Origin of the sequence: Shewanella sp. Isolate7, from assembly GCF_022398425.1 — a bacterium.
In the GTDB taxonomy this organism is placed as follows: domain Bacteria; phylum Pseudomonadota; class Gammaproteobacteria; order Enterobacterales; family Shewanellaceae; genus Shewanella.
In genome coordinates this window covers 115,344-163,741 of sequence record NZ_JAKEVJ010000001.1, presented here as the reverse complement: position 1 = coordinate 163,741, position 48,398 = coordinate 115,344, and the positions used below count along the sequence as shown (strand labels likewise).

Genomic DNA, 48,398 nt, shown 5'->3' with positions numbered 1-48,398 from the left:
TTGTAAACAGTGATGTAACCAAGTTTTTTGTTCAATTTTAAAGTCTGTTAATTGTTAATTTATAACTTCGTGATCGGCGTAGGGTTTTGGTTATTTTTTATCGCGCACAATAAAATAAATTTTATTGATAATGCCGGGTTTAATGTTCAGCTGTCTGAATAGTCGACATTTATGACGGTATTATTGGCGCGATAATAACGATTAAAGACTCTAAATATATAAATCCATTTAATATCGTGTTACCCGTAACGGTATTCGATGCCGAACGTTCCTCTCGGGTACTCCCACTTCTCTAGAATGGTCTCGCCGCAGAGAAACTTGCAGGTGCCGCACTCCAGGCAACCGGCGGAGTCGAAACGTACACTACCGTCTTGCTCCAGTTTGTAGAGACCCGCGGGGCAGGCGTTTACCAGCTTGCGATACTCCTTGATATTGGGATTGTCTTTTAAAATGATGTGCGGGTGTCCCTCATCGACATAGAACTTATTGACACCCAATTTCACGTCGACATTGACTGCTTCGGTCATATTGATGTGACTCCTTTATAACCATCTTTGATTAGGTTCATGAAACCCACCTCTTTACAGTGCTTGAGCAGGGTCTTGCGCAGCGGCTGGGCAGGGGTGCCGTCTATGATGAACATCTCGTGCATGATGTCGGCCACCATCTTTGGATACTGATTGAAGATGCGTGGCGTCTCCATGAAGGCGGGGAGCTGCTTGTACAGCTTCATGTCCTTCATAAGGAAGCTCTCTTCCAGCAGGCTCTGGTAGCTGCTCAGGCCCTGGGCCGAGAAGTCTTGCTGGGCGCGCGCCGCGAGTACTGCCTTGGCCGCAGCCTCTCCAGAGGCGATGGCGAGATCCATGCCGCGCACCGTATAGCCGACGTTGAGACAGAATCCGGCGGCATCACCCGTGATAAGCACGCCATCATCGACCAGCTTAGGCACCATGTTCAGGCCTGCCTCGGGCACCACGTGGCCTGAGTACTCCAGCAGCTTGCCGCCTTCGATGAGCGGCTTGATGAGCGAGTGATTCTTAAAGTCTTCCAGCATCTGAGGTACGCTCTTATCCGATTCGCCTATGCCATGCAGGCCACAGACAATACCCAAGGAGATGCTGGTGCGGTTGGTATAGATAAAGCCGCCGCCCATCAGGCCGTTAGAGGGAGAGCCGGCAAACAGCCAGGCGGCACCTTCGTCATCCTGCAGGTTAAATCTGTCTTTGATCACGGCTTCAGGCAGTTCGATCAACTCCTTCACGCCAACCGCCATGGCATCGGCGCTCACCTTAGGTTTCACCATGCCTAATTGTTCGCCCAGCACTGGGTTGACCCCTTCGGCCAAGATCACTGCCTTTGCCGTGAGTTCGTCGCCATCGGCTTTGACGCCGATAACCTTGCCATCCTGGGTGAGGATCTCATCGACACGAATGCCGGTGATAAATTGCGCGCCCACCTCTTCGGCCTTGCCCATTAGCCATTGGTCAAACTCACCGCGCAGCAGAGTGTAAGACTCCTGCACCGGGCTCTGATCGCGGCCGTTGTGATAGTCTAGGGTGACGCCGGTATCATCGGTCAGGAAGGTGACCTTTTCCTTGGTGACCTTGCGTTCTATGGGGGCCTCCTTGGCAAAGCCTGGGATGATCTTCTCCAGGCTATGGGCGTAGAGGCGGCCGCCCGTCATGTTTTTGCTGCCGGCGTAATTACCACGCTCGATCACCAATACATCGGCGCCTTCTTTGGCCAGGACATAGGCGGCAACACAGCCTGCGAGTCCGGCACCAACGACGATCGCGTCAAATGCTTCTTCTGACATATCTAGTCACTCTTCTTCTATTGGGGGAAAGTAGCCAAGCCAGAAGGTTTGGCTACCTGCCTAGTTCAGTCTAGGCTTTCATTGCCTGAATAAGTGCTGGTAGTACTTTATTGATGTCGCCCACCAGGCCGTAATCCACATATTGGAAAATTGGCGCGTTCTTATCTTTGTTGACCGCGAGGATGGTTTGAGAGCCTAAGGCACCTACCATGTGTTGGATCTGTCCGGAGATCCCCAGAGCAAGATAGATGTCGGGCTTGAGCATGACACCCGATACGCCCACATAGCGTTCACGTTCCATCCATTTTTCTGTCTCGGCGATAGGACGAGAGCAGCCAAGTTCAGCTTGGATGGTTGTGGCTAGTTCGCCAGCTAGAGCCAGATTGTTTAGGTTGCCGATACCACTACCTACGGCAATAACACGTTTAGCTTTCCCTAAATCGACACTATTACCTTGCTTGACGCGGCGCTCGATGCAGGTGATCGCCTGCTTAGGAGCGATAAAGGGTAATGAAACGCCCTCACCGGTTAATGAAGTGTCAGCCGCCAGTGGCTCAAATGCACCACTGGCAAGGGTTACTAATGCGATAGGTGAGGTGATTCGTTCTGTACCAATGGCCAGGCCGCCAAATACCATATGTTTGGCCACTACGCCATCGTCGAGTGTCACCTCGGTTGCATCGTTGATCAGGCCTGCTTCGAGCTGGACACTGAGTTTTGCCGCCAGCGCCTTGCAACGCTTGGTTGCCGGTAGCAGCATGAGTGCAGGTTTCTCGCCGTCCTTGATGGCCTGGCTCATGGTTGTCGCAAAGTCTTCGATCATCTGGGTGTCGGCCTTGTTGCCTAGGTAGTAGACATGGCTGGCACCATAGGAATAGGCGGTCGCGATATCGGCTTCGCTGCCGATGATAAAGGCCGATACTTTTTCGCCCAGCGCGCGACCACCAGCGATCGTTTCGGGTAGACGTGCAGCAATATCACTAAATACCCATACATTTGACAGTTTGCTCATCGTATTCCCCTCGATTAGTTAAGTGCTTTACGTAGATGGTCGGCAAAGGCCGCGATTTGTGCCTCATCGTCACCTTCGACGATGACTTGTGCACGCTCGGCCTGTTTAGGTGCGACAACACTGATGGCGTCGACCAGTTTAGGTAGGGCTGCCAATTCAAGCGCTTCTTTGTCCAGTGTGGCAACGGGTTTCTTGGCCGCAGCCAGAATCGTCTTCATCGATGGGATCTGAGGTTCGTTGATGTCGGCAGATACCGAGACTACTGCAGGCAGGGTGATTTCCAGCACTTCGACTTCATCGTCCAATGCGCGCTCGACGGTCAGGGTGTTTTCGGTTACCGAGACAATCTTGCTGACGGCATTGATGGTGCTGACATTTAGTAGCTCACCTAATTGCATGCCAACTTGCTGGGCGAACAGATCGCCCGAGCCGTCACCACAAAGGATCAGGTCGAACTCGCATTTGCACGCTGCGCTAGCAAGCACACGTGCGGTTTGATGGGGGAGCATGGCTTCAAACTGTTCATCGATCACTAAGGTCAGATCATCCGGGCCGCGAGAGAGGATATCTTTGCGTGCCTTTGGATTATCCAGTGCCTTGCCACCCACGCTTAACGCGGTCAGCTGGCTGCCTTCGACCATAGACTTAATCTGTACGCCGGCTTCAACGGCATTGAGATCGAATGGGTTGATCTTAGGGGCAGCCTTGCTGGTATCTACTGAGCCGTCGCCATTGATCGATATGTCTTGTTCTTCGGGGACCAGTTTATAGCAGGTAATAATTTTCATTATATCTCCAAATTATCAGTGTTTATTTACTGTCTCATCAATAACGAGATGACATTAATATGTTGTCGACTAACCTGGCCTAGTTTATGTCAGGGTTTTCGACTCTTGATATTAATAAGTTAAACCTTGAGTCGTTACAGATAGACGATAAATGAATTGTATTTGCCATTCTGTTGATTGACTGTGTGGAAATTATAAGATCAGAAATATTTAATTCGATGTTACACACTTCACATTTATGGTTTGAATGTGTTTTTTCTGTAGGTAGAGTTTCTAACGGATGTATTAGTCTGGCTAATATCGGTGTGTTTATTTAGTTTCTTTAAACTGGTTATAAGTTTGGCTAATAAAGTGGTTAAGATATCCTTATAGCCTGTTTAGCGTGGCTTATTTGTCTCATTTTAGTTTTTCTAATAGCAACTTTAGAATTCGTTTTGAATGTTTTTAAATGACTTTTTTATCACTGTTTCTTTGTTTATATCGTTGTTTTAACTATTGTTTTCTTATTCTTTCTCCTGGTTTTGCTTTAGGTTTTAATATGATGTAAATCACTTTTTATTCCTGCTTTGATATCGCGAGCACATGTTTTTTGTGATCGGTTCGATAGTTGTTTACGATGCGTTTATCATCTTGGCTGATGCTTTTCTAGCTGTTTTTTTTGATTTTATTTATACGTGATAACGATCACTGAACAATTAAAGTTGCCGCGTATTATTTAAATGCCTGCTAAGCCTTTAATGAGTCAGATTTAATGATGAATTTAAAGTTGTATGGTGAATCAAAATAAAAACTGCTTATCAATTTTATGTAAAAGCGTTTATTGAACCCTGCTTATCAATAACGCGAAGCATATTAATTAAATTGGCTTTTACCTATTGTCCTCCTATGAAGAGGGAGATCTATTAAGATGAACGAAAAAAACATGGGATTTGATCTCGCAGCGGGGAAAAAGAAGAAGGTCACGATTGAACCTAAAATCTTTTTTCCTTCTCTGATTGCCGTCATATTGCTCTCTTACCTGACCGTAAGGGATCTCGATGCGGCAAACGTAATTATCAAGGATGTATTTCATTATCTAACCCACTCTTGGGGATGGGCATTCGAGTGGTACATGATAGCCCTGGCCATAGGTTGGGGGTGGCTGGTCTGGGGACCCTATGCAAACAACCGCTTGGGGCAGGAAAAACCCGAGTTCAGCACAGGTAGCTGGATCTTCTTGATGTTTGCCTCCTGTACCTCGGCCGCAGTGCTTTACTGGGGATCGTTAGAGGCGTACTACTATCTGACTTACCCACCCTTTGAAATCGAGTCTATGTCGGTGCAAGCCAAAGAGCTTGGGGTGGCCTATAGTCTCTTCCACTGGGGTCCTTTGCCTTGGATGGGCTATGGCTTCTTTACCGTCGCCCTGGGTTACTTCCTGTTCGTGAAAAAGATGGATGTGGTTCGTCCGAGCGGTACCCTTGAGCCGGTACTGGGCAAGCATCACAAGGGGATCCTGGGTTCCTTCATCGACAACATCTATGTTGTGGCATTAATCCTGGCCATGGGCACCAGCCTAGGTTTGGCGACGCCGCTGGTGACCGAGTGTATTCAGTGGTTGTTTGGCATCGAGCGTACTATTGAGGTCGATACCTTTGTTATCTCTGTGTGGATCATCTTTAACGCCGTGTGCGTGGCATTTGGTCTGACTAAGGGGATCAAAATAGCCAGTGACCTGCGTAGCTACCTGAGCATCATCATGCTGTTCTGGGTGTTCTTAATCGGTGCAACCAGCTTTACCGTCAACTACTTCACCGAATCTGTCGGTGTGATGCTGGCTTACCTGCCACGCATGCTGTTCTACACAAGTTCTATCAGTGCCGACAGCTGGCCACAAGATTGGACCGTTTTCTACTGGGCCTGGTGGGTAGTGTATGGCATTCAGATGTGTATCTTCCTCGCCAAGATCTCTCGCGGTCGTACCGTACGTGAGCTGTGTCTGACCATGGTATTGGGTCTAACCGCTTCTACCTGGTTCCTGTGGACCATCCTGGGTAGTAACACAGTTAACCTGATGCACGAAAGCATCATCAACATGGGCCAGCTGATCCAAGACCATGGTGCGCCACGCGCCATCATTGAGACCTGGGCTGCCTTACCCATGAGCACTATCACCATGTGGGGCTTCTTCATTCTCTGCTTCCTGGCAACTGTGACCCTGATTAACGCCTGTTCTTACACCCTCGCTATGTCGACCTGTAAGGGCGCCGACGCCGACAACGAGCCACCTGTTTGGATCCGTGTGGGTTGGTCTGTGTTGGTGGGCGTTATCGGTATCGTGCTGCTGTCGCTGGGTGGGTTGAAACCGTTGCAGACGGCCATTATTGCCGGCGGCGCACCGCTAGTGATTGTCAACATCCTGGTGATTATCTCGTTCTTAAAAGATGCACGTAAAAACAAGTGGGCTTCTTAGGCTGGAGCTTCTCCCCTAAGCAGTCGTTAACCGTAAAGATAGGAATATACGATGGACTTTAAATTAACCGACGAACAAGAGCTATTCGTTTCTGGTATTCGCGATCTGATGGCGAAGGAGAACTGGGAAAGCTATTTTGCCGAGTGTGATGAAAATAGCCAGTACCCTGAAAGGTTTGTCAAAGAGCTGGCCGAGATGGGTATCGATAGCCTGCTACTGCCTGAGGAGCACGGTGGATTCGAAGAGGGCATGGTAACCCTCACGGCAATCTGGGAAGAGCTGGGTCGCCTGGGCGCCCCGACTTATGTCCTGTATCAACTGCCAGGCATTGCGACTGTGCTGAGACACGGCAACCAAGATCAGATAGACAAGATCATGGCGCTGCGCGGCACAGGTAAGCAGATGTGGAACTCGGCCATTACCGAGCCAAGTGCGGGTTCAGATGTGGGCAGCCTGCTGACCACCTACAAGCGCCGTAATGGCAAGGTTTACCTGACGGGTAGCAAGTGCTTCATCACCAGCGCCGCCGGTATCCCTTACGTGGTGGTGATGGCTAAAGATGCCGACAGCGAAACACCTGTGTTCACCGAATGGTTTGTCGACATGACCAAGCCCGGCATCAAGCTGAGCAAGCTGCCTAAGCTGGGCCTTAAGATGGACAGCTGCTGTGAGCTGCAGTTTGACGAGGTCGAGCTGGAAGAGTCAGACATGTTTGGTATCGAGGGTAACGGCTTCCTGCGTGTGAAGGAAGAGTTCGACTCGGAGCGTTTCCTGGTGGCATTGACCAACTATGGCGCGGCCTACTGCGCCTTCGAAGATGCGGCCAAATACGCCAACCAGCGCGTACAGTTTGGTGAGACTATCGGTCGCTTCCAGCTGATCCAGGATAAGTTTGCCCATATGGCGATCAAGCTGAACAGCATGAAGAACATGGTCTATGAAGCGGCGTGGAAGTGCGACCAGGGCACTATGACATCGGGTGACTCGGCCATGTGTAAATACTTCTGTGCCAATGCCGGTTTCGAGGTGATCGACTCCGCCATGCAGGTATTAGGTGGCTATGCTATCGCCGGCGAACACCGCATCGGCCGTATGTGGCGCGACATCCGTGTCGACCGCGTCTCCGGTGGTTCGGATGAGATGCAGATCCTCACCCTGGGCCGTGCCGTGTTAAAGCAATATCGCTAAACGGGGAGGGCAGCGACGCGGCTCCCAGCGTCGCTGGCCAAGGATGGCGGTGTGATGGCCGCCATCTCCTCACAATCTCATTAACCTTGAAAATTCGCTACCGCATTGATGCCTGCGCATCAGTGCCGGGGACGGGTTTGTGTGAAAAAGGATGCTAGATATGTCGAAAAAGTTATTTACCCCACAATTTGGTCCCCTGTCGGGCCTGCGTGTGGTGTTCTCAGGGATTGAAATTGCCGGCCCATTCGCGGCGCAGATGTTAGCCGAGTGGGGCGCCGAGGTGATCTGGATTGAAAACGTCGCCTACACAGATACCATTCGCGTACAGCCCCACTATCCAGAGCTGTCGCGTCGTAACCTACACGCCTTGTCGCTCAATATCTTTAAGGATGAAGGCCGTGACGCCTTCCTTAAGTTGATGGAGACCACTGACATCTTCATCGAGGCCAGCAAGGGCCCAGCCTTTGCCCGTCGCGGCATTACAGATGAGGTGTTATGGCAACACAATCCTAAGCTGGTGGTCGCTCACCTGTCAGGTTTCGGCCAGTATGGCACCGAGGAGTACACCAACCTGGCGGCCTACAACACCATTGCCCAGGCCTTCAGTGGTTATCTGATCCAAAACGGCGACAAAGACCAGCCAATGCCGGCCTTCCCTTATACCGCCGATTACTTCTCGGGGATGACGGTCACCACGGCGGCCTTGGCGGCCCTGCATAAGGTGCGTGAGACTGGGGTTGGCGAGAGTATCGATGTGGCCATGTATGAGGTGATGCTGCGCATGGGGCAGTACTTCATGATGGACTACTTCAACGGTGGCGAAGTCTGCCCACGCATGACTAAAGGTAAAGATCCTTACTATGCAGGTTGTGGTCTCTACAAGTGTGTCGACGGCTATATCGTCATGGAGCTGGTAGGCGCCATGCAGATTGAAGAGATGTTTAAGGATATGGGGATCAGTCACCTATGGGGCACGCCAGAGATCCCAGAAGGTACCCAGCTTATCCATAGAGTGGAGTGTCCATTTGGCGACGAAGTCGAGACCAGCCTGGACAACTATCTCAACGGCAAGACCATCGAATTCGTGTTGGCACGCTTTGCCGAGCTGAAGATCGCTTGCGCCAAGGTGCTGACCATCCCAGAGTTGGAAGGCAATCCGCAGTACCAGGCGCGTGAGTCGATCACCGAGTGGACCAACATCGACGGCAAGGCATACAAGGGCCCCAATGTGATGCCTAAGTTCAAGAATAATCCAGGCAAGATCTGGCGCGGCATGCCTAAGCACGGCATGGATACTGAGGCGATTCTGAGCGATATCGGTTATTCGGCAGAAGAGATCGCGGCGCTGAGCGCCAAGGGTCTTGCCAAGGTGTTTGAAGGTAAGTGAGGCAAGTGATGGATATCGTGGGCAGCAGAACATTAAGGTGCATGTGGCAGGAGCGTGCTCAGCAGTACAGTGATAACACGGCATTGATATATGAAGATACTGCCGGCGATATCCGCACCTTTAGCTATCAATCCCTGGATGCCCAGATTAACCGGGCGGCCAATCTCTTCCTCAAACAGGGAATAGCCAAGGGTGACAAGGTGGCAGTGCAGCTTTATAACAGCCCGGAGTTTATCTTCTGCTGGTTTGGTCTGGCCAAGATAGGCGCGGTGATCGTGCCTATCAACACCCAATATGTGCAGGGTGAGTGCAGCTACATACTGACCAAGTGCGACGTCACGGCCCTAGTGACAGAGCCAAGCTTTCTGCCTATCTATGAGGCGTTGGCGGCTAAGGGGCAAAGGCTCGAGCAGGTCTTTGTCGCCCGCGCTGCGGGAGAGCAGTTTGCGGGGCGGGTGAATTTAGATGATCAGTTAGCGCTGCAGGCGCCGACTCTCGACCTGCATGTGCCGCTCGAAAGCGAAGACCCCGCCGAGATCCTCTTTACCTCGGGGACGACCTCTCTGCCCAAGGGAGTGGTGCTCACCCACTGCAACCTGCAATTTGCCGGGCACTATACCGCCTGGCAGACCCGCTTGACGGCCAAGGACAGGTATCTCTCCATGATGCCCAATTTTCACATCGATTTTCAGTGCAATGCGGCCATGGCGGTATTTACCGTCGGTGCCTGCCTGGTGATGTTGGAGAAATACAGTGCCCGTCGGTTCTGGAAGCAGATTTGCGACTACCGTGCCACCATCACCCATGCCATGCCTATGATTTTACGCACCCTGATGCTGCAGCCCGTAGCAGAAGGGGAAGACCAGCATTGTCTGCGTGACATGTTGTTTTTCATGCACGTTTCGGATCAAGAGAAACTGGATTTCGAGACGCGTTTCAAGGTCACCCTGTTCAACTCTTACGGTATGACTGAGACCCTGGTTGGGCTAATTGGCGATACGCCGGGTGAGCCTCGCCATTGGCCGTCAATAGGACGTCCGGGGCTGGGATACGAAGCCAAGGTGACCGATGAGACTGGGCGGGAGGTTGCCCCTAACCAGGTGGGTGATCTCTGGGTGAAGGGGGTGCCGGGCAGAAGCCTGTTTAAAGAGTATTACCAGGATCCCAAGGCCACCCAGGCGGCGCTCGGTGACGATGGTTGGCTGCTCACCGGCGACAAGGCCTATGTGGATGAGCGAGGCCTGTTCTACTTCGTCGATCGCAAGAGCAATATGATCAAGCGTTCGGGCGAGAACATCTCCAGCACGGAGGTGGAGAACGTGCTGATGTCTCACCCCGCCATTCAGGACGCCGCCGTCATCGGCATAGCCGATCCGATTCGAGATCAGGCAGTCAAGGCGTTTGTCATCTTCGCCCCGGGCCAGTCACTCACCCAGAAGGAGATATTGGCGTTTTGTAGCGCCAATATGGCCAAGTTTAAGGTGCCCAGTGTGGTGGAGATCCGCAAGAGCTTTCCCCGCACCTGCACCTGCAAAGTCGATAAGAAGTTGCTCGAGACCCGTTGAGGCCCGAGCCGTACAAATTTTCCGTTATCACGCGATAACTTCAATGGAGTAGTAACATGAGCGAATCATTACACGTGACCCGTAATGGCAGCATCTTAGAGATCGTTTTAGACCGACCTAAGGCCAATGCCATCGATGCAAAAACCAGTTACGAGATGGGAGAAGTCTTCCTGGCATTTCGTGACGATCCCGAGCTTAGAGTCGCCATCATTACCGGTGCCGGCGCGCGTTTCTTCTCTGCTGGCTGGGATCTCAAGGCGGCGGCAGAAGGCGAGGCGCCAGACGCCGACTTCGGTCCAGGCGGCTTTGCCGGTTTGACCGAGCTGTTTGATCTCGACAAGCCGGTGATCGCCGCGGTCAATGGCTATGCCTTCGGTGGCGGTTTCGAGTTGGCCCTGGCGGCGGATCTGATTGTGTGCGCCGACAATGCAAGCTTTGCCCTGCCTGAGGCCAAGCTAGGCATAGTGCCAGACAGCGGCGGCATGCTGCGCCTACCTAAGTTGCTGCCTGCCCCTATCGTCAACGAGTTGATGATGACGGGCCGCACCATGGACGCCCAGGAGGCATTGCGCTGGGGTGTGGTCAACCGTGTGGTTGAACAAGAAGCACTGATGGAGACGGCTCGTGAGTTGGCAAACGAGATCAGCCAGAGCGCACCACTTGCCCTGGCGGCTATCAAGGAGATCTATCGCGAGACTGGCGAGTTGTCTGTCGAGCAAGGCTATGCCCATATCCGTGGCGGTCAGCTGAAGCACTATCCAAGCGTGCTGCACTCTGAAGATGCGCTGGAAGGCCCGGCGGCCTTTGCCGAGAAACGCGATCCTGTATGGCAGGGTAAGTAAGTCTGTGCGTTAAATCTGGGATGGATGTCGCCTTTAAGGGGGCACCATCCCTGTATCGTTATCGGCAAGATTAGATTAAGCACTCGCCGTTGATAGGCGACTATACGTTAAGCCGTTTGCGTTTAAGCAGTTTGAGTTGAAGGAGTTAGCCATGCCACTCGATCCCGAGGTTGCGCAATTTTTACAAGAGGTTAAAGACTCAGGGGCGCCCGCCTATGAGACGATGACACCTGCTGAGGCCAGGCGACAGGAGCTGGCGGATCTTGCTATCGCCAATGCAGGTAAGACGCCAGAAGCGGTTAGTGAGGTGATCCACAGTTTTATTGCCGGTCCGACGGCGGATCTGCCCGTGCGTATCTATCGTCCCTTGGGCGTCGAGGCGCCCGAAGCCGGCGCACCTGCCTTAATCTTCATCCACGGCAGTGGCTGGGTGGTGTCTAACATAGAGACCAATGATCACTTTAGCCGCGCCCTGGCCAATCGCACCGGCGCCGTGGTGATCGCGGTTAATTATCAAAAGGCCCCCGAGCACAAGTTTCCGATCCCGATGGACGACTGCTACAGTGCGACCCTTTGGGTGTTTGAGCAGGCCAAGGCATTGGGGCTGGATCCTAAGCGTATCGGCATCATGGGCGACAGCGCCGGTGGCAATCTGGCCGCCGCGGTGACCTTGCGTTTGCGCGACGAGATGGGACCATCGCTGGCCTGCCAGGTGTTAGTCTATCCGGCAGTGCATTATGGCTGGGACACGGACTCGGCTAAGCTCCATGGCACCGGCTACCTGCTGCAGCAAGAGAGCATGAAATACTACTGGCACCACTATATTCGTAGCGCCGCCGACGGTAAGCATCCTTATTGCTCCCCGTTAGATGCCGCCAGCCACAGCTGTCTGCCACCGGCACTCATCTACACCGCAGAGTATGACCCTCTGTGTGATGATGGCTTTAACTATGCCCAAAAGTTAAGACTGGCCGGGGTGCCCGTGACCTACAAGATGTATGAGGGAACCATCCACGGTTTTATCAAGATGTTACAGCGTTTCACCCAGGCGCAATTATTTCTCGATGAGCTGAGCGAAGCGGTCACGCCCCTGCTTGCTCCTCTGGGGGAGTAACAGCCTCCTTCGTTTAGGGCGTTAGTCGTGGCTATCGCCCTCATCTGGTCAGCGATTGCGCTGCAGGATCTGCTGCGCAAACTTACTCAGACACAGCTTTGTGGTCGATATCACTATTCATCGATTGTTAATTGGTGATCTTAGTCTGATTACTGCAACTAAGCAGTAATTTAACTTGTTATTAACTTAGATATTGTGCGCGGCGTTACATCTTTTCTCAGGATCCCTTGTTAGCATTTCGATTCGGTTTCCGCTTTGCTAAAGAGTCATGAATAATAATATTCCGCTAAGAGCGCTGCAGATATTTGAGGCGTGTGCCAGATTAGAAAGTTGTTCCCTTGCGGCGAATGAGTTGTGCATTACCCAGAGTGCGGTATCACAGCAGATAAAGCAGCTGGAAGACTACTTCTTAGAGAAGTTATTTTATAGGCAAAGCGGCAAGATTAATCTCACCGAGGCGGGAATAGAACTCAGAGAGCGCCTGGCGCCTGTGTTTTACGATCTCAATAGCGTCTGCTCGAGCCTGGTACAGAATATGACGGGCGAGGTCAGGGTGCACTCCTACACCTCGCTGGCGGCCAGATGGCTGGTGCCTAAGATGGAGCAACTCAGGCAGATCTACCCCGAACTCAACATCAATGTCGGCATGTTTCAAAACGATATCGAGATGAGCGATATGATTGCCGATATCTTCATCGTGACGCGGGAGTTTCAGGATGGCTATACCATCATTCCCCTGGTGACCGAGAAGCTGGTGGCCTTCTGTAGCCCACAATATTACGCTCAGTCGAACGGCATAAGCGTCGATACCCTAGATCAACACTGCCTGCTCTATTCGAAACACAAGGATTATGGTGTCGACTGGGATACCTGGTTTAGAAACAATGAGCTAGCCATCAGTCCCAATCAGCGAAAGATCATCTTTAATCACAACATGTTAGCGGTGCAGGCGGCCATCTATGGTCAGGGGATCGTGTTGGGGCTGGAGCAGACCCTCAAGGTTGAGCTGGATTCGGGCAACCTGGTGAAACTGGAGCTGCCGACCTGTCTCTCGGGCCTAACCTACTATATCGCCTATAAGACATCGAAGAAGCGCGATGCCCGTATCATGCGTATCGTCGATTGGATCATTGACAACTATCCGGGCGATCATCCAGGCGTTCATCCAGGCGAGCGCATCCGGCCCTATCCTTGAGGCCTGTAAAACAATATCTTTTGGGTGCTTAACAAGTAAGCAACTTTTGTTATGATGAGTTTCCATTGACTTATCACTTGCTTATCTCATGTTAAGACACCTGAAATTGCTATTGCTCCTCCTCTTGTCACTGCTGTTTTTGCTGGTGGTCGGCGTCTATGTCGGCCTCAATCTCAGCCTGCCCAAGCTCTCTGGCGAGATGAGCACAAATCAGATCTCGGCTAAGACCCAGATAGGGCGCGATCGCCTCGGTACTGCGGTGATCCATGGCGAAAATCGCCAGGATGTCGCTTTTGCGCTGGGCTTTGCCCATGGTCAGGACAGGTTCTTTCAGATGGATCTACTCAGGCGAAATTCAGCTGGCGAGTTGGCCGAGTTGTTTGGGGAGCCCGCCTTGGCACTGGATCAGTCGCGCCGCTTTCATCAGCTGCGCAAACGCGCCGAGCGTATCTATCGTCATCTGCCCACGGCCCAGCAGCAGTTGTTGCAGCGCTACGCCGACGGCGTCAATAAGGCGCTGGCCGAGCAGTCGCTGCCATCGTTCGAATACCTGCTGACGCGCGCCGAGCGTCAGCCCTGGCGACCCGCCGACAGCCTGCTGGTGATCTACACTATGTATCTGGATCTACAAGGCAATACCCTTAAGCGGGATCTGACGCTGGAACAGATAGAGCGGCGTTTTGGCCCCCAGATGCGCGCCTTCATCACCCAGACCTCAAATTATCAGGCGGCGCTGGATAACAGCCTGTTTCCCTCCGATCCGCCGGAAATCCCCAAACTAAATCTAAGCTCAAATCTGAGTCTAAGTCTAAGTAATAGCGATACCCTGGCTCGGCGTCTCGACGTCAGCATAGAGGAGCCCCGAGAGGTGGGTAGCAATAATTGGGCGGTCACCGGCCAGATGACCCGCACCGGCAGCGCCATGTTGTCCGATGATATGCACCTCTCCTTCGCCGTCCCCATCATCTGGTATCGCGCCCAGCTTAACTATCCCGACGCCAAGGGCGAGGCGGTACAGGTGACTGGCGTGTCCCTGCCAGGCGCTCCGGCTATCGTGGTCGGTAGCAACGGCAAGCTGGCCTGGGGATTCACCAATGCCTATATCGATACCGCCGATTGGGTGGTGCTGAGCGACGACGAGCCGCTAACCACAGAGCATGAGACAATCAAGTTGCCAAAGGGAGAGCAGGACTACCCGCTGACTCTGTCACGTTTTGGCCCGGTACGTCATCTTGATGGCCAGGCCTATGCGTTGTCTTGGGTGGCCCATCAGGACTATGCGGTCAACATGGAGCTGATGGCACTCGAGCAAATGAGCAGTGTGCCCGAGGCGATGGCTAAGGCGAGCAGCTTTGGTATTCCGGTGCAGAATCTGATGCTGGCTGACGACAAGGGCCATGCGGCCTGGCAGCTGGCCGGCGCCGTCCCGGCCAGAAAACAGGTGAGCGATGTCGCCCTGAGTGGCGAGCAGCTTGAATGGGGAAAATGGCAACAGCGTGAGGCGGGTTTGCCCTCGCGTCAGGACCCACTGGGCGGCCGCTTGTGGAGTGCCAATGCCAGGGTAATGTCGACTCAGGATGCGCAGCGTTATGGTGATGGCGGCTATGCCTTGGGGGCCAGGAGCGCGCAGATAAGAGACAGGCTACTGGAACAGGAGCTGTTTGATGAAGGCGACTTCTATCGCATTCAGCTCGATAACCAGGCGCGCTTCTATCGTCCCTGGCACGCCTATCTGCTTGCGGCCTTAATGAAGCAGCCTAAGCGCTTTGCCAAGGATATCGTGCAGCTCAGAGACTGGCAGGAATGTGCCTGCGCCGAATCGGTGGGCTTCACCCTGGTGAAGGCGTTTCGTACTCAACTGCTGGACAGCGCCTTCGCGCCCATCGAAACCGAGCTGGCCAAGTCGCAGCTGAGCCTGTCGGTACTCAAGCGATATCTGGAGCCCGCCATCTGGCAACTGCTTAAGCAGCAACCCACAGATTGGCTACCCCAGGAACTTACCGGCTGGGATGCGCTGGTGATCGCCAGCTATGTGAAGGCCCGCGACGAGCTGCTTAAAAAATACAGTGATGATGGCGAGCTTAGCGAGCTCAACTGGGGGAAGGTGAATACCCTGGCGATCCAGCATCCCTTTAGTCGTCAGATGCCGCTGCTGAGTCGCTGGCTGGATATGCCTAAGGTGGCGGGTTTTGGCGATACCTTTATGCCTGCGGTGCAGCGACCTAGCTTTGGCGCCTCGCAGCGTTTCATCGTGCAGCCTGGCTATGAGGAGCGGGCGATCATGGCGATTCCTGGCGGTCAATCCGGTCATCCTCTGTCTAAATATTACCGCGCCGGATTTGGCGAATATGCCCGCGGCGCACCGACCCCACTGCTACCCGGCGAGATAGAGGCCAGGCTGACCTTAGTGCCGGAGCAGATGCCGCATTAGCCGCAGGATAGAGGCCGTAAAAATAAGTCGCCGTAATATATGTCGGCGCAGGATAAAGTAGTTGTGAGATAAGCAAAAGCCACCCTAGGGTGGCTTTTGTTTTTGCCAGTTAAGGCCGCTGAGTCTAGATCATCGGCGCCTGGGGTTTGTAGCGTAGCAGCTGGGCAGGCAGCTTGACGCCCTGGGCATTGATGGCGTTAACCCTCGCCAGATAGGCGGCGCCATACATCAGGTGTTTGGCCAAGTCGACCGCGTGACGCTTGCTGTAGTCGTCCAGGTAGCAGCCCTTGGCCCACTGGTTGAAGGCGCCCAGCGCAGGCCCAGCCCAGATCTGATAGTCCATCTCACGGCCCGGCTCACCGGTGTTTGACCAACGGCTCGACAGCCCCAGATACCAGCGGAAGATCAGCGCCATCTTACGCTTGGGATTGCCCTCGGCGCGCTCAATCTGCTTGGGATCACGCTCGTTAAAGTGGGCGACCGTGCCGGCCCAGATCTCATCCAGGCTGGCGCGAAACACCTGCTTCTCCAGCTTGTCGCGCTCATCTACCGGGATCGCTTCAATCGAGTCGTAGCGGCTGTAGATCTCATACAGCTTGTTGGCGCGCATGGGGAACAGGGTACCGCGTTTGACCACCTGCAGCTTGACGCCCATCTCAAACATATCCGCGGCCGGTGCCATGGTGACATCGGCCATCTCGGTGGTGGCCAGCAGCTTACGGGTGTGCTCGCTGGCACCCGCCTCGACGCAGGCCTGGTTGATGGAGCCTGTCACTATGTAGGCGGCGCCCATATTGAAGGCCGCCAAGGCCGCATCCGGGGTGCCTACACCACCACCGCAACCGACCCGCAGGGGCGTGGCGTATTGGTACTTGGCCTGAATCTCCTCTTTGAGCGCCAGAATAGTGGGCAGCAGGGTGACCAGAGGGCGGTTATCCGTGTGGCCGCCCGAGTCTGCCTCGGCGGTGATGTCATCGGCCATAGGTACCAGCTGTGCCATGGTCATCTGATCATGGGTGATCAGGCCTTCGTCGACCAGTTTTTGCAGCATCTTAGCAGGCGCTGGCTGCATGAATTTCTCGGCCACCTCGGTGCGGCTCACCTTGGCGATCACCTTGTTGCCGATAACGATGTGACCGTTGGCGTCGCGGCTCAGGCCAGCGGCGCGGTAGTAGACGATCTGCGGCGTGAGCCCGAGAAAGGCCGAGGCCTCGACGGTGCGCACCTTATGCTTGAGGAACAGCTCGACACTGCCACGCTCCAGCGCGGGTTCGCTCGGGCTGTGGATCAGGTTGAACATATAGGGACCGTTTGGCAGTGCGGCTTGGATCCGCGCGATCGCCTGCTCGACTCGGCTCGGGATCAAACCTGCGGCGCCAAAGGAGCATAAGATCCCCGCCTTACCCAGGGCGATCACCAGTTCTTCCGATGAGATGCCGTTGGCCATGGCGCCGGCGTAGTAGGCGTATTTGACGCCGTGCACCCGGCGGAAGTTGCTGTCGCCCAGGCTCTCAGTGCCCAGGGCCGGGGTGAAGGCGCTCACCGGGTGGCCTGTGGCTTGTTCGCCAGTCGCTAGGCTGGCCTCAGTGGCAATACCTACGCCCAGATCGCCGTCATTAACCACATAGCAGGCGCGGCTGAAATCTTTAAGCTGGCTCGCCATGGTGGCGCTGTCAAAGCTTATTTTGCTGTCGCTTACCTGCCATGGCCAAGGTGAAAGTTGCTCGTTTGCGGTAGTCGGATTCATCTAAACAAGAACCTTATTTTGTTATGGCGGACTTAGGCTGTGCTTTGCACCTCTCCTAAGCCAACCGCTTTTATTATGATTGATGGCTGAGCCGGATGTCGCTGTGCTCAGTGTTCCCTTAATTAATGCGCTTCTTCGATGCAGATAGCGATATCGGAGATCTCGTAGATCCGCAGGCCATCCTTGCTCAGGCTGGCATTGCCCGTGATCACTCTCTTACCCGCTTCTTCTTTAATCGAGGTGATGCTGACATCCATCGACATCTGTTTGTTCAGTGGGTTGATCTGGCCGCGATACTTCCACTTAATATTGGAGAGGATCTGGCCAAATTTCGGATTAGTAAACCCGGCCCCCAAGTCTTTGCTAATGGCATAAGTCTGCATGGTTTCTATGATGGCTTCAACGCCTAATGAGCCGGGCATCACAGGATCCTGATGGAAGTGGAACTGGAAGAACCAATCGCTGGGATCTATGGTGCGCTCGGCGTAGAGGTAACCCAGGCCGTGGCTGCCACCGTTATCGACGATCTCGACGCTGTCGATGAAGTTAAGCTGACCGCCCGCCAGACGATAATGGGGCTGACCGGCAGGGGCGTTAAAGTGACGCCCGCCTTTGTCCAGCAGGTTGACCCTGATGTCTGGCGCTATCCCCTTGGCCTGATGCCAGGGCTGGGTGGTCTTGCCGTTATCCAGCCCCAGCTGATCTTTAAGCGCCTCGGCCTTGAAATAGCCGAAGACGGCGGTGCCGCGATAGAAGGGCTCGCCATCTGTGCTGAGCTCGAAGCTGAAGCTCTGAATGATATTGGTGCCTGCAATCACGGTAGAGAGCAGACGCGAGTCGTTAACAATTGTCTTGCCGCGCAGATCCACTTTGCGCAGTAACTCGCCGCTGCCATCTAGGTTACGGAAGAACAGCTCGAGGCCGGGGAAGCCTAGGGTTGTGCCCATATAGCCCGAGATGAAGCCATTTGGCTGCAGGGCGATCTCCATCATCACAGAGTAGGGCATCAGCGCCTGATGGCTGTTGGCATCGAAATACCAGGCATCTTGTGGCACCTCATACTCGGCGATACAGCTGGCGGGGCGCTTAAAGTCGCCGCGCTGGCCATTGACCTCTATGACCCGGGTGGTGAGCTGCAAGTCACCGCAGGGGGTGCGCGGCGGGATCATGCCACGGTAGATGGCAAACTCTGGGCCGAAGCACTTCTCGATGTCGCCGGTGGCGAACTCGAACAGGTGATAGGGGGTAAAAGGCACAGTGTCGGGCACCCGGTTCGGATAGTCTGGGATGAGCGGGGCCTCGACGTGGGTCAGCGGGATCACCCCCTTGTTGGGCTCTGCGTTGAGATCGGGGATTTGAGCCATCAGCGGGGCATTAGCCATTAGTGGGGCATTAGTCATCAGCGGTGCACTGCTCGAGGCGCGCTGACTGGCCTTAGGCTGTGTATTGATTATGTCGCGGCTTTCCAGCTCAGGATAGCGGGTACACTCGGCCTCTTCCTTGATCATCACCCCCAGGTTTTGGAAGTCTACCACCACCTTGCCATCGAGCAGGATATCGATATTGGCCTTGGCGTAGGGGCGCGGGCTAAAGCCTATCTCTGTGACTTCCATGCGGTAGGTGAGCTGGGCCGATTGTGGGATCACCTGGCCGCGACAACGTACCTTCTGTGAGGCGTTTTCCAGTGGCTGGAAGCGACCGTTTTGCGTCTGGGTGTGCATGCCAAGGTGCAGCATGTAGAACTGCAGCAGCTGGCCACAGCCCTCGGCCATCAGCGAGCCGGCCATCACCTGATCGTCCTTGAAGTGGCAAGGGAAATACCAGTGATTCGGCTCCAACTGTTTGTGACCCTCTACCAGACCCAGTCCCCAGGCGCCGCCGCTGCGCTCGACCTTGCTGACCGCCTCGATCATCAAAAATTTCTCCGAGGCGAAGCAGAGTGAGGGTTGCGCCAGGCCTGCATGTGACGGGCCGAAACAGCCTTGGATATCGGCCGATAACAGCTTGTAGATGTCGGCGTAGTCGAACTGGGTGCGTGGGCAGTCTAGGATAGGATTAAAGGTCTGCTTGGCGGCGCGGCTGCGGGCCAGCAGCTCCTCTTCGGTGCGGATCACCCCTTTACCGTCGGCCAGCTCGGCGTCGGTGAAGAAGCCGGCGCAGCCGCCATCCATCTTGAGGATCATGGTGTCGCCCACGAAACACTCGTAGGAGAAGAAGAATAGCAGGGTGTCGCCATTGCGGGCGAAGTTGTTGATCTTAATCTCATATCTCAGGGTATCACCGCCGCGGGGCAGATCGCCTAAGAAGGTGAGGGTACAGTCCAGCAGGCGGTAGACCCGCTCGCCCTTGTTCTCGAGATCTATGCCCAGGTAGCTGATCAACATGAGGTCACACTGCCCCGATTCGACCGCGACCGCCCAGGGGATCTGGCCATCTACCAGATAAGGGGCATCGACGGGGATGTCGTACTCAGTGGTCATGGTGCTGGGCTTATATTCGCCCAGCTTGGCGTCCAGCTTGGTCACCCGGGATACCAGCAGATAGTCAGTGGTCGGCAGGCGCACCCGGCGCGAATAGCTGTCGATCGCCGCATACTCTGGGCCGAATACCTTGGCGATATCCCCCTCGGCGTATTCCACCAGATCATGATAATCCCAGATGCAGGGTTTATGTTCGGGGACGGGGGGGCGGTAAGGGGCGACCAGATGATGTCTCGGCTGTAGTGGTGTCGTTGCTGCTGCCGATTGTGGTGTCTGCTGCGGTGCCGATTGTGGCGCTGATTGTGGCGCTGAGTGCTGCGTCGAGGCTTGCGCCTGGGCCGTCTGAGGGGCAGCGCTGTGACTCTGCGCCTGAGCCAGCTGCTGTTTGAGCAGGCTATCGGCCAGTTTCAGCCCGCTTTCCCGGCTCTTGAGGTAGGCGAGGTGGGCCTGACGCGCCAGTTGCTGGTTTTGATCTTGATATAGAGCGGCTTGATGCTGAAGCTGTGAAAAAGCGCCGTTATCGCTTGCGCTTGCCTGAAGGCCCGGCGCTTGAGCTGTTTTTGGACTCATAGTGTGTGACATACCTGCTGCACCCGAATGAGCGGGTGCATGTTGTGATTCGCTAGCGGTAGAGGCGGTGTTACTCTCGCCTAGGTAGCTGATCAATTGTTGCGGTGGCTGATGCCGAGACGGTGTTAGTGCTAAGCCTGTACCTTGACCCCCAGCAGCTTGCAACAGGCCGTTTTGCAACAGCGCCTGTATCTCGGCCTGCTGACTCAGGGGCGACCCTATGATGTGCTCCGCCAGATCCCGCCCGCCCAGGCTGACCCGTTTTATCAGACGGCGCTCAGGTTGCGGTAGCGGCTGGGCTAGACGCTCGGTCAGGGCGCTTGCCTGGGCCTGGTTCTGGCTAAGCTGGATAAGCGCGGCCTGATCTTCGCTGCAAGTAACCGAAATGGCCTGACGTGCATCCTCATGGGCCATGGTCAGCAGCGTGGCGATCAGGCTGTTCATGCCGGCGGCGGCAAAGCTGTGACCGAGTCGCCGACTGCTTGCTACCTGTTTGGCCGCGGGTAGCGGCAGCATGGCCATCAGCTGTTGTTCGCCGTATTGGCTGCCAGGCGCGGCGTTGAGATCGGTGAGGCCGATCTGTTCGGCCGTGGTGCCGCTTTTGGTTTGCGCTGTGATGCTCTGGCTCAGGAGCTGATCGCCAAGGCGGGCGAGTTGGCGCTGGGCGCCAAAATGCAGGCCGGTTAGCTGGCCATAGGCCTTGGCGCCACGAGCGCCTTGGCTCGCCTGGGTTTCCAGCACTAGGGCGCCGGCACCCTCGGCCAGTCGCCAGCCTTCGGGGTTGGCCGGGCTGGCGACGGGGGCGATGGCATTTTTCAGTATTACCTGTTCCAGGCTGCCACAGAGATCCACCGCGGCGATCACCACGGCGTCGAGCTGCTCATGTTGCATCATGTTTTCGGCGACATCTATGGCCCGGGCGACAGATTGCTCACCCGCCGAGATGGTAAAGGCCGGGCCGCTGAAGTCCCACAGGGCGGCGATGCGCGAGGCCATGATGTTACCGATGAAGCTGGTGTACTGGTTGAGCTTGGCGGCGTCGAGGACGCTGTCCATGGTGAGGGCCTCGAGCTCGCGATATTGTTCGTCGCTCAGGGTAGCGCCCATGGTATCCAGGCTCTGCTTGAGCTGGGTGTGCAGGTTGACCCGGCCGCGGAACTGATGCAGCTCCAGTTCTGTCTCCATGGCGACCAAGACGGCGACCTTCTGTCCGGCTTGCAGCCCGGCATCGCAAATGGCCTCGTCGGTCACCTTCATCAGCATCAGCTGTTGGCCGATGAGGCGATCATCCTCGTTGGGGGGCAGCTTAAAGCGCAGGAAATCCAGCTCGAAGCTGTCGACGTAGGCGCCCTGGGGTACATGGTTCAGGCCAAACTGAGCCAGTAGCTCAGGATGTTGATCCAATCCCTTCCAGCGTCTTGCAGGCAGAGAGATGGCGGGATCGCGGCCTGTTTTGAGGCAGGCATCCATGGCCTGAATGTCGGCAAGTGGGCCGAAGTGGGCGGCGAGGCCGCTGATCATCAGCTCGGGCCGAGTAGGCGCGGTCTCTGTACTTGCTGCTCGATTTGTCAGGGCCTGTTGCGGCGCGGACTTGGCGGCTGAGTCGGCCGCCCGATCATAGGATTCCAGCAAGAGGTGGGCGTTACAGCCGCCGAAACCAAATACAGATACCCCGGCCAGGCGAGCTGTATTCTCGACCTTAACCGGCCAGGGGGTGACCTCCCTTGGCAGAGTGTGGCTACCAAACAGGCCGTTTGGTGAGGCGATCGCCTCGCTCAGGTTGATGCTTGGCGGCAGCTCGCCCTGATTCATGGCGAAGATCATCTTCATGATCCCCGGCATACCGGCGGCGGTCAGCAGGTGGCCCAGGTTAGACTTGGCAGAGCCGATAAGCGGTGGCACTGCACCCTCTAGCTGGGGCGCGAAGAACTGCTCCATGGAGGCCAGTTCTACCTTGTCCCCCAGCGGGGTGCCTGTGGCGTGACACTCGATCACCTCTATCTGCTTGGGGGCTAAACCACTCTGGCGATAGGCGCGCTCGAAGGCCTTGACCTGGCCCTTGCTGTTGGGGCTGAGCACAAACTGCCCCTTGCCGTCGTTCGACAGGCCGATGCCCGCAATCAGGCCGTAGATCTTATCGCCATCGCGCTCGGCATCTTCCAGGCGTTTAAGTGCCAGCACACCGGCGCCTTCCCCCGCAAACAGCCCCTTGGTGTTGCTATCGAAGGGGGCGGAGAAGCCATGATCCGGATAGGCGTGGAAGATGGAGAAGCCCATGTTGATGAAGAAGGGATCGGCGCCGGACACAGCGCCTGCCAACATGAGATCCGCCTTACCGCTGCTGAGATAATCGCAGGCCAGCTTGAGGGAGTAGACAGAGCTGGCGCAGGCGGCGTCCAGGCTCAGGGAGACCCGGCCCAGCCCAAGGGCATCGGCCACAAGCTTGGAGGCATTGTGGGCGATGGCGCCATTGGCACAGTCCAGGGTGTGGTTGCCCTGATGTGCCTTGAAGGGGCTTAGGTGAAAGTCTGGGCAGGCCAGCTTCTCGCTCAGCGCCTTCTCTACCGCCTTATGGTATAGGGGCAGAAACAGCTCGTTCGACTTGGCCGTTGGAAACGAGAGGGTGCCCATGATGATGCCGGTGCGCGACAGCAGGGGCGAGTCCAGCTCGATACCCGCATCGAGCAGGGCATTGCGGCTGGTGTCCAGGGCCCACAAGAGGCTGTCGTCCAGTCCTTGCAGCTGCTCGGGGGGCAGCCGGTAGCCGTAGGCATTGAAATGGAAATCCTGAATATAGCCGCCCTTGTTGCAGTAGAAGCGATCGGCCTCGCCCTGCTTGCCGCGATAATCGTCCAGGCGGGCGCCGAGCTTCTCGTCGCTTAATTGCGAGCGAGAGTCACGCTTATCCAGCAGGTTCTGCCAAAACTGCTTAGGGGTCTTGGCATCGGGATAGAGATTGGCCAGACCCACTATGGCTATCTTGCCGCGGTTATCTGCCGCGTCGCTTGCCTTAGGAGAAGGCGCTTGGTGTGAAGGCATTAAGCATCCTCTTGAAATGGGGGAGCGGCATGGGGCGTGTCACCATGCGTCTTAGCTTGTGTACTTGCTTGTGTATTAGCTTGCTGCGCTTTTAGGTCATCGATGAGGGCAAGCTGGCGCTTGAGCCCAAGTTGCAGCACTGTGAGGCTAAGGGGCACCCTGTGGCTGATAAGTTGCCCCAGCGCCTTGAGCAGGGTAAGGATATCGCTGCTGCCTTTGGCATTGACTGGCACGCTCACATGGGGGGCCTCTTCCGTCTTTAATATCTTGTCGATTAAGGTGCAGTTTTGCCTGTCGGCGCCCACCTCGACAAACAGCGCCGCGCCCTGACGGCTGGCGCTATGGATAAGCTTGCCGAAATCCAGTTGATGACAGAAGGTCTGAGCTATCGACTCGGCGATGCTTTCGCTGCTTAGGGGGTCATACTCGTTGATTGCTTCATCGCGCCCCTTTTGTTGCGCCCGAGACTGGGTCGCGGCGCTGATAAACTTGACCTCATGGTCTGCCGCCTCAGGTAGGAGTGGCTGACGATAAAAGGCCGCCACCTCGGAGGCGAGCGGCTCGGCCGGCGGCGTGTGCATAGCCGTGACCCGGTTGGCGGCGATGCCGCGCTTATTCAGCTCCTTCAACAAGGCCTCACAGCTATGCTGGCAACCGGCGATGACGCAGGTGTCGCCCTGTAAGATCGCCAGATAGACCCTGGGGTAGCGCTCCAGCAGGGCGCTTATCTGCTCGCCGGGGCAGCGCACCAGAAAGCTGTTCCATTCTATATGCTCGCCGGCGTTCAGTTGCCAGGCTCGGCGCACCGCCTCGAGCGGGCCAGAGATCTCCTGGGTAAACAGGGGATCGCTCAACGTCTTGTGGATCAGTTGATGGGGTGCCTGCCAGACATCCAGGCTGGCCCACATGGCCGCCTCGCCCATGGAGTAGCCCAGGGCAAATTGCGGCTGCACCGCAAATTCATCCATCAGTAGTTTGGTTAACAGGTAGCTGGCGCCGACCCCCGCAATCGCCATATTGGCGAGTGGCATCGGCTGACTGGCGCTGTTATTGCCAGCGTTATTTTCGCCAGCATAAAGGCTGTCGGCCTGCAGCATCGCCTTGAGATCCCCCTGCTGTTGCAAGCGGGTATAGAGGGCAGGGAAGTAGCTGTGTAGCTCGCTGAGCATATCAGGATAGACGGTGCCGACCCCTGGATAGACGAAGGCCAGCTTGGCCTGTCCCAGCGGTGCGGCGCTGAAGTAGCTGCCCGATGGGGTACGATATTCGCCTTTCTTCTTGCAGACACCGGCCAGCGCCTCACTCATGCAGGTGATCTCCTGCCTGAGTGCGTCGATATCCGTTGCCTGCAGGCAGATGACGAAGCGTGTTGGCGTGCCTGTGGTGAAGGCGTCTAGATTGCGCTGCATCATCTCGATGAGGGCAATCTGCCGCTCATGGGACTGGCTATCGTTATGGTCGGCTGCATCGAGCCTGTCCAGCGCGGCGGCCAGGGCCCAGAGCCCCTGGTTGAGCGCCGCCTCGCTGCTGCCGGGAATGAGGAAAAACAGCTGACTAGCACTGAGTAGGGAGCGCGCCTTGAGGCGGCCGGTGCCCTGGGTCAGGATGAGTGCCAGCTCGGGCGTTTCCTGTGCCTGGTTCTGGGCTTTTTCTTGTGCTTTGTCTTGCGCCTCGCCCTGTGAATGAGCGCTCGATAGCGTCATGGCTGCCACTCGTCCCTGATGGGGCTCGGTAAACCAGTAGTGCCTATGGCCATCGCTTCGTGTCATGGTTCGCTGGGCGATATCGCCGATCAGCTGGCATAGGCTATCGAAGGCGGCAAGCGGATCACTATTTTCGAGGCGGCGCACAAGATCCAGCTGAGCCTGGGTGCGTTTGGCCTGGTTCAGCGCCCCTTCGAGGGCGCTTTGCTGGCTCGAGCCCGGATACAGTCCCGCCAGATTGGCGTGGGGATGCAGCTTGGCCTTGGCGGCCTTGAGCGCCGGCATCAGCAGCAGGCTGTGGCCTGTCTCTTGTATTGGCTCTTGCACTGACCCTTGCATTGTCTCTTGTATTGGCTGTTGCACTGCCCCTTGAATGCGAACCAACTTGTCTTCTAAGGCGTACTCGGCGGCCTGGGACAAGCACAGTGCCAAATTATCTGCGCCGCTAATCACGAGCTCGACAGGGACCTCGCCTTGCAGCTCTGCAGGCAGAGCGCTGCCAGCAGATTGCAGCAGCAGGGCGAGACGCAGCGGCGCCTTGCTCTGCTCCTCGGCGTCTGCCGTCACCGATGGCGCCGGTTCATTGGGCTTGGCACTCGCATCGGCACTAGTATGAGCGCTTGTATTAGCACTTATATGAGTCACTGGGCCGTCTCCTCATTAACCGCCGACTGACCATGGGGCTGGAAGGCGGCGTTGAGGGACTTGCTGATGGTCACCTTGGCACCCGTCATCAATGTGCTCAGACGGCCATCCTCGTGGTAGAGAGCCACATTGGCTAGCAGGCTCCTGTTGCTGGCCTTAACGACCTCCAGCTTGATGATGCCGCGCTCGCCCGCCGACATAGGATGTAGGCTGCAGAAGCCTGCTATGGTCGATGGTAGGCTGGCGGCGCCATAGCTGAGTCTGACCCATACCAACATGGCCTGCAGCAACAGGTCTTCGGCGAAGGGCTGACTGCCCGCAAGTGTGAGTTCGGGGGCAAACTCGCCGCAATCACCTGGCTTGACCTGGGGCAGACGGGTCTCGGCGATGAGCCCTTGCTCGTCCCAGTGTCTCACCTGGCTGAGTCCCTGCAGGCGCGGCCCGTGAAACAGGGTGCCATCGCCGTAGAGGCGTGACGCCGGGATGCTCTCTTGGCTTTTTTCCCCCTGCGCTTTGCTAGCGAATGCTAACGCTGGGGACGCTAGCTCGGGAGACAATAGTTCGGGAGAAGCTAACCGGCCGAGCTCCAGTTCTGGTTGTGGTATCAGGTCTGCCTGATACTGCGGGCGGCCATCACAGCTGATCAGGGCGTGAATGCCCTGGCTTAGGTCGTCACTCGCCACCGGGGTCAAGGTCAGGGTGAGCTGTTTGACCTCACTGGTGTCGAAGATGATCCCCTTGAGTAACTTGTAGTCCTGCACCTTAACCGGGGCGCCAAAGTGAGCCCAGGCAGCCTCGCGCATCCACTGGACGGCACAAACGGTCGGCAGTACGGGGTTGCCGCCGATGCGATGATCATTGATGAAGGCGACGGCCGTTGGGTCGATTTGACGTTTTAGGGTGACAGGCAGCAGCGGATGCTGTGCGACGTGCACCTCATCCGCATCAGGCTTTTTTACAGTGCTTGCCTCATCTGCTTGGTCGCGCGTCTGCGTATTGCCCTGCATGTCACTGCCGATTAGCAGCTGTACGCCGCTGTCGCCAAGTAGCTGGGTGGCAAAGAGCTCGGCACCTGCCTGCAGCGGGATCACATAGACGCCGCGCTCGACAAACATCTTCTTCAGCGCCGGGTTGACCATGCCGCCATCCCAGGGACCCCAGTTGAAGCTCATCACCTTGGCCTGAGTTTGCGAGGCGAGTCGCAGCGCCGCCTTGTTAAGGATCTCGTTGGCCATGGCGTAGTCACTCTGGCCCGTGTTGCCATAGAAACCGGCCGCCGAGGAGAAAAGTGCCACCAATTTGAGCTGGGCGGGGTCGATCACGCTCAGCAGCGCCTTGAGCCCGGCTACCTTAGTGCCGTAGACCCGTGTCAGTTCATCCAAGGTTTTGTCTTGAATGTGTTTGTCGGCGAGCACGCCTGCACCATGGATTAAGCCTGTGATTGGCGTTAACTGGTTGATGGCGCCGAGGGCCTGCTCGACAGCCTCTGTCTTGCTGACATCCATCGCCAGATACTCAGCCGATGCACCCACTGCCTCGAAGGCGTTGAGGGCGGCCTGGATCTCAAGGCTGCTCTTTACCGGCCAGATGAGGGCATCGACCTGTTTAGGCGTCGGCTTGTCACCGTTGGCGATCAGGTGGGCGATAGCGGCCTGTTTTAACTCATCGATCGCCTTTCCCTGTGCCCAGTCCGGCAGATCCTTGTAGGCGATATGCTCGCTACGACCGGCCAGGATAAAGTGCGATTGGCAACGTTTGGCCAGTGCCAGGGCGCATTCGAAGGTCACGCCTTTTGCGCCCCCGGTCACCAGTATTTTATCTGAGCTATCTAGCTGGGATTCTGCGGTTTTTATCGCCGCTTCACCCGGCTGCAGTCGATGACGGCACAGCTCGCCATCGGCATCTAGGCTAATGCCGACTTCATTGAGGGCCGTGTCGCTATCTTGTAACTCGGCCAGTAGGGCATCGCCCAGCTGCGCCGCGCTCATGTTTGGCGCGAGATCCAGGGCGCGGCAGAATATGCTAGGCCACTCATGGCTCAGGGTCTTGGTGAGACCCGAAAGCGCCGCCTGATTTAGCTCGCTCTTATTCAGCTGGTCGGCGTTAAGGTAGCCAAAGCCACCGTCGATACGACTGACGGTGATAAAGCAGCGACGGCCTGACAGGGTGCTCAGTGGCGCCTGCAGGTGTTTAGCCCAGAGAAATGCCGAGCTAAGGTGGCTAAAGCCGGCTTCGGTCAGGTGCAGCCCCGAATCGACCTTTAGCTCCTGTTGAGGCTGTAGATGCACAAAACCTGTGATGCTGCCATGGCTTGAGGTGATCGCATCAATTGCCTGCACAACATCTTGTTCATCCAGTCCTTCTGGCTGCCAACTGGCGATAGCACTACTTAGCGGTGACTGAGGCAGCCCCTCGGGCAGGCGCACCACTACGACCTTGAGTCCCTGGTTACTGAGTTTCTCGGCCAGTACCCCGGCGTTGTGACCATCATCTTGGATCACCAGGGTAGCATTGGCGGCGAAACCCTCGGCATCAGGCTTCGCCGCTTCAAGCTTTTTTAGCGCGACCTCGCTGTGAGGTGGTAACGCGGTTAACGGCTCGGCCGAGAGTGGCTGAACCTGAGCCTGAGCCGCGCCATTTTCCTGCGGGCTGCTTAACGCGCCTGCTGCGGGTAGCTTGCTGTTCATATAGCTAACAATTTCACCCAGGGTGCGACACTCGGCCAGATCTTCTGGGCTGAGGTCGGGCAGGCCTGGTAGCTCATCCTGCACAGTGCCTAAGATCTCCACCCGCTTGATGGAATCGATGCCGAGGTCGGCCTCCATGTCCATCTCTAGCGACAGCATTTCGGTTGGGTAGCCCGTCTTGTCGGCGACCACGGCAAGCATGGTCTGCTGTACTAATTCAGATGATAAGCCCGTCGTTTCTTGGCTGGCTACAGCGCCTGCTGCTGCGCTTTGAGCTTCAGTGGCTATAGCACCTGCGGCGGGTTGTTGAGTAGCGCCTGCGGCTGGGTGTTGGGTGTGAGCCCCGGCGGCTGGCAGCTTGCTGTTCATATAGCTAACGATCTCACCCAGAGTGCGGCATTCGGCCAGATCCTCAGGGCTCAGCTCGGGCAGGCCTGGCAGCTCATCCTGCACMGTGCCTAAGATCTCTACACGCTTGATGGAATCGATGCCGAGGTCGGCCTCCATGTCCATCTCTAGCGACAGCATCTCGGCTGGGTAGCCCGTCTTGTCGGCGACCACGGCCAGCATGGTCTGCTGTACTAATTCAGATGATAAGCCTGCTGCACTTTGAGCTTCAGTGGCTATAGCGCCTGCGGCGGGTTGTTGATTAGCGCCTGCGGCGGTTTCGATAATGTGAGCTCCTGCTGCGGGCAGTTTACCTGCCATATAGCTCACGATCTCACCTAGGGTGCGACACTCGGCCAGATCTTCAGGGCTGAGCTCCGGCAGGCCTGGCAGCTCATCTTGTACCGTGCCTAAGATCTCCACTCGCTTGATGGAATCGATACCGAGGTCGGCCTCCATGTCCATCTCTAGCGACAGCATCTCGGTTGGGTAGCCCGTCTTGTCGGCGACTACGGCCAGCATGGTCTGCTGTACTAATTCAGATGATAAGCCTGCTGCGGCCGTCTGTTGGGCTACAGCGCCCGCGGCGGTTTGTTGAATTGCGCCTGCGGCGGTTTCTGTAATGTGAGCGCCTGCGGTTGCCTGTTGGGTGTGAGCGCCAGCGGCTGGCAGCTTGCTGTTCATATAGGCAACAATTTCACCCAGGGTTCGGCATTCGGCCAGATCTTCCGGGCTGAGCTCCGGCAGGCTTGGCAGCTCATCCTGCACAGTGCCTAAGATCTCTACACGCTTGATGGAATCGATGCCGAGGTCGGCCTCCATGTCCATCTCTAGCGACAGCATCTCGGCTGGGTAGCCCGTCTTGTCGGCGACCACGGCCAGCATGGTCTGCTTGATGGCATCAGCATTGGCTGAATCCGCGGTAGGCTGGCTCGCCATCTCTTGCTTTGATGCCTGAACCTCTGCTTTCGTCACTGCAGCCGTTGGTACCACAGCCGGTTGAAGCGCTGGCGTTTGAATGGCAGGTGTTTGAGCAAGCGTTGGTTGAACCATAGCTGCCTGAGTTGCTTGGGGAGTCGCTTGAGCAGCCGCCTGGGTGACAGGCGCTTGTACCGGTTGTTGTACTGGCTTTTGTACCGGCATAGGCTGAGGCGCCACAGCAGGTGCCACAGCAGGTGCCGTTAGCGGCGCACCGTGCACTGCGGGCGCTTGTCCCATCAGTTGCAGGGCGCTCTGATTGCTCTGGGCCTGCATTTCGAGGAATTGCGTATGGCTCTGTAGCGTCTGCGCCTGATGCTGATGGAACTGTTCCATGGCCCGCTGCAGACTGTCGGGAATGGTGACCCCGGCGGCGGCCATCTGTGCCTGAGCCGTCATCAGCTGGGTGATCGTCTCGCCATATTGCTGGGGAATGGTCAGGAACTGCTGATGCAGCTGGGCCGTCTGTTGCTGGGCGGTGAATAGCGCCGTCAGGGCATCACTGCTTGCAGCAGGCGCTATCTGCGCTGTGATTGGGGCATGAGTACCAGGCGCATGAGTTCCTGGCGTATGAGTGCCATTGGCCTGTGGCGCTTGGGCTGCGGGGATCGTTTTTTCCACTATCTTCTCTACTTCTACAATTTTTTCGACTTCGACCAGTTTTTCAACTTCCACTATCTTCTCTTGCACCTGGGTCTGTGGCGTGATGCTGCCAGTGGTCAAGGATTTTTCCATCTTAGCCAGGGTAGCCGGGCTGATGTAGTTGGTCGCGTTGAGTGTGATATTCATGGGTGAGATGGCCTCGGCCGCTGGCGCATCGGCGCGGTAGGGGTCTATCTCGGTCAGTGCAATACCACAGACGGCAAGCTGCGTGGCGGCCTGGCGAAGTTGCAGGTCACTGTCGCCCTTGGGATTCGGGTTCATGCTGATGGTGCAGAGGCTGCCCAGCTTGTCGCTGAGGGTATTCTCCACCAGTTTCTGCAAGATGTTCTTGGGGCCAAACTCGACGAAGATGCGCGCACCATCCTGGTACATGGCCTCAAGCTGCTCGCTGAAACGCACCGATTGCAGCATGTGCTGCTTAAACTCGCTCTTGATGGTCTTGGCAACATTGGCGTAGCGAGCGCCACTGGCATTGGCGTACACAGGCTGCGCCGGCTTGGTAAATTTTACCTGGTCGATCGCCTCGGCGAACGGCTTCTGGGCGTGGCCCACCAATGGCGTGTGGAAGGCTCCCGATACCGGTAGGGCGATCGCCTTAAAGCCGAGTTCGCCGAGGGCCTTAGCCGCCTGAGCGGTCGATTCGGTTGGACCGGCGATCACCAGCTGGGTCGGCGCGTTGTAGTTGGCAACCTTGACACCCTCGAAGGCCTCGAGGGCGGCCTCGAGGCGGGTGATATCGCCAGGCTCTTTGGTGATGATGGCGTACATAGTTCCGCTATCAAAAAGAGTACCGTTGTCAAAAATGGTACCGCTGTCGGCATCATCCGAGAGCCTGCTGGCCATGGCATCGCCGCGGGCGAAGGTCAACTGGTAGTAGTCTTCAAGGCTTATCACCCCGGCGGCGCACAGGGCGCTGAGTTCACCAAAGCTATGACCTGCCAGCATGTCGGGCTTGAAGCCGGCGGCGCTGAGCAGGCTGTATTGCCCCATGGAGATGGCGCCGATGGCGCTCTGGGCATTGGCTGTGTTGGTTAGCTGGGCCTCCTGGGCCTGGCGTTCTGCCTGATCAAAGACGGGCAGGGGATAGACCAGCTGTGACACAGGCGTCTTGCCTTTGGCGGCAAAGACCTTGTCGGCGAGTACAAACTGGGCGCGCATCTCTGGGAAGTGACAGCTTAGCTCACGGCCCATGTTGAGGTATTGGGCGCCCTGGCCGGCAAACAGCGCGGCCACCTTGGCATTAGCTAGGCTGGCGCTGCGATAGTGCACGCCGCCGGGCAGCGACCAGTGAGCCTCATCGCTGGTATCGAGTCGGCTAAGCGCCTGTCCAAGCTGGGCCTTGAGCGTCTCTGTGTCGCTGACCACCAGGCCAAGACGCGGCGCATCTGTATCGAGCGTCCGCACCGGATGTTGACCTGTCAGGGCCTCCAGAGATTGCGTGTCGGTATCTGCAATGAGCTGTTTAATCGTGGCGATGAGTCCCGGCTTATCGGCTGCGCTAAGCAGCAGGCTCTGCGGCACGGCCCGCTGGCGGAAACGGGTGAGCTCGCCATTATCGCGGCCATGATCACTCTGATACTCTTCGAGCACGAAGTGGAAGTTGGTGCCGCCAAAGCCGAAGGAGCTGATACCTGCGCGGCGCGGCGTGCCGTCTGGGCGTGGTAGCCAGGGGCGCGTCTCGGTATTGAGGTAGAAAGGCGAGTTGGCGATATCCAGCTTGGGATTAGGCTGGTTCACATTGATGGTGGGTGGCAATACCTTGTGGTGCAGGGCCAGCGCCGCCTTAATGAGTCCCGCCGTGCCGGCGGTAGACTTAGTATGACCGATTTGCGATTTCACCGAGCCCAGGGCGATATGCTGGGTCGTTTCGCAGCCCTCGCTAAAGACAGACTTGAGACCGTTAAACTCGGCCACATCACCGGCGGCCGTGCCTGTGCCGTGGGCCTCCATTAGCCCCAGGGTGTGGGGGGCAAATCCGGCGTCGTCGTAGGCGCGCTTGAGCGCCTTGGCCTGGCCTTCTGGGCGCGGCGCATAGATAGACTTAAATTTACCGTCAGATGAGGCGCCTATGCCTTTGATCACCGAATAGATGCGATCGCCATCGCGCTCGGCATCTTCGAGGCGCTTTAGCGCCACCATGCCTATGCCTTCGCCTATCATCATCCCCTTGGAGTCGATATCGAAGGGCTGCACCGTCTCGTTGGTGGTGAAGGCTGGTGTCTTGGAGAAACTCATGTACATGGAGGGGGAGTTGTCGGTACAGACGCCACCTGTGATCATCATCTCGGCGCGGCCGTCGACCAGTTCGCTCAGTGCCATGCGCATGGCGGCGAGTGAGCCGGCGCAGGCGGCATCGACCACACAGTTCATGCCGCCTAAGTCGAAGCGGTTGGCGATACGTCCGGCGATCACATTGCCAAGCGAGCCCGGGAAGGAGTTCTCCTCCCAGTGAACATACTGATCCTGAAACTTCTTAATCAGCATTTCGCTGTCGGCGTCGCTGATACCGCTGTGTTTAAACACCTTCTTAAGCACTGGGTATTGCAGTCTGGCGTTGAGGCTATGACTGATCTTCTGGCCGCCACCCACACCTAGGGTGATGCCTATCTTGTCTCTGTCGTAACCCTCGGGCAGCCTGGCATCGGCGAGCACCTCTTTGGCGACAATGAGGGATAAAAGCTGCGAAGTATCGGTCAGTTCGAGGATGTTAGGCGGTAGACCAAACTCCATGGGATTGAAGTTGACCTCGGGCATGAAGCCGCCGCGTTTGCAGTAGCTCTTATCCGGCGCGCTCTTATCGCTGTCGTAGTAGTCATCGACCTGCCAATGGGTGTCTGGCACCTCTGTGATGGCGTCTATCTTGTCGCAGATCAGATCCCAAAACTTGTTGAGATAACGTGAGTTGGCAAAGATGCTGGCCATGCCAACGATGGCGATAGGCATATCTTTCAGTCGCTTGTTGAGGCGCTGATCGCTTGGCGTCTTTGATGTATCGGTCTGGCTCATTATGAGTCTCCGCTTGCTACCTGATGCTCAGGTGTCTGTATGTCAGCGCCGGGTGTTAACTGTGCCATGGTGGCACCAGGGAAGCGCTGTAAGAAAGTGTGATAGTTGCGTACTAACAGCTTACGCAGATGAAACGGCCCCTGACGAAGCAGATGGGTGATGTATCGCTTGGTGGCCTGGGTATTGCCGTCTTGATAGATATCTAAGTAGATCCAGTCGCTATGAGGATCTATGCCCAAGAGTACAGAGCTTGGCTCGGCATCGGCCAGTTGTGGCGGCAGGGTGAGCGAGGCCACTTGCAGCACACTGTCGCCGTCGGCCTTTGGCAGTGCCAGGGTACGGGCCAGAGTCTCTGGGTTTAGGGTATAGGTGACGATGTCGCTGCCCTGGGCGATGGGCAGCTGGTTGAAATAATGCTCCGGAACCTCGGGGCGCTCGATATTGCGAATGCGCGACACGCCGTAGCGTTTGAGACAGCGGGCTAGGCCTGAGCGGGACACGTTGGGGTTGATAAACTCCTGGGTCACCTTGAGCAGCCTGTCCAGGGGCATCTTGAGCTGATAGCGCAGCCCAACCACTACATATTCCTGCATCGGGGTCAGGGTGGTGTTGAGGTGGTGAGGAGTGTTGGGCGTGTCATTTATCGAGTCGCGTCGACGCCATTTGCGCACCGTGGCCTCGCTGATGTTGAGCACCCTGGCCAGCTGGCTCACCGGCAGATCCGACGCCTGAATAAACTGGCGCATCTCAGGGGTGGTGGTGGCATTCTTGTGCCTATATTCACTGGCGCTGAGTTTTCGCGCCCCGGCTTGCGAGTCTTTGCGCTGCGTCTTGTGGTGAGGCTTCTCAAGCATACTGGTTAGGGCGTTCCATCAATAATCTATTGGGACAAGTGCCTGCGCAGTTCGCTGAGATCTTGCAAAATGCCGCGTTGTCCGTCTGAACTGACGTTAATAGAGCAGCAGACTACAGTAGCTTGCGGGGCAATACAATCACCTGGGACTTAAAAGTCATTGATGCCTGCAATTTTAGCTTACGTATGTTCGCTGTTTGTGATGGGTGTTAGCTAAATTGACCCTGTGAGTTAAAGCGTGATCTCGATCAAAAGCATGGCAGAGTGACAGGCCTATACTGTTTGTTAATAGACCGATCACAACACTTTGTTTTTGTTTGCAGCTAACACGATTTTGAGTGGTAGGTAATGAGGTCGTGGTGCTGTTACCTCTTGATATAACAGTTCAAAGGAGGCCTATATGGCTGAGTTTACCACGGAGCAGATCCGGAATCTGGCGGTGCTCGGACACACTGGGGCGGGGAAATCCACCCTGTTAGAGGCATTGCTGTTCCAGGGCGAGGCGATCGCTCAAAAAGGCAGGGTGGACAAGGGCACAAATCATGCTGATTTCACTGCCCAGGAAAAAGACCATCGACATAGCCTAGAACCTTCCTTCCTCAATCTCGACTTCGACAATCATCATATCAATTTCATCGACACCCCGGGTCTGCCCGACTTCTTCGGTCGTGCGCTGTTGCCCTTGAGCGGTGTTGAGTCCGTGCTCCTGGTGATCAATGCCGCCACCGGCATAGAGACCATCACCCAGCGCGCCTTCGAGGCCGCCAGGGCTCAGGGCAAGGTGGTGTTGATCGCCATTAACCATATTGATGGTAACGGCGCCAAGCTGGCGGGCCTGCTCGATGAGATCCAGACCAAGTTTGGCCATCGCTGCCTGCCGGTGAATCTGCCCAATGCCGCCCTGGACGATGTGATCGACTGTTACCTGCATCCCCAGCCCGAGCTACAGGGCGAGGCCCTGTTTCACGATGTGGCCTGCGCCCGCGACGAGCTGGTCGATACCGTGCTCGAGGAAGACGACGAGCTGATGGCCCTCTATCTGGAACAGGGGGAGAACCTGACTCCCGAGCAGCTGCACGCGCCGCTTGAGACCGCACTGCGTATGGGACACCTGGTGCCTGTGTGTTTCACCAGCGCAGAGCAGCAGGTGGGAATAGGCGCACTGCTTGAGCTTATCATCAAGCTGAGCCCCAACCCGTTAGAGGCCAATCCGCCACAGTTCATCAAGGGGCAGGGGGAGTCGGCCGTGCCTGTGGATGTGACTCAGTCCAGTGACGATCACGCCCTGGCCCATGTATTTCGGGTGGCCATCGACCCCTTCTTCGGTCGCATGGGGGTGTTTAGGGTCTACCAGGGCACTATCTCGTTGGGGATGAAGCTGTTTGTCGGCGATGGTCGCAAGCCCATCAAGGTGGGTAACCTGTTTAAGCTGCAGGGGGACAAACAAATCAGCGTGACTTCGGCGGTGCCCGGCGATATCTGCGCCATCTCTAAGGTGGATGAATTGACAGTAGGCGCCGTGCTTCACGACAGTCACGACGAAGATGAGTTCCACCTGCCTGAGCTGGTACTGCCTCAGCCTATCTTCGGCCTGGCGGTGTCCGCCAAGCGCCGCGGCGATGAGCAGAAGATTGCCGAGGTGCTCAACAAGTTGGTGGTGGAAGATCCGAGTTTGCATATCGCTAAGAACGAGGCCGAGGGGCAGACGATTTTACAAGGCCAGGGGGACCTGCATCTGCAGATCGCCCTCGAGAAGGCCCACGACCTCTTCAATGTGGATATGGAAACCGATGTGCCCGCGGTGGCCTACCGGGAAACCATCACCCGCAGCGCCACGGCGCGCTATCGCCACAAGAAGCAGTCTGGCGGTGCCGGTCAGTTTGGTGAGGTGGAACTCACCGTCGAGCCGCTGCCGAGAGGGGCTGGGTTCGAGTTTGTCAGTAAGGTGGTGGGAGGCTCGGTGCCGAGTCAATACATTCCCGCGGTCGAGAAGGGCGTGAAGGAGGCGATGATAGGCGGTGCCCTGGCTGGCTTCCCGATGCAGGATGTGCGCGTCTCCCTGCTCGATGGTAAGCACCATAGCGTCGATTCGAAAGAGATCGCCTTCGTGATGGCGGGTAAGAAGGCCTTCTTAGATGCAGTGAACGAGGCCAATCCTGTGATCTTAGAGCCGATCGTCGAGATGCAGGTTCAGGTGGCTCAGGAACATGTGGGTGACATCACAGGCGATATCAGTGCCAACCGCGGCATTATCTGTGGTACCCAGGCTCAGGGTAACGGCAAGGTGGAGGTGGAGGTCGAGGCGCCGCTGGCAACCGTTGATGACTACTCGACCCGGCTGAAATCCCTCACAGGGGGCGACGGTCAGTTTGCCATGACCTTCAGCCGCTACGATGTGGTGCCGGATCATGTGCAGCGGGAGCTGATCTCGGCGGCCAAGGCGCATTAAAGGCGTATTCGCATTAAAGGCATATTAATGGCTTAGGCCTATGTAAGTAAAAAAGGAGAACCCGTTTCTCCTTTTTTATTGCGCCCGGTCTGTATCGGCATTAGCTTGGTGTCATTTAGAACTTGGAGCCATCAAGAGCTTGTATTCATCAAGAGCCATTAGGGAGAGAGCGGGGATGACGTCGATAAGTCGGGAAAATGCCGAGCATTATCTTTGGGGTGACAATTGCGATGGCTGGCATTTGGTGAAGCGTCCTGCGCTGAGCGTGATTCAGGAGCGGGTACCTGTGGGCAGGGGCGAGCAGCGTCACTACCACAAGGTGGCGGAGCAGTTTTTCTTTATCCTGTCGGGGACGGCGCTGCTTGAGGTGGAGGGTATCGAGCATAGACTCACGGGCCATCAGGGGATGCATGTGGCGCCGGGTCAGGCTCACTGCCTGCGCAACGGCGGCGAGCAGGTGCTGGAGTTTCTGGTGACCTCGACGCCACCGAGCCATGGTGACAGGGTGAATGTCTAAGCGTAAGCGTTTGTATGTTTCTTTTTAAGACAACAGGTTATAGGCTAGAGTTTAAGTGGTTAGCCTAGGGCCTGTTGACCTTTTGAGAGCAAATTTTGTTCTAATTGAGCACGTTTAAATCGCGGCATGAGGCTTGTAGTATAGTTATTCTATATAAAAGCCGAGTAACAAAGTGTTGAACGTGCTCAAGACGAACCCAGCGGGCAGCGTCTGTATCATTTTTCTGCTGCGTTATCGCTCATTGATGTAGTGCACTACATGACAATCGCTCTGCCTTGTATAAAAGTGATACAGAATGCTGCAAAAATGAACGCGAAAGATAAACAGGCCCTAGCATTTACACATCAACAGGGGACGTTGGCATGCAAGCAGTAAGACCTTGGTTAGTCGGCATCTTTGGCCTGGCGCTGGTGTGGACGACGCCGCTATCTTTATTCACAGAGGCTAGGGCGATGGAGGCCATGGCTGTGGAAGCGGTGGCTGTGGCTGTGGAAAAGGCAGCAGCCGAGGAGGCAGTCTTAGCCGAGCAGGCGCGGCAGATAGTGCGCCGCGCCGACGAGCAGATGCGCGGCCAGTCCAGCTATGTGGTGGCCACCATGAATATAGTGCGTCCCGACTGGACCCGCTCCATGAGTATGAAGAGTTGGACCAAGGGGCTGGAGTTGTCGCTAGTGTTGGTGACGGCACCGGCGAAGGACAAGGGAAGCGTGTCGCTTAAACGCTACCGTGAGATGTGGAACTGGGTGCCCGCCATCGAGCGCATCATCAAGATAGCCCCCTCCATGTTGAGTCAGTCCTGGATGGGCTCAGACTTTACCAATGATGACCTCATCAATCAGTCCTCTATCGTGGTCGACTATCGCCATCAACTGGTGAAGCACGAGGCGATAGAAGGGGACGACTGTTTCGTTATCGACGCCATCGCCAAGCCGGATGCTCCCGTGGTCTGGAGCCGCATCCGTTTGTGGATCTCCTCCAATCACTACCTACAACGCCGGGCGGAGTTTTTCGATGAGTTCGACGAACCGGTCAATACCCTGACCACCTCGGATATCCAGGTGATGGGCGGGCGCATGCTGGCCACCAAGATGGTGATGAGTCCCGCCGATAAGCCGGGCCAGCGCACCGAACTCATCACCCATGAGGCGGCATTTGATTTCGACATAGGCGACGATTTCTTCTCGCAGCAGCAGATGAAGGCGCTGCGGGACTAATCTTGGATTTACCCTTTGGCACAAGGATTGGGATGAGGCATGTTGATTAAGCTGGCGTGGCGTAATCTCTGGTGGCAGAAGCGGCGCACCTTGCTGACCGCCTTCGCCCTGGCCTTGGCGCTGTTTCTGTCTCTGTTCATGCGTAGCATGCAAGAGGGCAGTTACGAGCACAACATCGACAACAGTGCCCGTTTCTCCACCGGTCTCATTCAGCTGCAATCGCCCGAGTATGCCACCACAGAGAGCATCGAAGACTTGCTGCCCGGCGATGATGAGTTTATCGCCAAGGCAAAAGGCCTTGCTCACATCAGCTACGCCCTGCCCAGAATCGAATCTTTCCTGTTGGCCTCCAGCGAGGAGCGCTCTAAGGGGGTGGTGGTGTACGGCGTGCGTCCCCAGCTTGAGAATGACTATTCAGGTATCGCAGATAAGCTGGTGGCGGGCAGTTACCTAAGTCCTGATGCTAAGCAGGTGCTGCTGGGGCAAGGATTGGCAGAGTATCTCAAGCTGGGTGTCGGCGATGAGCTGGTGCTCTACGGGCAGGGCTATCACGGTCAGACGGCAGCCGGTGTCTACCCCATTGCCGGCATACTGCACTTTCCCTTGGCGCAGCTGGATAATCAGCTGGTCTATATGCCGCTCGGCACGGCCCAAGAGCTGTTTTCCACCGGCAATCAGGTGACCGCCTGGGTGCTGCATAGCGACAAACTGGACGAGGTGGAACACCTGACACATCAGTTGTCTGCGCGCTATGACGGCGGGGTGAAGGTGCGCGACTGGCAGTCTCTGGCCCCAGAGATGGCGCAGCAGATCGCCCTGGATAGGGCCGGTGGCCTGTTTATGATCTGCCTGCTCTATCTCATCGTCGGCTTCGCCCTGTTCGCCACCATATTGATGATGACACTGGAGCGCAGGCGCGAATTCGGCGTCATGCTGGCGACCGGTATGGCTCGCTTGACTTTGCTGCGCCTGGTGATGATCGAATCGCTGTTGATTGCCGCCTTAGGAGTAGCCCTAGGCCTGGGGGTGAGCAGCGTGGTTATCGGTTATTTCTATTTCCATCCCATCTCTCTCTCCGGAGAGACCGCCAAGATGATGCTTGAGATGGGCTGGGAGCCTGTGATGCCGATGAAGGTGTCGCTGTCGCTGGTACGCAATCAGGTGATCATCATACTGAGCCTGATGGCAATCTGCCTCTGCTATCCCCTGTGGCGAACCCAGCGGCTGGTGGTGGTCGCGGCGCTCAAAGGAGGCGATGATGACCAAGGATAAGGCTATTTGGCATCTGCCCATGTTGGCGCTGTTGGCCTGGCGCAATCTGTGGCGCAATCGGCTGCGCACCAGCATCATGGTGTGCGCCATGGTGTTTGGTCTGGTGGGCGTGGTGGTGATGATAGGCTTCATGACAGGCATGTACGCCAACATGATAGATAACGCCGTGGCCTGGCAGACCAGCCATCTGCAGGTGCATAACAAGGACTATCTGCTCGACCCGGACATCAATAGCCGGATAAGTGCGCCCGAACCTGTGCTGGCCAGGCTGGCCGAGCTTCCCGAGGTGCAAGGCGTCTCGGCGCGTTTTCTGGTGCAGGGGATGCTGGCCTCACCCCGGGCGAGTCGCGGCATTCGTATCAATGGGGTCGACCCGGCCGCCGAGGCCAAGGTTACGCCCATCGCCGAGCATATCACTGAGGGGGACTGGCTCGACATCGCTGGCCGCCATCCCATAGTGATCTCACAAAAGACGGCGAGCCGACTCAAGTTAAGGCTCGGCTCCAAGGTGGTATTGACCTTCAGCAATGCCGACAAGGCGGTGAGCGGCGCGGCGTTTCGGGTGGCGGGCCTCTATCGCTCGCCCTCCTGTACCTTCGATGAGGCCAACGCCTATGTGCGCCGTAAGGATCTGACCCTGCTTGCTGGCCTAGATGGGGTGCATGAGATAGCGATTCGCCTGAGTAACAGCGACAGTTTAGACAATAGCCGCGCCAGGGCGGTTGCCAAGGCACTTTCCAGCGACCTGGCACCGCAGGACAGGGTGCGCGATTGGCAGCAGATCCAGCCCATGCTGGCGACCATTATCGCGCAGATGGGCACCAGCAATGCGGTGATTCTGGTGATCTTCATCTCGGCATTAGGCTTGGGGATCACCAACATCATGTTGATGGCAGTATTTGAGCGGACGCGGGAGTTCGGTGTGCTGATGGCCATCGGCATGGTGAAGCCTAAGATAATGGGGCTTATCCTGCTGGAGTCACTTTTGCTTGGGCTTACGGGGGCTTTTCTAGGCCTGCTGCTGAGTGTAATGGTAATTGCGCTGCTGGGTAAGACAGGCATTCCCCTTGGCAGCATGGCCGATGGACTCGGCGCGTTTGGCGTTTCGACCACCCTCTATCCACAGGTCGCTATAGATCAGTATCTTCTGACCCTGGCGATGGTGGTGGTAGCGAGCCTGCTGGCCGCCCTCTATCCGGCGCGGCAGATCATCAAGCAGCGTCCGGTGGATGCCATGGCGCAGAAGCATTAGGTTGGGGAAAATTTGGGTGAGACTCATTAGAGAAAGGAGTCAGCGTATTTCATGACCATAGCGATTCAAGCACTAACGAAAATCTATAACCCCGAGAGTGACTTTCCGGTGGCCGCGGTAAAATCGCTGGATCTCACCATAGCCCAGGGGGAGTTCGTCGCCATCATGGGGCCATCCGGGTCGGGCAAGACGACGCTGCTCAACATGATAGGCGGAATAGATAGCCCGACGAGCGGCGCCGTGTTGATTGACGGTGAGGATATCACCCGACTGAGCGAGCAGGCGCTGATCGCCTTTCGCCGCGACCATGTGGGTTTCATCTTCCAGGACTACAGCCTGCTGCCCGTACTGACGGCGCTAGAGAATGTGGAGTTTGTCATGCAGCTACAGGGCCACAGCGAGGCCGAGTGCCGCGAGCGCGCCATGGCGCTGCTGACTCAGGTGGGGTTGACCGATCAGAAGGACAAGATCCCCGCCAAGCTGTCGGGTGGCCAACAGCAGCGGGTTGCGGTGGCGCGTGCCCTGGCACCGAGACCCAGATTCGTGATGGCCGATGAACCGACGGCCAACCTAGACGCCAAGAGCACCGCCGAGCTTTTAGATATCATGCAGAGCTTAAACGAGCAGGAGGGCACCACCTTTATCTTCTCGACCCATGATCCACGGGTGATCGCCAGAGCCAAGCGGGTGATAGTGTTTGAAGATGGCCGCCTGGTGGAGGATCGTCGTCAATGAATCGGGCGGCTGAGTGTTTATGCTTTTGCTAAGGCTAAGGCCATGCTTGGCTGCCGTCGTCTGCCTCTTCGCGGCTCAGTCGAGTTTCGTGGCATTAGCTTCGCCCATTCCCGGCGTTGCGCCCGAGCAGCCCTGGCAGGTCAAAGGTTATGTGAGTTATCTGGGCTCTATGGTCGCGCCAGAGCAGGGCGATAAGCTGTGGGACGGCCTGCTGCATAATCGTATCGACGCCGAGTATCGCTGGCAAAGAGTCAGGGTGAACGTAGGGCTGCGCAATCGTCTTATGGCAGGTGACACCACCAGCCTGCCGGGTTATGGCGGCCTGATCTCGAGGGATCCCGGCTACTGGGATCTGTCGGCCAACTGGCTCGAGAGTGGCGACTGGATTGGCAATAGTCAGTTAGATCGTGCCTACCTGAGCTGGCAGTTCGATGACAAGTGGGAGCTAACCGCAGGCCGCTTTAGGGTCAACTGGGCCATGAGTACCCTGTGGAACCCCAATGATATCTTCAACGCCTATTCCATCTATGATGTCGACTATCCTGAGCGCCGGGGCGTCGATGCCATTAAGCTTAGCCGTCAACTGGGTTATGCCAGTCAACTGGAGCTTGTCTATAGTCAGGGGGATGATGGGTTAACGCCCGCTAACGCCGAGCGTACTAATCGCCAGTATGCCGGGCGCTATCTCGGGCATAGCGTTCTTGGTGATGACGTTTTTGGCTATAACCTCGGCTGGGATTGGCAGCTGATCATAGGTGAGACTCGCGACGACAGGGTGTTCGGTGGCGGGTTTGCCGGCGATCTTTTTGGCGCCGGGCTACGGGGCGAGCTGAGCTATTTTGACCCTATCGATGACCCGGGTGGAGCGAGGCTTTCACCAGGGGGGAGCGAGTTGCAGCCACAGTCGCTCAGGGCCAGCACTGTGGCTACGCTTGAGATGGATTACAGTTTTGCCTCTGAGGCAAACTGGCGTCTGCTGGGCGCCGCGCTCTATATCTCATCTCCGGTGGCTGTCGACAGTGCCTTACTCTATCTTAATCTGCCGCTTTCGGCGCGTACCCTGAGCTTTACGACCTGGACCTATTATCTGGATGTCGGCTTTGACATCACGCCCCTCAGCCGCCTGAGTAGCAATGCTAGCTACTATGATGATGGCTCCTTCTTTGTGGGCGTCACCTATCAGTATTCGCTGGCGGACGATTGGCAGCTTAGCCTGATCGCACAGCGTTTCGATGGCTCGACTGCGAGCCTTTTCGGCCAGTCGGCGTCCACCTTAGGCTATCTGCAGCTCAAGTGGAGTTTTTAGCTGGTTTGCATCTGAGCCAGGTTTCAAAGAGAGGCCTATTTTAGCGGCTCAGGTGGTGCTCCTAAGCCGTCGATGGTAGGCTTGGCCAACTTATCAAGCAGGACATTAACCGAGTTGAACAAGGTCGCTGGGGACGCTATTCCCGTACATCTCTATCTCTGCCCATTGAATTTGCCCAGTTTCAGCGCCGAGCAGCAGGCGCGCCTGCTTGACATCCTGCCGCTGGATGAGCAGCAGAAAGTGACGCGTTATCGAATGGCGTCCGCCAGAGAGAAGGGACTCTTGGTCAGATGCTATCTGCGTCAGCTGCTGTCGCAGGCCCATGAGTGCCTGAATGCTGAAGCCGGTGATGTTATCGCCCCCACTGAGTGGCGTTTCGATTATCTGGATAAGGGCAAGCCTGTGCTGAACGAGCCGCTTTTTCAGCGTAGTCGTCTGGTGTTTAACCTGAGTCACAGCGGCGACTATATGCTTTTGGCGATCGCTCAATCGCCTAATACGCTAGCACCTAACCCGTTAGTAACTAAGTCCTTAGCATCTAAGTCCTTTAAATCAGGAGCTTTAGGGTCAGAGCAACAGGTCAGGTCGCTGGAACTGGGCGTCGATATCGAGCGTCTACGCACTAACACCAACATTCACGCCATCCTTAACCATTACTTTACCCAGCAGGAGCGAGACGTCCTGCTGGCCTTGCCACCTGAGCGGCAGCGTCTGCGCTTCTTCGATCTCTGGGCATTGAAAGAGTCATACATCAAGGCCAAGGGGTTGGGGCTGGCGCTCTCTCTCAAGTCTTTCTATTTTACCTTGAGTGATGCCCCGCATCAGGCGCTGAGTTTTAATGGCTTAGCGGCCCGACAAGTCTGGATAGAAGAGGCGGTGAGCCTGTTTCTCGACCGAGAAAATGCTGACCAAGCCGATGCAGGCGACAGCCAGCAATTGGCTCGGCCTGCTGCGGGCTGGCAAAGTATCCTAGGGCAATTCGATGATGAGTATCGTTTTGCGCTGAGCCTCTCCTCGACACAGCCACTGGCGTTATGTTGTGAGATGGTGAGTGCGCAGGCCTTGTTGCTGGCCGACTAGCTTTTATTCTTAGCTCTAGGGTCTGTTTATCTTTCAGGTTTAATTTTTGTTCGATCTAAACGCATTTTGCTCAAGGCGCATGCTGTGCGGCATAGTTATTCTATGTAAATAGCAGGTAACAAAGGGCAAGGCGCGTTTAGATGAACCCTTCGGGCAGCTTTTGTAGGCCATTTCTACGGCGTTATCGCCCGCTCATGTAGAATAACTACAATACACGGACTCTGCCTTGTATAAATCACCTTCAAACTGCTGCAAAAACAAACGGCAAAGATCAACAGACCCTAGGATATAGTCTGGGTTTATTAGGCTTTGATAGAGTGAAGCAGCCTGAACCGACAGCGGCAGACAGAAAAAAGCAGGAAAACCAAGGTTAAAATTGGCATTCCTGCAAAGCTGTTGCAACTCAGGGAGTACTAGCGCCTATCGCCCGCCCTGGGCGATAGGAAAATGGCTTGGTACTTCTGGTTTAGTACTTAGCCTGGAAGGTTAGCCATAGCTTGTCTGTGTCGTTAGAGAAGGCATAACCTTCATCGGCACCGCTGAAGCTGGCGTATTTCAGACCCACGCTATAGTGGTTGGCGAAAGGATAGGTAGCCGATACGCCCCATTCCTTACCCATGTCGACATCACCATAGTCAGAGTCAAACTTGTTATACTTGGCGAGTAGTTTCAGACCTGCGACTTTGGCAGTCACAATAAGGTGAGTCTCTACGATACCATTTTCCCAGTTACCCTTGCCACCAAACAGGAACTTATCTGTCCAGCCGTTAAAGGCGTGCAGTGTGGCCAGTGGTGTGATAAAGCCTGCTTTTCCGTCGTCAGAGCCCAATACCTCGTAGCCCACTTTAGCACCGAAGGCATCGAAGTTTACGCCAGCACCGAGCTTGTAGTATGAGGCTGAGTAACTTACAGGGTTGTCGCCGCCTTCAGACTGCTGGGCGAATTCTGCCTCATAGTTGAACTTAAGTTTATCTAGCTTGATATCGCCGGTCGCGCGCACACCATAGGTGTCAGTCGAGAAGGCTGCTACGTTGATGTTGTCGATCAGGTAAGCGTAGCCACTTAACTTAACGAAATCTAAACCTTTGTAGTTGACGTTAAGTAGGTGGGTTTCATTCTTGTGCTCATCTTTGCCCGAACCTTCAGGGAAGATACGATTAACATTATTCACATAGGCGTAGTAAGCGGTTAGTCCTTCAACGGCGGTATTTTTTACCGAGAAGGCATCGTAGGTCTGCTCGTTCTGGCGGAAGCCAACACCACCGACGAAGCGCTGGTTGTCAAGCAGGATGCGCTGGCGACCATACTGGGCCAAAGTGTTTGCAGGGCCACGGTATCCAATGTACGCCTGGTTGATCTGTGTATATTCATAGTCAGCAATCAGAGGCTCATCATCGGTAGAGCGCACATCATCTACTTCTGCCAAGGCAAATAGCTTATAAATATCACCGGTTTGATAGGTCAGGCGGGTACGCAGTGTGGTCTGATTTTGCTCGTCGACATTGGCGACATCCACATCTTCATAGCGTAGGCGAAATTGTAAGTTTACCTTAGAATCGTCGATAAAGGCCTTCTTCAGCGGATCGACGCTCTCTGTCGCAAGGGCAGAGGCGGATAAGCTGGCAAGCACGGCAAGGCTGAGGGCATGAAGTTTCATTAATTGTGATCCTTTTGTTTGGTCATTGCTCATCAACTGTTATAGGACTTCAAAAGGATCAATTTGTTGATCTAAAACAATGTTACACGGTGATTAAGTTTTTGTGTCAATAATTGTGATAAAGATCATGAGCTCATACTAAATTAGAGGTATCTCTAAAGTGGTATTTTTAAGTTGTGCTTAATAATGTTTTTTGCATCAATCGGGGGAAGGGATAAACGCCAAATCGGCTAAGTTTGGCGTTTGATTAAATCGAGTTAGTAAGATACTAAGCTATGGCTGTTAATCATGTTTATGTTCACGTTTTCCCAGCGGGACGATTTCGAAGTTGGGATCAAACTGCACCATGGTCGAGGCGATTTTGTTAAAGGCCTGCTGATCGCCTGTCATGCTGGCTTCTCCCTGCTGTAGCAGCTTAGCTAATTGGGTTTGACCTAGCAATATCCGGGTGATGTCGGTCTTGTTGATGGTGAGCGTGGCATCGGCAACCTTTGGCTGGTTAACCTGGATGTTGATTAGGTTGCCATTACTCAGTTCGACATAGAGGACATTCGACTCGTCTGGGGTGATCACATTCAGGCTGATCCGGCCCAGCTTCTCGGCCTTGAGGCTATCTATCTTCACCGCCAGGAAGTCGAACAGGGTCGAGAGATCCATCTCACTGAGCACATCTGCCGATGCCGTCTTTGGCGTGCCAGGTTGAATTCCCATCCTAAGTTCCTGGGCCCCGGTCAGATAGATGTTACGCCATCCTGCGCCTTCGGCCTGGTAGCCCAGCTGTTCATAGGTATCGGCGAGCAGATCGCGAGCGGCCTGATTGTCTGGCTCTGCCGTCACCAGTTTGTTAAGCACGGTGGCGACGAAGCGATACTCCCCCTGGGCATAGTCTCGGCTGGCCTTCGCCATCACCTGCTCGGCGCCCCCCATGTAGTGGACAAACTTTACGGCTTCGGGCGAAGTCGGCAGCGGATTCAAGTTGGCCGGGTTCATGTCGAAGTAGCCCAGGTACATGTTGTATACCGCCTTGGCGTTGTGGCTATAGGTACCGTGGTAGCCCTTGGTATGCCAGGCCTGCTCGATTGCAGCGGGGAGCACCTCTTGAATCGCATCGCCGATATCCTGGATGCTGACGCCCTGGTTGGCCAGTCTCAGGGTCTGGTTGTGGATGAAACCATAGTTGTCCCTTTGTAGGCGTAAGAAATCATTAATGGCGCCGTTACCCCAGATGGGCGCCGAATGGGAGGAGAAGAGCACCTGCACCTCATCCCCGAAGGCATTCATCATCTCATTGATATCTTTTGACCATTTTTGTGCATCACGCACCTTAGCGCCGCGCAGGGTATAGATATTATGCATCCCCTGGTAGGTGAGCTCAGCCGTCCACAGGGCCTTCATCGACGGAATGTAGGTGATCATCTCTGAGGCAGCCTCTGTGCCAGAGGCATCCATGAAGACCATCTCCAGGCCATCAATGCTTAGTGTTTGCCACTTAGCGTCAGCGTTGAGCGTATAGTCGGGTTTGACGAAGGTGATCTCCCCCTTGGAGATCCCCTTGCCGAGGGCGGCATCGACGATACCGTGCTCGTGTTTCCCTAAGGTGGCGCCATATTGATAGGCGGCGCGGCGGCTCATGGCATTGCCGGCCAGCACGTTCTCGTCGACGATCTCCTTGGTGATGTTATGAGAGCCGTAGACTTTGACCTCTGGGTACAGCATCTGCACGCCCCTGGCGCCACCAAAATGATCCGCATGACTGTGCGAGTAGATCATGGCGACAATGGGGAGATCGCCATCTTTGGGCAGGTGCTTCATGGCAAACTTTATTGATGCCATTGAGGCCTCTTTGGTGAGTAAGACATCGTAGGCAATCCAGCCGGTTTTCCCTCGGATAAGGGTCAGGTTGGCGAGATCTGTCCCCCTGACTTGATAGATGCCATCACGTACTTCGTACAGTCCGTTGGCGACCATGTTGAGCCTTGCCTGACGATGCAGCGAAGGGTTGATGGTGTCTGGCGCCTCGTCGCCGAGAAAGGTAAAGTCGGCGCGCAGGATGGCGGCAGTCGTCTCATCCAACTCGGCAATCAGCTTGGCACTAGACGCCTCGAAGGCGGCCGTGTCGGCAAAGTTGAGTTGCTGTGCCAGTGCCTGATTAGCCTTTTTGGTGTGGGCAGTGGCGGCCTTACCCTGATAACCGACGCTGATGTGGTCGTGTTCATGTTGGGCGGCTTGGGCGTTGATGGATAGTGCGGCGAGCAGGCAAAGCGTTAATGGTGTCTTTTTCATGGTCTGACCCTTAGCTGGTTTTTTAATCGATGAGGTCAGTATATGGCGCTTGAGCTGTTAAATAATTAGGGGTAACCTGCTTTGT

27 protein-coding genes are annotated in these 48,398 nt (G+C 56.0%); 16 read left to right on the top strand and 11 right to left on the bottom strand.

Annotated elements, in window-relative coordinates:
* Nucleotides 1–239: 239 nt before the first annotated feature.
* The 4 genes from L1D47_RS00600 to fixA form a co-directional block, all read right to left on the bottom strand.
* Nucleotides 240–527, bottom strand: coding sequence for a 4Fe-4S dicluster domain-containing protein (locus L1D47_RS00600; RefSeq protein ID WP_220042972.1), 288 nt, complete (start codon nucleotides 525–527; stop codon nucleotides 240–242).
* Nucleotides 524–1,816: an FAD-dependent oxidoreductase FixC gene (fixC, locus tag L1D47_RS00595; RefSeq protein ID WP_041509238.1), complete on the bottom strand. Its 1,293-nt coding sequence runs from the start codon at nucleotides 1,814–1,816 to the stop codon at nucleotides 524–526. Before fixC ends, L1D47_RS00600 begins: the two co-directional genes overlap by 4 nt.
* A gap of 70 nt (nucleotides 1,817–1,886) precedes the next feature.
* A complete protein-coding gene (locus L1D47_RS00590) occupies nucleotides 1,887–2,828 on the bottom strand; it encodes an FAD-binding protein (RefSeq protein WP_239882154.1) in 942 nt (313 codons plus the stop codon).
* 14 nt (nucleotides 2,829–2,842) lie between these two features.
* The gene (gene fixA, locus L1D47_RS00585) at nucleotides 2,843–3,616 is read right to left on the bottom strand and encodes a putative electron transfer flavoprotein FixA (RefSeq protein ID WP_239882153.1); all 774 of its coding nucleotides are present in this window, start codon (nucleotides 3,614–3,616) and stop codon (nucleotides 2,843–2,845) included.
* 907 nt (nucleotides 3,617–4,523) lie between these two features.
* Between fixA and caiT the strand changes: the two genes are divergently transcribed.
* From caiT to L1D47_RS00545, 8 genes are all read left to right on the top strand, one after another.
* On the top strand, nucleotides 4,524–6,068 hold the full coding sequence (gene caiT / locus L1D47_RS00580) for an L-carnitine/gamma-butyrobetaine antiporter (protein ID WP_239882152.1): 1,545 nt from the start codon (nucleotides 4,524–4,526) through the stop codon (nucleotides 6,066–6,068).
* 51 nt (nucleotides 6,069–6,119) lie between these two features.
* The gene (gene caiA, locus L1D47_RS00575; RefSeq protein ID WP_041509240.1) at nucleotides 6,120–7,256 is read left to right on the top strand and encodes a crotonobetainyl-CoA dehydrogenase; all 1,137 of its coding nucleotides are present in this window, start codon (nucleotides 6,120–6,122) and stop codon (nucleotides 7,254–7,256) included.
* Between the two features lie 160 nt (nucleotides 7,257–7,416).
* Nucleotides 7,417–8,643: an L-carnitine CoA-transferase gene (gene caiB, locus L1D47_RS00570; protein ID WP_239882151.1), complete on the top strand. Its 1,227-nt coding sequence runs from the start codon at nucleotides 7,417–7,419 to the stop codon at nucleotides 8,641–8,643.
* Between the two features lie 8 nt (nucleotides 8,644–8,651).
* Nucleotides 8,652–10,208, top strand: a complete 1,557-nt coding sequence (gene caiC / locus L1D47_RS00565; RefSeq protein WP_239882161.1) for a crotonobetaine/carnitine-CoA ligase — start codon at nucleotides 8,652–8,654, stop codon at nucleotides 10,206–10,208.
* A 56-nt stretch (nucleotides 10,209–10,264) separates the two neighbouring features.
* Nucleotides 10,265–11,050 carry a crotonobetainyl-CoA hydratase gene (caiD, locus tag L1D47_RS00560; protein ID WP_041509243.1) on the top strand — a complete coding sequence of 262 codons (786 nt, stop codon included), beginning with the start codon at nucleotides 10,265–10,267 and terminating at the stop codon, nucleotides 11,048–11,050.
* 151 nt (nucleotides 11,051–11,201) lie between these two features.
* Nucleotides 11,202–12,164, top strand: a complete 963-nt coding sequence (locus L1D47_RS00555) for an alpha/beta hydrolase (RefSeq protein WP_239882150.1) — start codon at nucleotides 11,202–11,204, stop codon at nucleotides 12,162–12,164.
* Between the two features lie 268 nt (nucleotides 12,165–12,432).
* Nucleotides 12,433–13,359 (top strand): LysR substrate-binding domain-containing protein, encoded by a 927-nt coding sequence (locus tag L1D47_RS00550; RefSeq protein WP_239882149.1) that lies wholly within the window; start codon nucleotides 12,433–12,435, stop codon nucleotides 13,357–13,359.
* An 88-nt stretch (nucleotides 13,360–13,447) separates the two neighbouring features.
* Nucleotides 13,448–15,790 carry a penicillin acylase family protein gene (locus L1D47_RS00545; protein WP_239882148.1) on the top strand — a complete coding sequence of 781 codons (2,343 nt, stop codon included), beginning with the start codon at nucleotides 13,448–13,450 and terminating at the stop codon, nucleotides 15,788–15,790.
* Nucleotides 15,791–15,914: 124 nt separating this feature from the next.
* On the opposite strand, the gene pfaD is transcribed toward L1D47_RS00545, so the two are convergent.
* The 5 genes from pfaD to L1D47_RS00520 all read right to left on the bottom strand — a co-directional run bounded on the left by pfaD (nucleotide 15,915) and on the right by L1D47_RS00520 (nucleotide 34,549).
* Nucleotides 15,915–17,537: an eicosapentaenoate synthase subunit PfaD gene (gene pfaD, locus L1D47_RS00540; RefSeq protein WP_239882147.1), complete on the bottom strand. Its 1,623-nt coding sequence runs from the start codon at nucleotides 17,535–17,537 to the stop codon at nucleotides 15,915–15,917.
* A 122-nt stretch (nucleotides 17,538–17,659) separates the two neighbouring features.
* On the bottom strand, nucleotides 17,660–23,626 hold the full coding sequence (locus L1D47_RS00535; RefSeq protein ID WP_239882146.1) for a beta-ketoacyl synthase N-terminal-like domain-containing protein: 5,967 nt from the start codon (nucleotides 23,624–23,626) through the stop codon (nucleotides 17,660–17,662).
* The gene (locus L1D47_RS00530) at nucleotides 23,626–25,974 is read right to left on the bottom strand and encodes a PfaB family protein (protein ID WP_239882145.1); all 2,349 of its coding nucleotides are present in this window, start codon (nucleotides 25,972–25,974) and stop codon (nucleotides 23,626–23,628) included. Before L1D47_RS00530 ends, L1D47_RS00535 begins: the two co-directional genes overlap by 1 nt.
* Nucleotides 25,971–33,695 carry a type I polyketide synthase gene (locus L1D47_RS00525; protein ID WP_239882144.1) on the bottom strand — a complete coding sequence of 2,575 codons (7,725 nt, stop codon included), beginning with the start codon at nucleotides 33,693–33,695 and terminating at the stop codon, nucleotides 25,971–25,973. Before L1D47_RS00525 ends, L1D47_RS00530 begins: the two co-directional genes overlap by 4 nt.
* Nucleotides 33,695–34,549 (bottom strand): transcriptional regulator, encoded by an 855-nt coding sequence (locus L1D47_RS00520; RefSeq protein ID WP_239882143.1) that lies wholly within the window; start codon nucleotides 34,547–34,549, stop codon nucleotides 33,695–33,697. Before L1D47_RS00520 ends, L1D47_RS00525 begins: the two co-directional genes overlap by 1 nt.
* Nucleotides 34,550–34,948: 399 nt before the next feature.
* Here L1D47_RS00520 and fusA point away from each other — a divergent pair, with 399 nt between their 5' ends.
* The 8 genes from fusA (at nucleotide 34,949) to L1D47_RS00480 (ending at nucleotide 44,373) form a co-directional block, all read left to right on the top strand.
* Nucleotides 34,949–36,997, top strand: a complete 2,049-nt coding sequence (gene fusA / locus L1D47_RS00515; protein WP_239882142.1) for an elongation factor G — start codon at nucleotides 34,949–34,951, stop codon at nucleotides 36,995–36,997.
* Nucleotides 36,998–37,172: 175 nt separating this feature from the next.
* Nucleotides 37,173–37,514 (top strand): cupin domain-containing protein, encoded by a 342-nt coding sequence (locus tag L1D47_RS00510; protein WP_239882141.1) that lies wholly within the window; start codon nucleotides 37,173–37,175, stop codon nucleotides 37,512–37,514.
* A gap of 362 nt (nucleotides 37,515–37,876) precedes the next feature.
* Nucleotides 37,877–38,728 carry an outer membrane lipoprotein-sorting protein gene (locus L1D47_RS00505; RefSeq protein ID WP_239882140.1) on the top strand — a complete coding sequence of 284 codons (852 nt, stop codon included), beginning with the start codon at nucleotides 37,877–37,879 and terminating at the stop codon, nucleotides 38,726–38,728.
* Nucleotides 38,729–38,767: 39 nt separating this feature from the next.
* A complete protein-coding gene (locus tag L1D47_RS00500; RefSeq protein WP_239882139.1) occupies nucleotides 38,768–40,000 on the top strand; it encodes an ABC transporter permease in 1,233 nt (410 codons plus the stop codon).
* Nucleotides 39,987–41,252 carry an FtsX-like permease family protein gene (locus L1D47_RS00495; protein ID WP_239882138.1) on the top strand — a complete coding sequence of 422 codons (1,266 nt, stop codon included), beginning with the start codon at nucleotides 39,987–39,989 and terminating at the stop codon, nucleotides 41,250–41,252. Before L1D47_RS00500 ends, L1D47_RS00495 begins: the two co-directional genes overlap by 14 nt.
* Before the next feature lie 51 nt (nucleotides 41,253–41,303).
* Nucleotides 41,304–41,987, top strand: coding sequence for an ABC transporter ATP-binding protein (locus L1D47_RS00490; protein WP_239851582.1), 684 nt, complete (start codon nucleotides 41,304–41,306; stop codon nucleotides 41,985–41,987).
* Nucleotides 41,988–42,033: 46 nt separating this feature from the next.
* The gene (locus L1D47_RS00485; RefSeq protein ID WP_239882137.1) at nucleotides 42,034–43,293 is read left to right on the top strand and encodes a hypothetical protein; all 1,260 of its coding nucleotides are present in this window, start codon (nucleotides 42,034–42,036) and stop codon (nucleotides 43,291–43,293) included.
* A 114-nt stretch (nucleotides 43,294–43,407) separates the two neighbouring features.
* On the top strand, nucleotides 43,408–44,373 hold the full coding sequence (locus L1D47_RS00480; protein ID WP_239882136.1) for a 4'-phosphopantetheinyl transferase superfamily protein: 966 nt from the start codon (nucleotides 43,408–43,410) through the stop codon (nucleotides 44,371–44,373).
* 466 nt (nucleotides 44,374–44,839) lie between these two features.
* Here the strand turns inward: L1D47_RS00480 and L1D47_RS00475 are convergent, their stop codons facing one another.
* A complete protein-coding gene (locus L1D47_RS00475; RefSeq protein ID WP_239882135.1) occupies nucleotides 44,840–46,030 on the bottom strand; it encodes an alginate export family protein in 1,191 nt (396 codons plus the stop codon).
* A 282-nt stretch (nucleotides 46,031–46,312) separates the two neighbouring features.
* Nucleotides 46,313–48,313 (bottom strand): alkyl sulfatase dimerization domain-containing protein, encoded by a 2,001-nt coding sequence (locus L1D47_RS00470; RefSeq protein WP_239882134.1) that lies wholly within the window; start codon nucleotides 48,311–48,313, stop codon nucleotides 46,313–46,315.
* Nucleotides 48,314–48,398 lie beyond the last annotated feature (85 nt).

What these genes read in the sequence shown, in the direction of transcription:
- L1D47_RS00600 (WP_220042972.1), bottom strand. Translation starts at nt 527, where the DNA reads ATGACCGAAGCAGTCAATGTCGACGTGAAATTGGGTGTCAATAAGTTC.
- fixC (WP_041509238.1), bottom strand. Translation starts at nt 1,816, where the DNA reads ATGTCAGAAGAAGCATTTGACGCGATCGTCGTTGGTGCCGGACTCGCA.
- L1D47_RS00590 (WP_239882154.1), bottom strand. Translation starts at nt 2,828, where the DNA reads ATGAGCAAACTGTCAAATGTATGGGTATTTAGTGATATTGCTGCACGT.
- fixA (WP_239882153.1), bottom strand. Translation starts at nt 3,616, where the DNA reads ATGAAAATTATTACCTGCTATAAACTGGTCCCCGAAGAACAAGACATA.
- caiT (WP_239882152.1), top strand. Translation starts at nt 4,524, where the DNA reads ATGAACGAAAAAAACATGGGATTTGATCTCGCAGCGGGGAAAAAGAAG.
- caiA (WP_041509240.1), top strand. Translation starts at nt 6,120, where the DNA reads ATGGACTTTAAATTAACCGACGAACAAGAGCTATTCGTTTCTGGTATT.
- caiB (WP_239882151.1), top strand. Translation starts at nt 7,417, where the DNA reads ATGTCGAAAAAGTTATTTACCCCACAATTTGGTCCCCTGTCGGGCCTG.
- caiC (WP_239882161.1), top strand. Translation starts at nt 8,652, where the DNA reads ATGGATATCGTGGGCAGCAGAACATTAAGGTGCATGTGGCAGGAGCGT.
- caiD (WP_041509243.1), top strand. Translation starts at nt 10,265, where the DNA reads ATGAGCGAATCATTACACGTGACCCGTAATGGCAGCATCTTAGAGATC.
- L1D47_RS00555 (WP_239882150.1), top strand. Translation starts at nt 11,202, where the DNA reads ATGCCACTCGATCCCGAGGTTGCGCAATTTTTACAAGAGGTTAAAGAC.
- L1D47_RS00550 (WP_239882149.1), top strand. Translation starts at nt 12,433, where the DNA reads ATGAATAATAATATTCCGCTAAGAGCGCTGCAGATATTTGAGGCGTGT.
- L1D47_RS00545 (WP_239882148.1), top strand. Translation starts at nt 13,448, where the DNA reads ATGTTAAGACACCTGAAATTGCTATTGCTCCTCCTCTTGTCACTGCTG.
- pfaD (WP_239882147.1), bottom strand. Translation starts at nt 17,537, where the DNA reads ATGAATCCGACTACCGCAAACGAGCAACTTTCACCTTGGCCATGGCAG.
- L1D47_RS00535 (WP_239882146.1), bottom strand. Translation starts at nt 23,626, where the DNA reads ATGCCTTCACACCAAGCGCCTTCTCCTAAGGCAAGCGACGCGGCAGAT.
- L1D47_RS00520 (WP_239882143.1), bottom strand. Translation starts at nt 34,549, where the DNA reads ATGCTTGAGAAGCCTCACCACAAGACGCAGCGCAAAGACTCGCAAGCC.
- fusA (WP_239882142.1), top strand. Translation starts at nt 34,949, where the DNA reads ATGGCTGAGTTTACCACGGAGCAGATCCGGAATCTGGCGGTGCTCGGA.
- L1D47_RS00510 (WP_239882141.1), top strand. Translation starts at nt 37,173, where the DNA reads ATGACGTCGATAAGTCGGGAAAATGCCGAGCATTATCTTTGGGGTGAC.
- L1D47_RS00505 (WP_239882140.1), top strand. Translation starts at nt 37,877, where the DNA reads ATGCAAGCAGTAAGACCTTGGTTAGTCGGCATCTTTGGCCTGGCGCTG.
- L1D47_RS00500 (WP_239882139.1), top strand. Translation starts at nt 38,768, where the DNA reads ATGTTGATTAAGCTGGCGTGGCGTAATCTCTGGTGGCAGAAGCGGCGC.
- L1D47_RS00495 (WP_239882138.1), top strand. Translation starts at nt 39,987, where the DNA reads ATGACCAAGGATAAGGCTATTTGGCATCTGCCCATGTTGGCGCTGTTG.
- L1D47_RS00490 (WP_239851582.1), top strand. Translation starts at nt 41,304, where the DNA reads ATGACCATAGCGATTCAAGCACTAACGAAAATCTATAACCCCGAGAGT.
- L1D47_RS00475 (WP_239882135.1), bottom strand. Translation starts at nt 46,030, where the DNA reads ATGAAACTTCATGCCCTCAGCCTTGCCGTGCTTGCCAGCTTATCCGCC.
- L1D47_RS00470 (WP_239882134.1), bottom strand. Translation starts at nt 48,313, where the DNA reads ATGAAAAAGACACCATTAACGCTTTGCCTGCTCGCCGCACTATCCATC.